Here is a 55,906-nt window from a genome sequence, read left to right on the forward strand (position 1 = left end):
AGACGGCGGTCGAGGCCGGCGCCGTGGTGGTCAAGCCGCCGGTCCCGACCAGCTGGGGCGGCTACTCGGGCTACTTCGAGGACCCGGACGGCCACCTCTGGGAGCTGGCCCACAACCCGTTCTTCCCCTTCGCCGAGGACGGCTCCCTCGACCTTCCCTAGGGCCGCCGCAGGAAGCCACGGAAAGCCGCAGGAAACCGCAGGAAGCCGCCCCCGCGCAGCCCGTCAGCTCTTGGACCGCGCCTTGAAGGCCGCCTTGCGGGCCTCCTTGGCCACCGCCCGGTCCAGGTGCAGCTCCCCGACGGCCTCCAGGACGTCCGCCGTGTACGGGTGGTCGACCCGCCAGAGCTCGCCGAAGTAGGACGCCGGGTTGCCGGTCACCGGAAGGTCCGCGATCAGCTCGCGCAGCAGCCCGGCATCGCCGCCGCTGTCCAGCAGCTGGGCGGCGAAGGTGTCGACCACCGTCCACAGCGCCATCGCCCGCTCCGGCACCGGCACGTCCGTGGCGCCCAGCGAGGTCAGCCAGGCCCGGGCGGCACCGCCCAGCTCGGGGTCGTCCAGCACGTCCCGCACGGCCGGCTCGGCGGGCGCGCCCAGCAGGTCCAGCGCCGAGACGGCGAGCATCCGCCGCATCGGGGCGTACGCGTCCTCGCCGCGCGCCGCTGCCAGCAGCTCGCGCGCCGCCGCCACTGGCTCCCGGGCGGTGATCCAGACCCGCAGCTCCTCCTCCGGCAGCACGTTGGCGGACTCGCACACCGCGCGCAGCAGCTCGGCCGCGTCCCCCTGGGCCAGCTCGCCGACCAGCGGCGCGTCGTAGCCGTCCTCCAGCAGCCACTGCCGGATGCCGTACTGGCCGAGCGGGGTGAGCCGGACCAGCCCGAAGCGCGCCGACTCCTCCTCGTCCAGCGGTGCTTCGCCGACGAGGGCGGGCTCCTCGCCCTCGGCGCCCTCCTCCTCGTCGAACAGCTCCGGGTCGATCGGCCGGTACTCCAGCAGGCCCAGCTCGGCCAGGTCGCCCAGCATCGGGTCCAGTGCGACCATCACATCGGTGATGTCGCCCAGCAGCTCCTCGCTCGGCTCCTCGCCCTCCGGCACCACCAGCAGCGCGGCCAGCACGCCCAGCGGCACGGTCTCGTTACCGGGCTCGGCGAAGGCGGTGGTCTCGTACAGCACCTGCAACGCCTCGTCCAGCAGCTCAGCGGCGGCGTCCCGGGCCTCCTCGACCTCGTTCAGGCCGTCCTCGTCCTCCTCCGCGCCCTCTGCGGCCGCCGTGGCCTCGACACCGACACCGGCCTCGGCACCGGCACCGGCAGCGGCCCCGGCCTCCTCCTCCGGCAGCGAGTCCGCCTCCACGGCCAGCTCCCGGACGATCCCGGCGGCGGTGAGCCACAGCTCCAGGACGGTGTCCGGGTCCCCCTGCTCGGCGGGCTCCAGGTCCGGACCGGGCACGGCGACGTGTTCGCCGGCCGCGGTCGTCCCGATCTCCACCAGGTCCAGGTCGCAGGCCAGCGACCAGGCCCGCATCGCCTCGATCTCCGCGTCCTCCGGCACCTCCCCCTCCGCCGGGGCCAGGCCCAGCAGCCGCGCCGCGGGGGTCCGGTCCTCGTCCACGAGGTCGCCGAACTCGTCCACCGCCCGATGCGGGGCGGCCCAGCGGGCCAGCGCCAGCGCGTACCCGAACATCGGTACGGCCTTCGCCTGGGCGGCCAGTTCCTCCTCGGTGGGCAGCTTCACCGGCGGCACCAGGACCGCCGCGTCGTCGAGGTCCTCGTCGTCCAGCCCGTGCGCGGCGAACGCCCCGTAGAGGTCCTGAAGCTCCAGGTCGGCGGGCAGGACCGCCTCGGCCGCACTCTCTTCCGCCGAAGCCCCGGCGTTCTTCCGACGTCGTCCGGCCATCGTTGTGCGTTCTCCCTCAGCCAGTGGTCCGCCCATCAGCTCAGCGTCCCGATCCACAACCTCAGCGTATAGGCCGGGCACCCCCGATGCCCGGCCTCACGGGGCGCGCGCCGCAACCGTGCGCCCACCCCTTATCCTTCGACTCGGTACCGTGCACACCCCGTACGGGCCATCGGGCAACGAAGCCCTTCGCCCTCCCCGCCCGACCCCGGGCAGGAGGGGCCCACTTCAGCTCACCCGCTCCACCAGGGAGCCCCGCACCGCGGCCACCACCACAGCGCCTCAGGACGGGCGCGCCGGCACACCCAGCCGACCCCGGTGGTGCCCGGCTACAGGAGACCCCTGCCATGGCGGACCTCTCCCCCGCCGGCTCCGGCCTGCGCACCGCGCAGCTCGACGGACGCCGACTGTCGGAGGCCCTGCTTCCCCTGGAGCTCGCGCCGCGTGCCCAGCTCCAGCTCGCCGCGATCAGCCGCTGGAACGCCCTGCGGGGCGTCCGCGTCGGCCTGGTCGCCGCCGCCCTGCTGTTCATGCTCATCGGCGCCAATCTGGCGACGCCGATCTACCCGCTCCTCCAACAGCGCCTCGGCCTCGGCCCGCTCGACACCACGATCCTCTTCACGATCTACGTGTTCGCGCTGGTCCCCGTGCTCGCCGTGGTCGGCCACTGGTCCGACCACCTGGGCCGACGCGCCCTGATCCTGCCCGCCGTCGCGCTGGCGGCCATCGGCGACGTCGTGTTCGCCACCTCCGGCAGCTTCTGGCAGCTCGCCGCCGGCCGGGCCGTCCAGGGCATCGCCGTCGGCCTGTCCACCGGCGCCGCCGGGGCCGCCCTCGGCGACCTGCTGCCCGACCACCCGACGCTCGCCGCCAAGCTCACCCTGGCCTGCTCCGCCGGCGGCGTCGCGCTCGGCCCGGTGGTCGGCGCCCTGCTCGCCAACGGCGCGGACCCGCTGCTGACGCCCTTCCTGCTGCACGCCATCGCCCTGCTGGCGCTCTGCGTTCCGCTGGCCCTCGTCCACCCGCGGATGCCCGGCCGCAACCGCCCGCCGACCACCCCGCCCCGCATCACCACCCCGGCCCACCTGCGCCCGCGCCGACTCGCTCTGCCGCGCACCGGCCGCCGCGAGTTCCTGCTCGCCGCCTCGGCCGGCTTCATCTCGTACGCGGTGTTCGGTGTCTACCTGGCGCTCGCCCCGGCCTTCTCCGCCAAGCTGCTGCACACCTCCTCGCACCTGACCGGCGCGATCGTGGCCGCCCTGCTGCTCGGCTCGTCCGCGCTGGCCCAGCTGCTCGTCCCGCCCACCTCCGACCGCCTGGTCATCGCCCTCGGCATGACCGGCCTGGCCGCCGGCCTGGCCCTGGTCGTCGCCGCCCAGTACACCGAGACCCCGGCACTGCTGTTCATCGGCAGCGTCCTCGGCGGCATCTGCCAGGGTGTGGCCTTCCGCTCCCTCTTCACCACCGCCGTCGCCGCGATGGACCCGGAACGCCGCGGCTCCGAGCTGAGCTCCCTGTGGATCATCGTCTACCTCGGCAGCTCCCTCCCCATCGTCGCCGTCGGCGCCCTGGTCCAGCACTACGGCCTCCTCCCCGCCGTCAGCGGCTTCGCCGCCCTAGCCGCCACCCTCTGCGCGGCCCTGGCGATAGCCGTCGCCCGCAAGCCCAAGCAGGCCTGACCACCCCAGAAACACCGCCGCCCGGGACGAGGATTCGTCCCGGGCGGCGGCGTTCTCACCCCGGCCTACGCCCAGGGCTTCCATTTGCCGGTACCGATCTCAACGTCAAAGGGGTTCGGCAACCGAACGGTCTCACCGAACTTCCACTCCCCCAACACCTCGTACGTCCCCTCAGTCTTGTTCGGCACACCGAACAAGGTGACACCGGGCTGCCGTGGATCGCGATCCACCAGCAGGTAGTACGGCACACCCGCCCGCGCATACCCGCTCCATTTGGTGGGCTTACCGGATACCGGGCGCCGGTCATTGTGTGCGTTGGGATGCGCAGTGACCTCAGCCACCAAGCCGATCTCGCTTGGACTGAGATATCGATCTTCTGCCCTTGCCAACAGATCCACCTCAGCGGTCACCACAATGAGGTCGGAGCAGTAGCCATCCCCGATCTCCGCGAGATCGACGCCGACATGCTGCACCATCTGCCACGGGAAACCTCCACCCCCGAGTTCGGCGCGGAACAGCCATTCATGAATATCCCTGAGCATCAGGGCGTGGTTCACCGGCGGATATGGCGTCACAACGAACTCCCCACCGATCACCTCAACCCGCAGCACTTCGGGCAGCCCCAGCCGTTCGTCGAGCTCGCCCCGAACCCAGAGCGCGTAGGGCGATTCGGGCAAGGTCCACTGCCCGAACGCAACAAAAGACGACATAGCCCCACCTTGGCTGCCCGCTGGCGCACATACCGCTGCCGCGCAAAACTTTTCCCCCGAAGGGGAGGATTGCGCGGCAGCAGGTTGACGAAAGGCCCGCCGTCCGACGATCAGCAGATGGGGCGGAACATCGAGTCGTAGCGGGGCGCGTCCGGGAACGGCTGCATGGTGCCCATCCACCGGTAGCCCCACCGTTCATACAGAGCCCGCACCCTTGGGTGCTCCTCCTCGACCAAAAGGTGCGAACGCTCCTCGATGCGGTGGGACAGCAGTTCGTCGTGCAGAATGCGGGCGATCCCGCTCCCGCGCCACGGGGAGCGGACCATCACCTCACACAAGGCGAAGGTGCGGGTGTCGGTCTCCGCGAGGTCCTCGGCTGGCACCGGAGTGACCAGGCCGTTCCACCGGTACGAGGTTGTACGGGCGAAACCGTAGGCGTAGCCGACCGGCTCACCACCGACTTCGCCGAACGCGCAGCCCCAGCGTGGGGCGGCGGCGTGGGAGTGGAGGCGCTGGGTGAACCGTTCGATCGAGAAGAACGGATCGCTGGCGGCCTCTGCTGCGTAGACCTCGGCGTACACCGCGATGAGCCGCTGCTCGATGGCGGGCGAGTCCTCCGCGGTGCAGTAGGTGACTGTGAGCATTGTGGCGGCGTCCACGGGCGGCTGCTTCCTGTCAGGCGGTGTACATCGAGGCATAGCGTTCTACGAATGCTTTGGCCTCGGGAAGGTTGGCACCGGCCAGCTTGGAGCTGAAGCGGCCCAGACGTACGGCCCAGCGGGGGCAGTTGACCGACTTGTACAGGTCGAGTGCCTGGTGCCCGGTGGCGGTGGCCTGTTCGGGTCGGCCGGCCGCGAGGTGACACTCAGAGAGATGGACGAGCTTGGCGAAGCGGTTACGGCGAAAGCGCGGGTCGAGCAAGGCCATCCCCTGCTCTTCCTGATAGGCGGCTCTGTCGGGTTGGGCGAGATCCATGTGGGCCATGGCGGCGGCACCGAGAACTTCTCCGGGGCCAACGAAGGCAAGCCAGGCTGGTGGGGTGCTGGCGGCCCGGTCGAGGCAGATCTCGGCGCGGGCGAGGGCGCCCGCGCAGCGGGAGCTCTCGCCGGAGGCGGCATAGCCGAGGGCCATGCGACCGTGCAGGAGAGCGCTGAGGCGGTGGTCACGGCCTTTGCGGGTTACCTCCAGAGCGGCGCGGGCAATGGTGACGGTCTCCATGGCACGACCGAGTTCCCAGGACTGGCGGGACATGTAGGACCAGATGCGGGCCTGGAGCATGCGGTCGCCCGCCAACAGGCCCGCGCGCAGACCGGCATCGAAGTTGTGGGCGGCGCGCGGATGGTCACCGCTGTCGAAGGCGAACCACCCGGCGGACGCGTGGAGTTCGCCGATGACCTGGTAGAGGGCTTTCTCCACGTTCGGCCCGTACAGGCAACGGGCCATTGCGCCCTCGATCTGGCGGACGTAGTTCTCGGCGACGTCGGCGAGTTGCTCGCCGCCGTAGGCGTCATCGACGGCGTGAAGCTGGTCGATGCTCTCGCGGATCCGGCCGACATCGCTCATCCCGATGCGGCCAGCGGCCGGAAGCGGGGCGAAGGCGAAGCTGAGCAGGTTGCCGGTGGCGGCGAGGGCGAAGTCACGGCGGAGCATGGTGGATGACTCCTGGAGATCGGCGGGACGGTCTGGGAGGGGCGTGGATCCGGCTTCCAGAGTGGCCAGCTGCCGCGATCTGGAGCCGGTGAGTGCGAAGCCGAGCTGTTCGGCCGGCACCTTGAAGACCGTTATCAGCGCCGTGAGGTAGTGCAGGTGCGGGGTGCCTGACTCGCCTGCGAGCCAGCGTCGAATCTGTCGGTCGGTGGCGTTGCCAGGGCGCCCAAACAGGGATTCCTCGGCTGTGTTGATGGCATCGGCGAGCTTACGGGCGCTCAGCCCGTACTCGTTCATCAACGCCTTCAGGGCCAGGTTCGGATGGACTTCGGCCATGGCGCTCCTCGGTTCCGTACCGGTGACCGTACTCGGCTTGGCCAGCCAGTCAACACGGCACCACCTCAACGAAAAACGTCCGGGGCTGGGGTCGTGATGCTCCCGGAAACGTCCTATCTCATGATGCGTGATCACACGTTTACTTACTGTCATCAGCGCCCAGCCCGCCTCCAGGACACCCCTGGAGGCCCGCCTGAGAGGAATGTCCGCGATGAGCAACTCCGGCAACGAGAACGAGAGCGGCAACCAGCACGAGAACGACGGCGGGAACGAGAACCACGCCGAGTAGTCCCACCGACGTCCTGCCGGGGCGCCCGGGCGCCTCGGCAGGCACCTCCGCACCACCCAACCAGCAACTCCGAAGGCCGAAGGTGTACAGGTGATCGAGCAAAAGCCCCCCAAGCACCCGATGGGGACAAGCTGGGCTCGCTGGAGCGTGGACAGTCGCCAGCCCGATGCCGTGCCACGAGTTCGCGGCCACATCCTGGCCAATCTCGCCTGCTGGGGGATGCGCCCTGATGACGAGCAGCCTTTCACCGTCGGCCTGGTAGCCACCGAGCTCGTCACCAACGCCATCCGTTACGGCAATCCGCTCCTCGACCTGGTCGACGTCCTGATGTGGACCGACGACGGCACAGTGACCATCGTCGTGCACGACAGCACCCCGACCGGCCCCACCGAGACCGTGGCCGGAGAGGACGACGAGTCCGGACGAGGCCTGGCCTTGACCCGGGCATGCGCTCGGCAATCCGGCTGGTGCCGCCAGGAAGGCGGCAAGCGCGTCTGGGCGATCATCGGGCCCGACCCATTGACCGCAGCCAACACGTCTCCTGAACCCCTGGTTTCCGCCCGCGTTCCCACAGTGGGCACACCGGACGGACGGAAGTCGGTACCGGCCGCGTGAGCCCACGGCACGCGGCCGACATCACCACCTGAGCCCCGAAACCACCGTTGAGCAGAAGGAAGGACCTTGATGCATCGGAGTCCCGGAAAGGAACGATGGCGTTGAAGATGTCACAGCCCCTACCCAGCAAGGAATTTCACACTATCCAGATCATGGAAGCACGGCACCTTCGACTGGTCGAGACACCCGCTCCGCAGCTCTCCGCCGAGCATCAGTCGGCCATGGACCACATTTGGGAGAACGCCGTCCGTGCCAACCCGTCCCTGTTCGACGGCCCCGCCGTGGTGTGCACGGCGCTGGCGTGGGAGGACAAGGGCGTGCTGTGCTTTTCCTGGGCGCGAACCACCTACCGGTCCTTCGCCTTGCGTCGAGTTCCCGGCGCGCCCGCCGTGTCGTCCGTGTTCGTGACCGTCGCGCAGCCGACCGACGATGGCCGGCTGGTCGTGGGACGCATGTCGCCATCGACGGCGGCCCCGGGCCGGTGGCAGTTCCCCGGCGGCAACGTAGAACCGCCGACCGCAGGCCGGACGCTGGACGAGAACGAGCTGCGCCGCCAGGCCGGCAAGGAGCTGGCCGAGGAGATCGGCGTGCACGTGGCACCCGAGGATCTGACGCTGTGGACGGTCACGCGCGGCGAGCACGGCAACATCGGCGTGCACTTCCAGGCGCCGCCGCTGCCCGCGGAGGTCCTGCGCAAGCAGTTCGAGGCCCTGACCGAGTCGGAGGCGACAAACGGCCGCACACCGGAACTTGAGTGGATCACCGCCGTGGACCGCACTGGCGTCGAAGGGCTGGAGGGCCCGCTCGCGGACTACCTGGAGACGCTTCTCGCCCAGCACAGCCCTCGGACCGCCGGGAGGTCCGATGAGTGACCCCGGCCACGCCCTCGCGTGGGGCATCGAAGCCGCTCAAGAGCTGCGGTCGGCCGAACTGTCTGGCCTGGCCACGGTTCCCCTATCAAGGGCCTATCCCGGCCTGACGCTGGAACAGGCATACCGGATCCAGGCGGTGGCGATCGGCCACCGTCTGGCTGACGGCGCCCAGCCCCTCGGGCACAAGATCGGCCTCACCTCACTGGCCATGCAGCAACAGATGGGTGTGAGCGAGCCGGACTCCGGAATCCTCCTGGAAGACATGCAGGTCGCCTGCGGCGGCTACCTGCGCACGAGCACGCTGCTCGCCCCGCGCGTCGAGGCGGAGATCGCTTTCCGGCTCGGCCACGACCTGGACGGCCCCGCCGTCGACGGCCAGACAGCCCGAGCCGCCGTGGCCGAGGTGTTCCTCGCACTCGAAATCATCGACACCCGATACGGGGACTGGGGGATCACGCTGGAGGACAGCGTGGCCGACAACGCCTCCGCCGCTCGATTCGCCATCGGGACGGCCATCCCCTACAACGCCGGCATGGACCTCGGTGCCGTGTCCGTCGCGGTCCTGGCCAACGACGTGCTGACCGCCGGCGGCCACGGCCGCGATGTCCTCGGCGACCCGATGAACGCCCTGGTATGGCTCGCACGCCGCCTGCACAGCCTCGGCGCAGGCCTGCGCGCCGGAGACATCGTGTTGCCCGGCTCGGTCCACGCCAGTATCCCCCTGCGCCCTGGTACGGCGGTTGAGGCATCGTCGCCGTGCCTTCCCGTCGTGTGGTTCCGCGCCATCTGACCAGCCGTCTCCCGCACGCCCCACTCAACGCTCTTTTGGAGCAACCATGCCCCTGACCAACAGGCTCAACGTCGCCGTCCTCGGGGCCGGCCTGATCGGCATCGACCTGCTGGACAAGATCCACCGCTCGCCCTCACTCGACTGCCGTCTCGTCGTCGGCCGCAACACCCAGACCGTCGGACTGACGCGAGCCGCCGAGATGGGCTACCCGACCACGGCCGGCGGCATCGCCGCGCTCATGGAGTCCGACACCGCCTTCGACATGGTCTTCGACGCCTCGAACGCCGACTCCCATGCCGAGCACTGGCGGCACCTGGAGCCCACCGGGGCCACGCTCGTGGACCTCACCCCGAGCAACCTCGGCACGCTGACCGTCCCCACCGTCAACGGGGCCGACGCGCTGACCGAGCACCACATCAGCCTGATCAGCTGCGGCGGCCAGGCCGCCATTCCGGTCCTCCACGCCATCGCCCAACACCGCACACCCCACTACGTCGAGGTGGTCTCCACCGGCGCCAGCCGAAGCGCGGGCCGGGCGACCCGTCTGAACCTGGACGAGTACATCGCCACCACCCGGGACGCCGTGTGTGTCTTCACCGGCACGCCCCGGGCCAAGGTCCTCGTCAACATCACGCCGGCCACGCCGCCGCCCCCGTTCCGCGTCACGATGACCGCGCTGGCCGCCGACATCGACCTATACACCGTGCACCACCTGATCGCTGCTGCTGTCGACCGCGTCCAGGCCTACCTGCCCGGCTACAGCGTGGCCCGCATCGAGGCCTCCCCCGAGCGGGTCACCGCCACCGTCGAGGTCATCGCGCCCGGCCACCGCCTGCCTGCCTACGCCGGAAACCTGGAAATCATCAACGCGGCAGCGATCTACCTGGCCCGGATGCACGCCGACGCTCAGGTCTCCGAAGGAGCGCGCCCGTGATGACGAACCGCCCCCGCGTGGTGATCCACGACCCGACCCTGCGCGACGGCCACCATGCCGTACGCCACCAGCTCGACCGCGAACAGCTGGCCGCCTATGCCGCAGCCGCCGACCGAGCCGGGGTGCCCGTCATCGAGGTCGGCCACGGGAACGGCCTCGGAGCCTCGTCCCTGCAGATCGGCCTGGCCAAGCTGAGCGACACCGAGATGCTCGCCACCGTACGCGGAGTCCTCATCTCTGCCCGCATGGGCGTCTTCATGGGCCCCGGCTGGGGAACCAGCGACGACCTGCGTCTGGCCGTCAGCCACGGAGCCCAGGTCTTCCGCATCGCCGCGCACTGCACCGAAGCCGACGTCACCGAACGCCACCTCGGGTTCCTGGCCGAGTGGGGCCTGGAAGCCCAGGGCGTCCTGCTGATGAGCCACATGGCCACTACCGGCCAACTCGTCGAGCAGTGCGCGCTCATGGCGCGCTACGGCGCCAAGGCCGTCGGGATCTACGACTCCGCCGGCCACTATCTCCCGGCGGACGTGGCCGAGCGCATCACCGCGATCACCCAGGCCGTCACCGTCCCGGTGGTCTTCCACGGGCACAACAACCTCACCATGGCCACGGCGAACTCGATCGCCGCCGTCCAGGCCGGGGCGACGATCATCGACGCCTGCGCCCGCGGCTTCGGCGCCGGGGCCGGCAACACTCAGATCGAGGCCTTGGTGCCGGTCCTGGAACGCCTCGGCTACGCCACCGGCATCGACCAGCAGGACCTCTTCGCCGCCGCCGATCTCGCCGAACAGCAACTGATGAAAGCCCCGCCCTGCACTGACTCCGTGGCGGTGATGAGCGGCCAGGCCGGGGTGTTCTCCGGCTTCAAGGACCGCGTCCTCGACGTTGCCGCCCGCGAGGGCATCCATCCCGGCGTCCTATTCGCCGAGCTCGGCCGCCGCCAGGCCGTCGCCGGTCAGGAAGACCTGATCCCGCAAGCCGCCATGTACCTCAAGGAGGAGACCGTGACCGACACCGCGCCGATGGAGATCGACCCCGGGCTGAAGGACATGCTGGTCCGCGAGCTGCGCGTGGATCCCGGAGCGATGGACCCGGGCGCGACGCTGGAGGCGCTCGGGCTGGACTCCCTCTCCGTGGTCGAGCTGTCCGTGATGCTGTCCGAGCACCTCGGCGTCCGGGTCACCGAGGACCAGATCCACGACGTGCGCACGCTGGCGGGCCTGAGCCGCTTCGTCCTGTCGCACCGTACGAGGTGACCGCGGTGACTACACCCCGCCTCGGACCGGTGTGGTTCATGACCCCCGGCACGCGCCCGGACCGGTACGCCGCTGCGACAACGTTCGGCGCCGACGTCGCCCTGGTGGACCTGGAGGACTCGGTCGCCCCAGACGCCAAGGAGCAAGCCCGGCAGGACGCCTGGAGATTCTTCGACCGCCCAGAGGCCGGGTCGTGCACGCTCGGCATCCGCGTCAACGCGCTCGGCACCCTGGACGGCGTGAAGGACCTCGCGGCCATCGCCGCCTACCGGCACCAACCCGCCGTCGTGCTGATCCCCAAGACCGAGTCTGCCCGGGACGTCGCCATGGTGGCCGGCATCCTCGACACCGTCGTCTACAACCCGTTCCTGTTCGCACTGATCGAGACCCCGCGCGCCATCGCAGACCTGCCCGCGATCGTGGCCGCGCCGCGCCTGGCCGGTGCGGTCTTCGGGTCCGCCGACTACGCCGCCCTACTCGGTACCGGCACGGCAACCAACTGGGAGCCGATGCTCCACGCCCGGCACACCGTGGCCAACGTCTGCTCCGCCGCCGGGCTCCTGGCCATCGACACCCCCTTCTTCGCCATCGACGACCCCGACGGCCTCAGGGAGGAGGCCCAACGGGCCAAGGCGATCGGTTTCCACGGCAAGGGCGCCATCCATCCGCGCCAGATCGCCACCATCACGGCCGTGTTCCAGCCCAGCGCGGCAGAGATCGCCGAGGCCCGCGCGATCGTCGCCGCCGCCGAGCACAGCGCCCGCCACATCACCTCCGTCAACGGGCAGATGCGTGGCAGGCCGTTCTTCGCCAAGGCCCGCGCGTTGCTCGACCGCCTCGGCGAGCAGACCGCCCAGGAGCAGCAGGCACGACAGGAGCAAGCGCGGTGAGTGTCACGATCCCCCTCGGCTTTCGGCAGGTCGGCAGGAATCGCATCCGTGAGGTCATCGGCTTCGGCTACGACGACATCACCGAGGGCCTGGTCATCGAGCATCGCCCCGGCCGCACTGTCACTGACGCCGACAACGCCCTGATCACCACCCTCAGCGGCAACCAGGCGCCGATCCACACCGACGCCGTCTACGCCTCCCACACCGAGTGGGGCCGGATCCTGGTGTGCAGCGCCGTCACCCTGGCGATCGTGGGCGGGATGACCGCACGCTGCGTCAGCGGCCTGACGACTGCCAACCTCGGCATGGACGACGTGCGGTTCCTGAACCCGGTGTTCGTCGGGGACACCCTCTACGCCGAAACCGAGATCACCAGCAAGCGCCCCTCACTCAGCCGCCCGCACCAGGGCGTCGTCACCTGCCGCACCACCGGCGTGAACCAGGGCCAGCAACCGGTGCTCACCTTCAGCCGAGCGTTTCTCGTGCCGATCGACCCCGGCCCGATCCGGGCCCTCACCAACTACTAGGAGGCCGCCGCACCGTGGACGACGACATCTCCTTCATCGAGGCCGACGACGGGCTGATCGCGGAGTACGACGCGATGGCCGAACGCAGCTACGGCCACACCATCGGCGACATCGCGCACCTGCGCGGCCGCGCGGACATCCGGGTCGCGATCCGGGCCGGCAACGTCGTGGCCGGCGGACTCGGGCTCCTCGTCCCGCAGTTCTTCGGAGGTGCCCCGGTGCCCAGTGCATGCCTCGCCGCGGGCAGCGTCGCTCCTGAGGCCCGCGGCGGCCGACTGTCCGAGCGGATGGTCGCCGAACGGCTACGCCCGCTCCGCGCGCAGGGCGCGGTGATCTCCACCATCTCCACGGTCTCCAACGGCTACGCCCGACGCATGGGCTGGCAGGCCCCCGTGTCAGTGTTCTCCTGGACAATGCGCACCGACGAGCTCAAACGCAGCTTCGCCGCCGGGGGCTTCCGCATCGAGCACGGTCTCACCAAGGACGCCCTGGACCTTCAGCAGGAACTTGCCCGGCCCTGGAACGGGCCTGTGCGGCGCCCCAACTGGTGGTCGGCCTGGAAGGCGGCCAAGGACCGTCTCACCACCTACCGCTTCAACCAGCCTGATCAGCCAACCGCCGGCTGGTTGTCCCTCTCGACCAACCGCCGCGACCAGCACGGCGTGGACCTCACCGTCCACGACTTCTGGGCTTCCAACGAGGACTGCGCCGCTGCGATGCTCGCTTTCCTCGGCCGACACGACAGCCGTGCCGAAACCATCCGGTTCCGCCGAGGCACCCTGCCGCCGTACCCGGTGCTGCTGCACAACCTCCACCGGCACCGCGTCACCGCCGACGCCTGGCACCCGTGGATGCTGCGCGTCCTCGACCTGCAAGGTGCGATTCGGCTGCGTGGTTGGCCAGCGGACATCGACGTTGAGATCCCGGTCGAAATCGCCACGGCCGGCAGCACAGCGCCGCGCCGCTACCTGCTCCGGATCTGCGCCGGGTCCGCCGACATCACCCCCACCCGGGATCAAGGCCACGTGACATTCACCGACGGCCAGTTCGCGGCCTGGTACGCCGGGGGCTACCGCAGCCCCGCTGCAGCCCGACTGTCTGGTGTCCGAGCGCGCACAGGCGATTCCCTCGTGGCGCTCCTGCGGCTCACGGCTGACGCGGAGCCCTGGCTGCCCGACCACTTCTGACCCGCAGTCATATGCACTGCTCTGGCGCCGGATGCCACAAAAGGCCTCACGCTGCGTCAAGTGCCGTGGTACGTTCCGTACTCGAACAGAAAATAGGCGACCCCGGCGGTGCTCGAACACCCCGGGGTCAGGCAACAGGAGCAGAAACTCCCGATGCGCGTCCATCGTAGCGCCCACGTGCGCAACTTCACCGTGCTGCCCAACGCCGCACTCCAGTGCCGGCGACTGTCCTACACCGCCCGCGGCCTGCTCGCGGATCTCCTCTCCCGTCCCGACGGCTGGCGCGAGGACGGCCGGCACATGGCCGACACGAGTCCGCAGGGGCGCGGCGCGATCCGCAAGGCCCTCAAGGAGCTCACCGCCGCCGGTTTCTACCGCGTCGAGAAGATCCGCATGCCCGACGGCACGATCCGCAGCGAGGCCCACGTCTACGACACCCCACGGCCTTCCACTCCGAGTGCCACCCCTCCGGCGCCCGGTGAAGCGGCAACCGGCGCTGCTGGCGGCCCTGTTGTAAAGAACCGGCAGGAAGGAACCTCCCTCCCCGCGAATCCCGCCGACGGGAAAAGCCCGGGCGGAGGGGAGGGAACTCCCGGGAACGCCCGAACGTCAACTGCCGTGCCGGATGAACAGGTCCGCGAAGCAGCGGCCACCCTGTTCCGTGTGATCCGGCCCGAACCCCGCCTGCGCCTGGGCCAGGCCGAAGCGCAGGCGCTGGCGCCCCTGGTCGCGCAGTGGCTGGAACGCGGCAGCACCCAGGCCGACTTGGCCCAGGCCCTGCTGCCGGGCTTGCCCGTCCCGGTGCACTCGGCGGCGGCAGTGCTCCGCTACCGCCTGGAGCACAAGATGCCTCCCTCACGCCCGCAGGAGCGGCCCCCGGAAGCCCGCTACTCCGAGTGCGCCAAGTGCCACGACCCGGTACCCCGGCCGGGCATCTGCCGCGCCTGCGCGGGCCTCGGAAGACGAACTGTCGCGGTCGGGGGCGGGGCTTCCGTGGCGGCCAGAGGTGCCGCACGCGCACGCGCAGCCCTCCTGTCGGCCGGGGCGCCGTTCCCCGGCTCTCGCCCCGGCTCCCACCCCGGTTCTCGCCCCGGCTCTCGCCCCGGCGAGGCCATCGCCCACTGAGGCGCAGATACCGCAGATACACCGCTGCCGCGCGAACCCTTCCCCCGAAGGAAGAATCGCGCGGCAGCGGGTTGACCGAAAGGCCGTCCGTCAGACGTTGAAGCCGAGTGCGCGGAGCTGCTCGCGGCCGTCGTCGGTGATCTTGTCGGGGCCCCACGGCGGCATCCAGACCCAGTTGATGCGCAGGTCCTGGACCAGGCCGTCGGTGGCGGTCTTGGCCTGGTCCTCGATGACGTCGGTCAGCGGGCAGGCCGCCGAGGTGAGCGTCATGTCGATGGTGGCCACGTCGGACTCGTCGATGTGGATGCCGTAGATCAGGCCCAGGTTGACGACGTCGATGCCCAGTTCGGGGTCGACGACGTCCATCAGGGCCTCGGTCAGGTCCTCGACGGACACGGTGCCGGCGGTGGTGCCGACGATGTTGAGCTGGCCGGTGTCCTCCGCGACGGGGGACGCGGCGTCGGTGGTGTTGTCACTCATGGTCTGTCCTCCTTCGCGGATTCAGTCGTTCACGGCGGGGTTCTGGGCGAGCGCCTTGGCGGTGGCGTCCTTCCAGGCCATCCAGCTGAGCAGCGCGCACTTGACCCGGGCCGGGTACTTGGAGACGCCGGCGAACGCAACTGCGTCCTCCAGCACCTCCTCGTCGCCCTCGCCCTGGCCCTTGCTCTGCATCAGCTCCAGGAAGGCTTCCTGGACGGCCTGCGCCTCGCCGACGGTCTTGCCCACGACCAGGTCGTTCAGCACCGAGGCGCTGGCCTGGCTGATCGAGCAGCCCTGGGACTCGTACGAGACGTCGGCGACCGTCGAGCCGTCGAGCCGCACCCGCAGGGTGATCTCGTCACCGCAGGTCGGGTTGACGTGGTGCACCTCGGCGTCGCCGTCCCGCAGCCCCTTGCCGTGGGGGTTGCGGTAGTGGTCCAGGATGATGTCCTGGTACATCGAGTCGAGCTTCATGTCCTGCCCTGTCCCGTCAGCCGAAGAAGTTCCGGACGTGGTGCAGGCCGTCGATCAGCGCGTCGACCTCGCCCGGCGTCGAGTACAGGTAGAACGACGCCCGCGTGGTCGCCGGAATTCCGTACCGCAGGCAGACCGGCCGCGCGCAGTGGTGGCCGACGCGCACCGCGATGCCCTGCTCGTCCAGCACCTGGCCCACGTCGTGCGGGTGGATGTCGCCGAGGGTGAAGGAGATCGCGGCGCCGCGGTCGACGGCCGTGCGTGGGCCGATGATCCGCAGGTCCGGGATCTCCAGCAGGCGCTCGACCGCGTACGCGGTGATCGCGTGCTCGTGCGCGGCGATCTTCTCCATGCCGATGCCCGACAGGTAGTCGATGGCCGCGCCGAGCCCGACCGCCTGGGCGATCGGCGGGGTGCCGGCCTCGAACTTGTGCGGCGCCGGGGCGTAGGTGGACGAGCCCATGGTGACGGTCTCGATCATCTCGCCGCCGCCGAGGAACGGCGGGAGGTCCTCCAGCAGCTCCTGGCGGCCCCAGAGCACGCCGATGCCGGTCGGGGCGAGCATCTTGTGGCCGGTGAAGGCGACGAAGTCGGCCTCCAGCGCCTGGACGTCCAGCACCATGTGCGGGGCGGCCTGCGAGGCGTCGATGACGACCAGCGCGCCGACCGACTGGGCCTTGCGGACGATGGTCTCGACCGGGTTGATGGTGCCGAGCAGGTTGGAGACCAGGGTGAAGGACACCACCTTGGTCTTCTCGGTGATCAGCTCGTCGATGTTGGAGAGGTCGAGCCGGCCCTCGTCGGTGAGCCCGAACCACTTCAGCTTCGCGCCGGTGCGCTGCGACAGCAGCTGCCACGGGACGATGTTGGAGTGGTGCTCCATCTCCGTGATGACGATCTCGGAGTCCGCGTCCACCCGGTACGGCTCGTCGGCCCAACCGAGCATGTTGGCCACGAGGTTGAGCGACTCGGAGGCGTTCTTGGTGAAGATCACCTCGTTGCGGCTGGGCGCGTTGACGAAGTCCGCGACCTTGTCCCGGGCGCCCTCGTAGAGCGCCGTGGCCTCTTCGGCGAGCACGTGCACGCCGCGGTGGACGTTGGCGTTGTGCCGCTCGTAGTAGGCGGTCAGCGCCTCCAGTACCTGGCGCGGCTTCTGCGAGGTGGCCGCGTTGTCCAGGTAGACGAGCGGCTTGTCGTCGTGCAGCAGGCGCTGCAGAACGGGAAAGTCCTTGCGAATCGCATCGGTGTCGAGCAGACCCGTCAGGGACGCCGACTCATGGGCATGGGTCACTCGGAAGCGCCACCCTTCACGTACGCCTCGTAGCCCTCGTTCTCCAGCTTGTCGGCCAGCTCCGCGCCGCCGGACTCGACGATGCGGCCGCCCGCGAAGACGTGGACGTAGTCGGGCTTGATGTACCGCAGGATGCGGGTGTAGTGGGTCACCAGCAGGGTGCCGACCTCGCCGGTCGAGCGAACCCGGTTGATGCCCTCGGAGACGATCCGCAGCGCGTCGACGTCCAGGCCGGAGTCGGTCTCGTCGAGGATAGCGATCTTCGGCTTGAGGAGCTCCAGCTGGAGGATCTCGTGGCGCTTCTTCTCACCGCCGGAGAAGCCCTCGTTCACGTTGCGCTCGGCGAAGGCCGGGTCCATCTGGAGGGCGGCCATCGCCTCCTTGACCTCCTTCACCCACAGGCGCAGCTTGGGGGCCTCGCCGCGGACGGCGGTGGCGGCGGTGCGCAGGAAGTTGCTCACCGAGACGCCCGGGACCTCGACCGGGTACTGCATGGCCAGGAAGACGCCGGCCTTGGCCCGCTCGTCGACGGACATCTCCAGGACGTTCTCGCCGTCCAGCAGCACCGAGCCGCTGGTGACGGTGTACTTGGGGTGGCCGGCCAGCGAGTAGGCCAGGGTGGACTTGCCGGAGCCGTTCGGACCCATGATGGCGTGGGTCTCGCCCTGCTTCACGGTCAGGTCGACGCCCTTCAGGATCTCGCGCGGGCCGGTCTCGGCGTCGACGGAGACGTGCAGGTCGCGGATTTCAAGGGTTGCCATGTGTACTCAGGACTCCTGGTTGACGGAGACGAGCACATCGTCCCCTTCGATCTTTACGGGGTAGACAGCGACCGGCTTGGTGGCGGGCAGGCCGGAGGGCTTGCCGGTGCGCAGGTCGAAGCTGGAGCCGTGCAGCCAGCACTCGATCATGCAGTCCTCGACCTCGCCCTCGGAGAGCGAGACGTTCGCGTGCGAGCAGATGTCGTTGATCGCGAACACCCCCTCGTCGGTGCGGACGATCGAGACCGGCACGCCGTTGAGGTCCACGCGCTTGGGGACGTCCTCCTGGAGGTCGCTCAGCGCGCAGGCACGGAGGAAGGTCATCGGGATCAGACCGCCGCTTCCAGCTCGGCCTCGATCTTCTCCATCAGGTGGTCCTGGATCTCGGCGACGCCGATCTGCTGGACCAGCTCGGCGAAGAAGCCGCGCACCACCAGGCGGCGGGCCTCGTCGGCCGGGATGCCGCGGGCCTGCAGGTAGAAGAGCTGCTCGTCGTCGAAACGGCCGGTCGCGGAGGCGTGACCGGCGCCGACGATCTCGCCGGTCTCGATCTCCAGGTTGGGGATCGAGTCGACCCGGGCGCCGTCGGTGAGCACCAGGTTGCGGTTGTGCTCGTAGGTGTCGGTGCCCTCGGCGGCGGCGCGGATCAGCACGTCGCCGACCCAGACGGCGTGCGCGTCCTGGCCCTGCAGCGCGCCCTTGTAGACCACGTTGGAGCGGCAGTGCGGGGTGTCGTGGTCGATGACCAGACGGTGCTCCAGGTGCTGGCCGGCGTCGGCGAAGTAGAGGCCGAACAGCTCGGCCTCGCCGCCGGGCGCGGCGTAGTTGACCCGCGGGTGGATCCGGACCAGGTCGCCGCCGAAGGTGACGACCACGGACTTGAACGAGGCGTCCCGGCCGACCAGCGCGGTCTGCTGGGCAGCGTGCACCGCGTCGCGCTCCCAGTCCTGGACCGAGACGAAGGTGAGCTTCGCGCCGTCGCCGATCAGCAGCTCGACGTTGGCGGCCCGGGTGCCGGTGCCGGTGTGGTTGATCACCACGACGGCCTCGGCGAACGGCTTGACATCGATCACCACGTGGGCGAAGCGGGTGCCGCCCTCGCCGTGCACGTCGATCTTCACCGGCTCGGTGAGCACCGTCTCCTTGGGGACGGTGACCACGAGCGCCTGCTCGAAGGCGCTGAACGCCTGCGCGGCGACCCGGTCGACCGGCGTGCCGGCCTTGCCCAGGCGGGCGTCGTCGCGGCCGACCGTCTCGGCGGTGACGCCGCCCGGCAGGCTCAGCTCGACCTTGTCCTCGCCCTTCGCGGCGCTGACGGCCGAGCCGTCGTGCAGGCCGCCGAGGCGGTGCAGCGGGGTGAAGCGCCAGTCCTCCTCGCGGCCGGTGGGCACCGGGAAGTCGTTCACGTCGAACGAGGGCTTGACCGCGACGCGGGCGTCGATCGGCTGCTGGACGGTGGCGCGGCCGGTGCCGGGGCCGGCGAGCTGCGCGCCGGCGCCGGCGGTGCCGACCTCGATCGAACCGGCGGTCGTGGAGCCGGTGGGGGTGTTGACGTCAGCCATGGCTGTCGTGGTGCTCTCTTCCTCAAAAGTGCGGACTGGACTGCGTGCGGCCGTTGGTCAGCCGACGGAGCCCTCCATCTGCAGCTCGATCAGCCGGTTCAGCTCCAGCGCGTACTCCATCGGCAGCTCGCGCGCGATCGGCTCGACGAAGCCGCGGACGATCATCGCCATCGCCTCGAACTCGGTCATGCCCCGGCTCATCAGGTAGAAGAGCTGGTCCTCGCTGACCTTGGAGACCGTCGCCTCGTGACCCATCGACACGTCGTCCTCGCGGACGTCCACGTACGGGTAGGTGTCCGAGCGGGAGATGGTGTCGACCAGCAGGGCGTCGCAGAGCACGTTGGACTTGGCGCCCTTGGAGCCCTCGCCGATCTCGATCAGACCGCGGTAGGAGGTGCGGCCGCCGCCTCGCGCCACCGACTTGGAGACGATGTTGGAGGAGGTGTTCGGCGCCATGTGCACCATCTTGGCGCCGGCGTCCTGGTGCTGGCCCTCGCCGGCGAAGGCGATCGACAGGGTCTCGCCCTTGGCGTGCTCGCCCATCAGGTAGACGGCCGGGTACTTCATGGTCACCTTGGAGCCGATGTTGCCGTCGACCCACTCCATGGTCGCGCCCTCGTACGCCACGGCGCGCTTGGTGACCAGGTTGTAGACATTGTTCGACCAGTTCTGGATGGTCGTGTAGCGGCAGCGGCCGCCCTTCTTCACGATGATCTCCACGACCGCGGAGTGCAGCGAGTCGGAGGAGTAGATCGGCGCGGTGCAGCCCTCGACGTAGTGGACGTAGGCGTCCTCGTCGACGATGATCAGCGTCCGCTCGAACTGGCCCATGTTCTCGGTGTTGATCCGGAAGTAGGCCTGGAGCGGGATGTCGACGTGGACACCCTTCGGCACGTAGATGAACGAGCCGCCGGACCACACGGCGGTGTTCAGCGCGGCGAACTTGTTGTCGCCGGCCGGGATGACGGTGCCGAAGTACTCCTTGAAGATCTCCGGGTGCTCACGCAGCGCGGTGTCGGTGTCCAGGAAGATGACACCCTGCTGCTCCAGGTCCTCGCGGATCTGGTGGTAGACCACCTCGGACTCGTACTGCGCCGCGACACCGGCGACCAGGCGCTGCTTCTCCGCCTCCGGGATGCCGAGCTTGTCGTACGTCGCCTTGATGTCGGCGGGCAGGTCCTCCCAGGACTCGGCCTGCTTCTCGGTCGAACGGACGAAGTACTTGATGTTGTCGAAGTCGATGCCCGAGAGGTCCGAGCCCCAGGTCGGCATGGGCTTCTTGCCGAACAGCTTCAGGCCCTTGAGACGCAGGTTGAGCATCCACTCGGACTCGCTCTTCTTCGCGGAGATGTCGCGGACGACGTCTTCGCTGAGCCCGCGCTTGGCGGTGGCACCGGCGGTGTCCGGGTCCGCCCAGCCGTACTCGTAGGTGCCCAGGCCTTCGAGCTCCGGGTGCGAAACGGTGTCAGTCATGCGAGCTTCCTAACGCGCGGACGCTGAATCTTCGGTGGACGTACCGGCAGTCGGCACTGCATCGGAGTCCTGACCGGCGGGGCGCCGGGCAGGCGACGATGCGGCACCGGGTGCCGGCACATAGGTCGTGCAGACCCCGTCGCCGTGGGCGATGGTGGCCAGCCGTTGCACATGGGTGCCCAGGAGTTGCGAGAAGACCTCGGTCTCCGCCTCGCAGAGCTGGGGGAACTGCTCGGCGATGTGCGCGACCGGGCAGTGGTGCTGGCAGAGCTGGGCGCCCGCCGGGGCCTTCGCCACGGCCGGCGGGACCCGCCGCACCGTGGCAGCGTACCCGTCGGCGCTCAGCGCCTGGGCGAGCGCCTCGGTGCGCTCCCCCGCCTCGGCCAGCCGCAGGATTTCCAGGTACTTCTCGCCCTGCTTGCCGAACCGGGCCCGGGCGAAGGCGGCGACCGCCTCCTCGCCCGCCTTGCCGCCGCCGACCGAGTCGGAGATCCAGCGCAGCGCGTCGGCGGCGAGCTGGTCGTACGCCTGGTAGAAGGCGTCCCGGCCGCCGTCGGTGAGGGCGAAGACCTTGGCCGGACGGCCCCGGCCGCGGCTGCCGTAGACCCGCTGTTCGCGGGACTCGACCAGGCCTGCGGCGGCCAGCCCGTCGAGGTGGCGGCGGACGGCGGCGGCGGTGAGGCCGAGCCGGCTCGCCAGGTCGGCGGCGGAGGAGGGGCCGTGGTCGAGGATCGACCGGGCGACCCGGTCCCGGGTGGCCCGGTGGCCCTCCAGCAGCACCTCGGCCGCCGTCACGGGCACGTCCCAACCGGGGGCCGACTCGGCCTCCTGGTGCGTGGCGTGCTCGCGCATGTTTTTCACAACACCAGTGTTGCGTAATTACTTCCGACAGGACAAGCCGTGACGCAGGCCTCACTCGTGTCATCTGTCACGCAGGCAAGCCTTACCTGACCTGCGGAAACGATCATCGAGGCCGCCGTCCGGGCCGGACGTTCGCCCCTCTTAGACTCGCCGGTATGCACTCCGAACCCGCGGTGAAGATCGCCGGGCTGGTCAAGCGCTACGGCGACAAGCCCGCGGTGGACGGCCTCGACCTCACCATCGCACGCGGCGCGATCACCGCCGTCCTCGGCCCCAACGGCGCCGGCAAGACCACCACCATCGAGACCTGCGAGGGCTACCGCCGCCCCGACGCCGGCACCGTCCGCGTCCTCGGCCTCGACCCGGTCGCCCAGAACGCCGCGCTGCGCCCCCGGATCGGCGTCATGCTGCAGTCCGGCGGCGTGTACGCGGGCGCGCGCGCCGTCGAGATGCTGCGCCACACCGCCCGGCTGCACGCCCACCCGCTGGACGTCGACGCGCTGGTCGAACGACTCGGCCTCGGCTCCTGCGGCCGCACCACCTACCGGCGGCTGTCCGGCGGCCAGCAGCAGCGGCTCGCCCTGGCCATGGCCGTGGTCGGCCGCCCCGAGCTGGTCTTCCTGGACGAGCCCACCGCCGGCCTCGACCCGCAGGCCCGGCGGGCGACCTGGGAGCTGGTCCGCGACCTGCGCCGGGACGGCGTCACGGTGGTCGTCACCACCCACCACATGGACGAGGCCGAGCAGCTCGCCGACCAGGTCGCCATCGTCGACCGGGGCCGGGTGATCGCGACCGGCAGCCCCGAGGAGCTGTGCCGCGGCGGCGCCGAGAACGCCCTGTGCTTCGACGGCCCGCCCGGGCTCGACCTCGGCCCGCTGCTCAAGGAGCTGCCCGAGGGCGCCACCGCCGCCGAGACCTCCCCCGGCGGCTACCGCATCGAGGCGCCCGTCGACCCGCAGCTGGTGGCCACCGTCACCGGCTGGTGCGCGGCCTCCGGCATCCTGCCCGAACGGCTGTCCGTGCGGCGCCGCAGCCTCGAAGACGTCTTCCTCGACCTGACCGGACGGGACCTGCGCTCGTGAGCACCACTGACTACGCGCCCACGCCGGACGCCACTGACTACGCCCCCAAGCCGGGCGCCGCCCCGGTCGGCCGGATGCTGCTCGCCCAGACCGCCTTCGAGACCAGGATGCTGCTGCGCAACGGTGAGCAGCTGCTGCTCACCGTGGTCATCCCGACCGTGCTGCTGGTGCTGTTCTCGGCCGTGGACATCGTCGCGGTCGAGGGCCCGGGCAAGCGGGTCGACTTCCTGGCCCCCGGCCTGCTCGCACTGGCCGTGCTGTCCACCGCCTTCACCGGGCAGGCCATCGCCACCGGCTTCGAGCGCCGCTACGGCGTGCTGAAGCGGCTCGGCGCCAGCCCGCTCCCGCGCTGGGCGCTGCTGACCGCCAAGACCGGCTGCGTGCTGGTCACCGAGGCGCTGCAGGTCGCGCTGCTGTCGGTGATCGCGCTGGCGCTCGGCTGGTCCCCGCAGGGCAACCCGCTGACGGTCGCCGCGCTGCTGGTCCTCGGCACCGCCGCCTTCTCCGGGCTCGGCCTGCTGATGGCCGGCACGCTCAAGGCGGAGGCCACCCTGGCCGCCGCGAACCTGGTGTTCATCCTGCTGTTGCTGGCCGGCGGCGTGATCGTGCCGCTGAGCAGGTTCCCCTCGGCGGTGCAGTCGGCGCTGGAGCTGCTGCCGATCTCCGCCCTCTCGGACGGCCTGCGGTCGGTCCTGCAGCACGGGGCCTCGGTGCCCTGGTCGGACCTCGGCATCCTGGCCGGCTGGGCCGTCCTCGGCCTGGCCGCCGCGGCCCGCTTCTTCCGCTGGGAGTAGCCCTCCCGACCCCCGTACGCGAACCGCCCCCCGTACGCGAACCGCCCCCCGGCCACTTCGGCCGGGGGGCGGTCACGTGTGCCACGGAACGTCAGCTCTGGTTGCCCCGGCGCTTGCGGGCCAGCAGGACGAGCGCGCCGCCGACCAGCAGCACGCCGCCGCCGGCCGCCGCGATCATCGGGGTGGCGTCGCTGCTACCGGTCTGGGCGAGCGCCGGGCCGCTGCTGGTGGGCGACGGGACCGGGGTCGGGGTCGCGGTCTTGCTCGCGGTGGGCGAGGCCGACGGGGTCGGGGTGACCGGCGGGGTGCTCGGGGTCGGCGTCACGGTCCGCGACGGGGTCGGGGTCGGGGTGGGCGTCGGAGTCGGAGTCGGAGTCGGGGTCGGGGTCGGGGTGGGCGTCAGGGTGGGAGTGGGCGTCGGAGTCGGCGCGTGGCACGGCTCGATCGTCTTGGTCTCGTTGATGTTCCAGCCCTTTTCGTTGGGGTTCTCCGTGGTGTTCACCACGAGGTTCGCCTTGATCGGGGCCGTGTGGTCCTTCACCGGGAAGGTGCCGTGGAACTCCGCGGGGAAGGCCTTGGCGTCCAGGACCTTCTCGCCGTCGATGGTGAGGCTGACGGTGTTCTTCACGTCAGGCTTGGGGCTGTAGTTGATCAGATCGATCACGATCTTGTCGCAGGTCACCGACCAACTCGGCACGTGCGCCGAGGCGTTGGTTGCCAGCGCCAGAGGCAGGAGAATTCCGGCCGCCGCCGTCCCGGCGAGTGCCGCCGCGCCGATCCGCATGTGCCGCTGCTGTCGCGCCATTTACGCTGTTCCCCTCCGAATGGTCTTGCGCAGCAGGCATGTTGAAGGTTTCGCGGTGGCCCGCTACGACTGTCCGGGGGACTCTACCGGCACTCCCGCACCTCTCCACACCCCGCCGCACGACCGGATTTCGTCTGTTGGTCCGTCGCCTGATGTGTATGACCAGCCCATCACAGCCGCCACCTCGCAGAACGCGGATTCGGCAAACTTGAATGAACTTCGTCACCTGACTGAAAAACGTGCGCCCCCGGCGATCAGGTTCAATCACCGAGGGCGCAGCACCGGTCGACCGGCGAACAGTCAGGCCTTCCGGGCCGCCCGACGCCGGGTGGCGACCACGATCGCGCCGCCGGCCGCGAGCACCACCGCGCCGCCGATCGCCAGCGGCACCACGGGCCCGGACCCGGTGTGCGCGAGGTTGCCTCCCGCGTTCGCCTGGGCGGACGGACTCGCCGAGGGCGCGGCGGAGGCGGCCGGCACACCCGCCGAGCCGGTGGCCGACGGACTGGCGGAGGCACCCGTGCCGGGCTTGCCGCTCCCCGAGGCGGACGGCGTGGCCGAGGGGCTCGCCGAGGTCCCGGGGGTGGCCGAGGCGCCGGGCGTCCCGGGCGTGGTGGGCGTGATGGAGGCCGACGGCGTGCCGCTCGGCACCACCGGCGGCACGGTGGGCGTGGCGGACGGCGTCGGGACGACGACGCCGGGCAGGCAGCCGGCGAACGGGTAGTGGTGCGTCTCCGCGCCACCCTTGCCGGTCAGCGAGGCGGCGATCACCGAGCCATTGACCGGGCCGCCGCTGCCGAGGTCGAAGGCGGCGTTGGGCGCCAGCACGGTGCCGGCCCAGGCGGCGGCGCTGTTCTTGACCACCTTGGTCGCGGTCGGGAAGTTCCAGAGCAGCTTGGCCCGGACCGTCCCGCCCGCCGCGCTCTGGTTCTTGTCGTCCAGGACGAAGGACGCCTTGCCCTCGTCCCACAGGTGGAAGCCGGTGGTCCCGGCCGCCGCCATGTCGTAGGAGCCGCCGGTCACGTTGACCACGGTGACCGAGCCGGCCGGCACCTTGAGGTAGACGTCCTTGGCGCCCTGCAGCTTCGCGGCGTCGACGGTGAAGCTGTTGTACTTCGCGTCCCCGCCGGTGAACGTCAGCTTGGCGCCCTCGGCCTGGGCGCCGGCACCGGCGGTCTGCGGTGCGGCGGCCAGCGCGGTGGAGGCGGCGCGCAGCTTGGCGAACTCGGCCTTGAAGTCGATCGGGGAGGCGCCCTGGGCGACGGTGCCCCGGTGGGCCTGGACGACGGCGCCGTCGGCCTTGGAGCCGTAGACGCCGTTGCCCTTCATCACCTGGGTGTTGCCGCCGTTGAGCTTGCCCGCCACGACCAGGGCGTTCTTGCCGGGCAGCGCGTCGACCTCGGCGGCGGTGAGCTCCTGACCGACCGAGAAACCGCCGCCGAAGTAGGCGTTCCCGCCCACCGCGACAGCGCCCTCGGCGTCGGGGGTGTGGGTGTCGTCGCCCTCGATGAACTCGCCGTAGAGGTTGGCGACCCCGAGGCTGCGGCACTCCTGGCCGGAGTCGGCGGCGTGGGCGGCGGGGGCGATCAGGCCGGCCAGTGCGAGCGAGCCGCCGACTGCGAGCGCGGCGGCGGACGTGGATATGCGCATGTGCAGGATCTCCGCTTACGTGCGGGAGGAGTGGGAGAGGCCCGAGAAAGGTATGGACCAATCCGCACTCTTTCGGCCGAACGGGTGATTGGTCAAGACCATTGACCGCCTTGCCCGAACAGTCCGGTTTGCTCCCCGAGCGCCGCACCTCGCGCCCCGCCCCAAGATCGCCCGTAAGGCCGCCTACGATGGAGCGCGTGCTGAACCCCTTCTCCCTGCTCGCCGAGCGCTGGCAGCCCACCGCCGCGATGGTACGGCGCGCCACGTTCGCCGCGCTGGTGATGAGCGTGGTGATCGTCGTCACCGGCGGCGCCGTCCGACTCACCGCCTCCGGCCTCGGCTGTACGACGTGGCCCCGCTGCACCGCCGAGAGCCTGACGCCGACCGCCGAGATGGGCTTCCACGGCGTCGTCGAGTTCACCAACCGGATGCTCACCTATGTACTGAGCGCGGCAGTCGGCTGGGCGATCCTCGCCGCCCGCTGCCACCGCCCGTGGCGGCGGAGCATGACCAAGCTCGGCTGGGCGCAGTTCTGGCTGGTGATGAGCAATGCGGTGCTCGGCGGCATCACCGTGCTGACCGGCCTGAACCCGTACACGGTGGCGCTGCACATGATCGCCGCGATGGCCCTCGTCTGGGTCGCGCTGCTGATGTGGGAGCGCAGCAGGGAGGGCGACGGCCCGGCGACGTTGTCAGTGGCCCGCCCGATCCACCAGCTCTCGTACGTCCTGGTCACCGCGGTCGGCCTGCTGGTCGCGGCCGGCACCCTGGTCACCGGCGCCGGCCACCACCCGGGCACCCCCAAGGACAACAAGATCGTCCCGCGGATCCCGATCGACTACGACCGTCTCGCGCAGTTCCACGCCGACCTGGCGTTCGTCTCGGTCGGCCTGGCCATCGCGGTGCTCTTCGTCTTCGCGGCCGTGAAGGCCCCGCAGCCGGCCAAGGCCCGGGCCAAGGAACTGCTCGCCGTGCTGCTGCTCCAGGGCGTACTGGGCTTCATCCAGTACTTCACCGACGCCCCCGAGCTGATGGTCGGCCTCCACATGCTCGGCGCCACCCTGACCTGGATCGCCGCCCTGCGCATCCCCCTCGCCCTGCGCGTACGGGAGACCGAAGCGCCCCCCGAGCAGCTGCCCGCGCAGACCCCACAAGCTGCCACCGTCTGAACACAAGCCCGACGTACGGCGAAGGCCCCCATCCCACGATGGGGGCCTTCGCCGTACGCCAAGGAGTCACATCGACCGAAGGGCTATCGCAACGTGAAACGGCGGCTCCGGGTCGCGTCCATCGATGATCAGCTCCAACATGGTCGTTTACTTCGACTAACCGAGCGGCACCTGGGCAAACGACTACCGCTTGTTCACCCACCCCCAAGGGGGGACCTTCCTTGTCACAGTACGTGTCGGCCGTCGTGGGTTCGGATACTCGGTGTTGTATCGCCCCGAAGCGCGTCCAGGACGCGTACGGCGTAGACCTCGGCCATGCGGTCGGAGACCTCGGCCGGTGTGAGCCAGTCGACCTCGACCGACTCATCCGAAGGCCGCTCGGCACCGCCCTCCGGTGTGCAGCGGAAGACGAGGGCGACGATCCCTCGACTTACGTTCTTGTACACGCCGGTCAGCCGTTCCATGCCGACCTTGATCCCGGTCTCCTCGCAGACCTCGCGTCGGACGCCGTCCTCAATGGCTTCACCCAGCTCCAGCACGCCACCCGGGGGTTCCCAAGTTCCGTTGTCGGCCCGGCGAATCGCCAGTACCCGACCGTCCTCCCGCACCACCACCCCGGCGACGGACACCGAGTGGAGCGGCGTTGACTGGAACTTCCCGGCACTGTTACTCATGTGCAGGAGAATAGGAGCCCTGAAGGACTATGGCGAGTAGTGAGGTGGCCTCGTCGGCCACGGCGAAGTACCTGCAGATCGCGGCTGATCTTGCCGCACAGATCAAGTCGGGCGCTCTCGCTCCCGGCGCGACCGTGCCCAGCGAGGCCGAGCTCATGCAGCGGTACGGAGTCGCATCCGGGACGGTTCGCAAGGCCATCGCCGAACTCCGAACGACTCAGCTCATCGAGACGCACCATGGTCGAGGCTCATTCGTCCGCTCCCGCCCGCCGGTTCAGCGCAAGTCTGCGGACCGATTCCGCCGCGCCCATCGCAAAGCCGGCAAGGCCGCGTACCTCGCAGAGGCGGAGACCTCCGGCGGCATCCCGTCCGTGACCGTGCTGTTCGTGGGCCCCACAGCAGCACCTCCCGAGATTGCCGATCGCTTGGGTCTTCCCGCCGGCACCCAGGTACTGGCCCGCAAACGCCGGTACTTCCGAGATGGGGTGCCCACCGAGGAGGCCACGTCATACCTGCCGTGGGACGTGGTCAAGGACATCCCTGAAGTCTTCGCCGAGAACCCCGGTGGCGGCGGCATCTACGCCCGCCTCGAAGAACACGGCTACTCCCTCGCCGAGTTCACCGAGTCCGTGCAGGCCCGACTCGCGACCAAGCCTGAGACCAAAGCGCTCACCCTGAGCCCCGGTGCGCCAGTGATCCATCTCGTTCGTGATGCCATCACTGCGGATGGCCGCGTGGTGGAGGTGTGCGACACCGTCATGGCCGCCGATCAGTTCGTTCTCGACTATCGCTTCCCCGCACATGACTGACTAGTGATCAACTCCCTCAACCCGTCGCGAGATTCCTCCCGCGACGGGTTGACTCATGTACAGGAGCCGGGCACTCTTCTACCCGTCACTCATGTACATGAGTGCATGGAAACATCTCATTTAGAGGAGATGGTCGTGTCCGAGGCCGACATCCTGGAAGTTCCCATGCAGCACGCTTCGACGGAGAGCCGTGCGACTCCCGACACCAACTCGATGTCGGCGTCAACGGCAGCGGAGCTGCTGCTGCCCTACCTGCCGGAGTCGGTGGCTGTGGCCCGCCGGTTCGTCGTGGCGAAGCTGCGGGAATGGGGCCTGGACGACTTGGTGGACGACGCCGTCGTGATCGTCAGCGAGTTGGTCACCAACTCGGTCGAGACCTGCTGCCAGACCCACATGCTCGTCGGCGTCCGCTGTCCGACCGACCGGATCGTCCGCATCCTCGTCGGTGACGGTTCCCGCTCGATGCCCGTGATGGTCCAGGCCGGGCCCGACGCCACGTCCGGCCGGGGTCTGGCGATGGTCCACCGGCTCACCCACGGCCGCTGGGGCGCCACGCCCCTCCCGTTCGGAAAGGTCGTCCACGCCGACCTCGCGACACCCGCGCCGATCCCCCGGTGAACTCGCGGCCTCCGGAGGAGAGTTACGACTCCGACGATGCGCCGCCTCCACCCTCCGCCCCTGATCCCACGCGGGTCTGGGCCGCCTACGGGGTGTCCGCCGCTGCCGGGCTGCACGTCATCACCGCGGCCCTGGTGCTGATCAACCGCTCCCGCTGAACTCCCGGCCGCGCCGCCGGCCCGGCGGCGCGGCCGAGATCACCAGCGCTCATCCCGAAAGGAGCACAGCCATGTCCTGACCCGAGCCGAAACCGCCCCCGCCATCCTGCTCGGCTTCGCTGTCCATGCGCAGCAGGAACTCCACTCCCACGCCGAGCGGTCCCTTCCGCGCGCCGTACCGGACCAGCCCATCCATCACGGAAAGCCGCCGATGAACGGTCGCCCACTCGCCATCCCTGGCACGTTCGCCTTCGCCCCGACCGCCAACCACGACGTCCGCGGTGAGCTCCAGGAGTTCTTCCGAGAGGACTGCCGTTCCACCCCGCCATGACCCACGACAGCGTCCGCTACACGGTCGCCGCGCTCGCCGACGCGATCAAGTCCACCGCGTGACCGACACCAAGGAGCCGAAGATGAGCGAGACGTTCCGCCACCCGAAGCGCCACCGCATCCTGGTGGTCTGCCTGGGCAACCACAACCGCTCGCCGCTTGCCGCCGCGGTGCTCGCCCACCTCGGCGGGGAGAAGGTCGAGGTACGTTCGGCCGGGCTGCGCGAGCGCCACGTCGGCGCCCCGGCGCACAGCAACGCCATCCGGGCCGCCGAGGACGCCGGCCACGACATCCGCGACCACCGCGCGGTCAAGGTCAACCACCGCATGCTCGACTGGGCCGACGCCGTGCTGGCCATGGACCACGCCGTCCTCGCCGAACTCCAGACCATGACGGACGGCACCCCGGCCGCCGGAAAGCTCGACCTGTACATCAGCGGCGAGGACGTGCCCGACCCCTGGGAGAGCGACTACCCGGCTTACCTGCTGTGCGTGGACACCATCCAGGCCGGCGCCGTCCGGCACCTACTGGACCTGGAGAACTAACGGTCCACGACCGACAGCAGCACGTCCACGAGACGGTCAGCAGCATCCGGCCGACCGTGCTCGGCGGCCCGCCGCGCGATGTCCGCGCGGCGGGCCGGGTCGGTGAGGAGCGGCCCGATCGCGTCCTGAAGGGTGTCCGGAGCGGCCCGGCCGATCAGGGCTACCGCCGCTCCGGCATCCGACAGGTGACGGGCGTTGTGCTCCTGCTCGTTCCCGGCCGACGTCCCCAGTGGGATGAACACCGCGGCCCGCCCCAGCGCGGTCAGCTCGGCCAGCGTCCCCGCACCGCTGCGGGAGACGACCACGTCCGCGAGGGCCAGCACGTCCGGCAGCTCCGGGCCGACGAAGCCGGTCACCAGGTACCGGGCACGTAGGTGCTCGGGAAGCGACGCCGCCCGCTCCCGCAACCGCGCTTCGTGGCTGGGCCCGCACTGGTGGACCACGTTGGCGTGGCCGAGCAGCCACGGCAGGATCTCGCTGACCAGCTCGTTGATCTGCTGGGAGCCCTGCGCTCCGCCGGTCACGTACACGGTCGGCAGGGAACGGTCGAAGCCCCACAGCCCGAGCGCCTGGATCGCCTTGTCGCCCTGGCCAGTCAGTACCTCCGGGCGTACCGGGTTGCCGGTCACCACGGCGGTGGCACGGGCGGCCTCGGGCAGGAACTGGAGCGTCGACTCGGAGGAGACCGCGACACGCGTCGCCATCCGAGCCAGGGCCCGGTTGCCCAGGCCGAGCCGGACGGTCTGCTCGTGGACGACCAGCGGCCGGTGGCACATCCGGGCGGCCATCCCGACCGGCACCGCGACGTAGCCGCCCGTGCCGAGCACCACGTCCGGAGCGAACTCGGCGACCACTGAGCGGGCCTGCGCGACGCCCAGGGGGACACGGCCCATGTCCTTGACGTTGGCGGGCGACACCAGCTTGAGCGGGTTGGCGGAGCGCCGGATCTTCCCGGTGGCGACGGTCCTGAACGGAATGTTCTCGGCGACGGTCACCTTGGCCTCAAGACCGGTGGCAGTGCCGATCCACAGCACGTCCAGCGCGCCGTCAGCCTCGGCGAGACGCGAGCGCAGGGCACGGATCGCGGTGAGGGCCGGATAGGTATGGCCGCCGGTCCCGCCGCCCGTGACGATCAGCCGCAGAGGCCGGCCAAGACGAGAGACGAGAGCGCTGACGTCACGGTTCACGCCTGGAACATAGCAGCCTCCGGGCCACGTGCCGCCGGGCACACCACGACGGCACGGCTCCCCACCTGGGGAGCCGGGCCGTCGCCGTATTCAGAACCAGGGCCTCAGCCGCCGAGCTGGATCCCGGCCATCCGCTTCCACTCGTACGGGCCGGTCTTCACCTTGAGGGCCAGCTCGCCCTCGAAGTCGTCGTGCAGGGTCAGCCCGGCGAGCTCGGCGGCCCGGCGGCCGACGGCGTAGCTCGGGGCCACCTGGTCGCCCCAGGCGCCGTCCGCGCCGACCACGACGATCCGGGTGGCCACGGCGCCGACGTACTCGACGACCGCATCGGCGCCGCCCCCGTGCTGGCGGGCGAAGCTGCTGAGGTGCTTGGCGATGCGCTTGGCGCGACGCTCGGTACGGGCGTCCGGCGCGGCGGCGGTGGCGGTCTCTGCGCTGCTCATGCCCGCATGCTACCCACCGGTAAGCGACCTGGCGACGGGAGCACCTTGTGCACCGGGACACATACTGAAGGCGTGACGTTCAAAGGCTGGCCGACCGAGGCGCTCGACTTCTACGAGCACCTGGAGGCCGACAACTCGAAGACCTTCTGGCAGGGCCACAAGGACCAGTACGACGACACCGTACGGGCCCCGATGGAGCTGCTGCTCGCCGACCTGGAGCCGGAGTTCGGGCCGGGGAAGATCTTCCGCCCCAACCGCGACGTCCGCTTCAGCGCCGACAAGTCCCCGTACAAGACGCACATCGGCGCGCACCTGGAGGCCGGCGGCTACATCCAGCTCTCCGCCGACGGCCTGGCCTGCGGCAACGGCATGTACCAGCTCGCCCCCGACCAGCTGGAGCGCTACCGCGCCGCCGTCGCCGAGGACGTCAGCGGCGCCGAGCTGGAGCGGGTGATCGCCGCGGTGGCGGCGGACGGCCCGCAGGTGTTCGGCCGGGACTCCCTCAAGTCCGCCCCGCGTGGCTTCCCCAAGGACCACCCGAGGATCGAGCTGCTGCGCCACAAGGGCCTGGTGGCCTGGCAGGAGTGGGCGCCCGCGAAGTGGCTGGGCACGCGTACGGCCCACACCCGGATCACCGCCTTCCTGCGTGCCTCCCAGCCGCTCAAGGACTGGCTGGACGACCACGTCGGCCCCTCCGAACTCTCGAGCCGCTGAAGCCGCCGAACGCGGAGGAGCCCCGGTCCGCGGACCGGGGCTCCTCGCTTGCCTACGTCAGGTGTTACTTCACGAACGGGTCGATCGCGCACACCACGAACAGCAGCGACAGGTAGGTGATCGACCAGTGGAACAGCCGCATCTCCTTCAGCTTCGCGCCCACGACCCCGGCCTTGGCCCGCGCGTACAACGCGTGCGCCTCGCGCAGCCAGAACGCGCCGAGCAGCACCGCGGTGACGGGGTACAGCCAGCTCATGTGCCCCAGCGGCCACACCGCCAGCGAGGTCGCCACCATCACCCAGGAGTAGACGACGACCTGCTTGCCGACCGCGACGTTGCCCTTGACCACCGGCAGCATCGGCACACCGGCCCGCTCGTAGTCCTCGCGCACCTTCATCGAGAGCACCCAGGTGTGCGGCGGCGTCCAGAAGAACACCACCAGGAACAGCGCCACGGCCGCCCAGGACAGCGAGTTGGTGACCGAGGACCAGCCGATCAGCACCGGCATGCAGCCGGCGATGCCGCCCCAGACGATGTTCTGCGAGGTGCGCCGCTTGAGCCCCAGCGTGTAGACGAACACGTAGAACAGCAGCGCGCCGAGGGCCAGTCCGGAGGAGAGCCAGTTGACGCCGAAGCCCAGCAGCAGGGTCGAGACGATCGCGAGGACGACGCCGAACACCAGCGCCTCGCGCGGCGACACCATCCCGGTGACGATCGGGCGCCGCTCGGTCCGCGACATCACCGCGTCGATGTCGCGGTCGATGTACATGTTGAGGGCGTTGGCGCCGCCCGCCGAGAGGTAGCCGCCGACCACGACCTTCAGCACCAGCAGCATGTTCGGGACACCCTGCTGGGCCAGGAACATCACCGGCACCGTGCTCATCAGCAGCAGTTCGATGATCCGCGGCTTGGTCAGTGCGACGAAGGCGCCGACACGGGCCCCGATGGGCCGGTGCGCAGGAGTCGCCCCGGTGACCCCGGCGGGACGGGTTTCGACGGCGGTCACTAACACCCCAACTGAAGATGAATCCTCGCAGGCGTCCACAGGAACGAAGGTCCCGAAATCGTCCGCTCTGCGCGTACCACGCCACCTTAGACGCTCCATATATCCCATCCGGCTCCGGGGTCCCTCGGCGAGGCCGATGGCACACCCCCGAGTGAACCGACTGGGTGAAGCGACGAAACCGCCCCGGCGCGCGTGCGCTCCTCCGTCCTGACCACCGGAGCGGCAGGGTGCCGCAAAACAGGAGAGGCTGGGGCAAAAGCATGCAGACCGCCCTCGTGGGAATCACCATACGGATTTCCTGGTTGTCCCAGCACGGAGGGTGAGCCCCGGCCCGGGCGGTAGGCTCGCACGCAGAAGCGGGATCTACCCTCCGTGACCGGCACCACCCAGCGTCGAGACCACAGCGCCGTGGCCGACCCGGTCCCCATTCACGGGGTCACTCTTCACAACGGAAGGAGCCCTGAGACAGGGTGAGCACGACGCCGACGAACGCATTCGAGTGGTCCGAACTGGATGAGCGCACGGTTGACACAGCGCGGGTTCTGGCCATGGACGCCGTCCAGAAGGTCGGCAACGGACACCCCGGGACGGCCATGTCGCTGGCCCCGGCCGCGTACCTGATCTTCCAGCGGTTCCTGCGCCACGACCCGACCGACCCCTCCTGGGTCGGCCGCGACCGGTTCGTGCTGTCCCCGGGGCACACCAGCCTGACCCTCTACACCCAGCTGTACCTCTCGGGCTACGGCCTGGAGCTCGACGACCTGAAGGCCTTCCGCGTCGCGGGCAGCCGCACCCCGGGCCACCCGGAGCACGGCCACACCGCGGGCGTGGAGACCACCACCGGCCCGCTCGGCCAGGGCATCGCCAACGCGGTCGGCATGGCGATGGCCGCCCGCTACGAGCGCGGCCTGTTCGACCCGGACGCCCCGGCCGGCGAGTCCCCCTTCGACCACACCGTCTGGGCCATCGTCTCCGACGGCGACCTGGAGGAGGGCATCTCCGCCGAGGCCTCCTCGCTGGCCGGCCACCAGAAGCTGGGCAACCTGGTCGCCCTGTACGACGACAACCACATCTCGATCGAGGGCGACACCGAGACCGCCTTCTCCGAGGACGTCCTCAAGCGCTACGAGGCGTACGGCTGGCACGTCCAGCGGGTCACCCCGAAGTCCAACGGCGACATCGACGTGGCCGCCCTGGCCGACGCGCTGGCCACGGCCAAGGCCGAGACCGGTCGCCCGTCGATCATCGCGATGCGCACGATCATCGCCTGGCCGGCCCCGGACGCCCAGAACACCGCCAAGGCGCACGGCTCCGCGCTCGGCGCCGCCGAGATCGCCGCCACCAAGAAGGTCCTGGGCTTCGACCCGGAGAAGACCTTCGAGGTCGACGACCGGGTGATCGAGCACGCCCGCGAGGTGATCAAGCGCGGCAAGGCCTTCCGCACCGGGTGGGAGCAGTCCCTGGAGGCCTGGCGCGCCGCCAACCCGCACCGCGCCGCCGAGTTCGACCGCATCCAGGCCGGCGAGCTGCCCGAGGGCTGGAAGAAGGCCGTTCCGACCTTCCCGGCCGGCAAGGACGTCGCCACCCGCAAGGCCTCCGGCGAGACCCTCAAGGCGATCGGCGCGGTGATCCCGGAGCTGTGGGGCGGCTCGGCCGACCTCGCGGAGTCCAACCTCACCACCATCGACGAGGACAGCTCGTTCCTGCCCGAGGGCAACCCGCTGAAGAGCGCCAGCCCGTACGGCCGGACGATCCACTTCGGCATCCGCGAGCACGCCATGGGCTCGACCATGAACGGCATCGCGCTGCACGGCAAGACCCGCGTGTACGGCGGCACCTTCCTGGTCTTCGCCGACTACATGCGCCCGGCCGTCCGCCTGGCCGCGCTGATGAAGCTGCCGGTCACCTACGTCTGGACGCACGACTCGATCGGCCTCGGCGAGGACGGCCCGACCCACCAGCCGGTCGAGCACCTGGCCTCGCTGCGCGCCATCCCGGGCCTGTCCATGGTCCGCCCGGCCGACGCCAACGAGACGGCCGTCGCCTGGCGCACCGTCATCGAGCGCCAGACCAGCCACCCCGGCCCGGTCGGCCTCGCGCTCACCCGTCAGAACGTCCCGACCTTCGACCGCGAGGTCTTCGGCTCCGCCGAGGGCACCGCCAAGGGCGCCTACATCCTGGCCGAGGCCTCCACCGGCGACCCGCAGGTGATCCTGCTGGGCACCGGCTCCGAGGTCCAGCTGGCCGTCAAGGCCCGCGAGGTGCTGGAGGCCGAGGGCATCGCCGCCCGGGTGGTCTCGGTGCCGTCCTTCGAGTGGTTCCAGGAGCAGGACCAGGCCTACCGCGACAGCGTGCTGCCGCCGTCGGTCAAGGCCCGGGTGTCGGTCGAGGCCGGCATCGGGCAGGGCTGGCGCGAGCTGGTCGGCGACCACGGCCGGATCGTGTCGCTGGAGCACTTCGGCGCCTCCGCCGACTACAAGGTGCTGTTCGAGGAGTTCGGCCTGACCGCCGAGCGCGTGGTGGCCGAGGCGCACAACGCCCTCCGCTCCCTTGAGGCCGTCAACCGCTGACGCCTCCTCGGGCCGTGTGCCCGCCCGCACGCGGGCACACGGCCCCTCCGACTACCCCACGAAGACAGCGGAAAAAAGGACTGAAGCACCATGACTGACGCATTGAAGCGCCTCAGCGACGAAGGCGTGGCGATCTGGCTGGACGACCTCAGCCGCAAGCGGCTGAACACCGGCAACCTCGCCGAGCTGGTGCAGAACAAGCACGTGGTGGGTGTCACCACCAACCCGACCATCTTCCAGAAGGCCATCGGCGGCGGCGACAGCTCCTACGACGGCCAGCTGCGCGACCTCGCCGTCCGCAAGGTCACCACCGACGAGGCCGTCCGCATGATCACCACCTCGGACGTGCGCGACGCGGCCGACGTGCTGCGCCCGGTCTACGACGCCTCCAACGGCCGCGACGGCCGGGTCTCCATCGAGGTCGACCCGCGCCTGGCCCACGAGACCGCGGCCACCGCGGCCGAGGCCAAGCAGCTGTGGTGGCTGGTCGACCGCCCGAACGTCTTCATCAAGATCCCCGCCACCAAGGCCGGCCTGCCGGCGATCAGCGAGGTGATCGGCCGGGGCATCAGCGTCAACGTCACGCTGATCTTCTCGCTGGAGCGCTACAAGGCCGTCATCGACGCCTACCTGACCGGCCTGGAGACCGCCAAGGCCAAGGGCCTGGACCTCTCCCAGATCGAGTCGGTCGCCTCGTTCTTCGTCTCCCGCGTGGACACCGAGATCGACAAGCGCCTGGACAAGATCGGCGGCGAGGCGAAGAACCTGCGCTCCAAGGCCGCCCTGGCCAACGCCCGCCTCGCCTACCAGGCGTACGAGGAGGTCTTCGGCTCGGTCGACGGCAAGACCGCCGGCAGCGCCCGCTGGCGTTCCCTGGAGGCCGCCGGCGCCAAGCCGCAGCGCCCGCTGTGGGCCTCCACCGGCGTCAAGGACCCGGCCCTGCCGGACACCCTGTACGTCACCGAGTTGGTCGCCCCCGGCACCGTGAACACCATGCCCGAGGCCACCCTGGAGGCCACCGCCGACCACGGCGTGGTCACCGGCGGCACCATCGTCCCCAACTACGCCGACGCCAAGGCCGTGATGGACGCCATCACCGCCGCCGGCGTGGACTACGACGACGTGGTCCAGGTGCTGGAGGACGAGGGCGTGGAGAAGTTCGAGCAGTCCTGGAACGAGCTGCTCGACACCGTCACCGCCTCGCTCGCCTCCTTCGCCGACGAGAAGTGACCATTCGCTCACACAGCCAGCGCACGAAAGCGGAGCCCATCAAGTGAGCACTGATTTCCCCGAGTTGACATCGGAGTCGGACGCGGACGACCTCCCGCCGGCGCCGATCAACCCGCTTCGTGACCCGGCCGACCGACGGCTCCCGCGCATCGCGGGGCCGTCGGGGCTGGTCATCTTCGGAGTCACCGGCGACCTCTCCCGCAAGAAGCTCATGCCGGCCATCTACGACCTGGCCAACCGCGGCCTGCTGCCGCCGGGCTTCTCGCTCGTCGGCTTCGCCCGCCGCGAGTGGGACGACGAGGACTTCGCCAAGGAGGTCCACGACGCGGTCAAGGACCACGCCCGGACCCCGTTCCGGGAGGAGGTCTGGCAGCAGCTCGCCAAGGGCATGCGCTTCGTCCACGGCACCTTCGACGACGACGACGCCTTCGACAAGCTGCGCGAGACCATCCAGGAGCTCGACAAGGCGCAGGGCACCGGCGGAAACTTCGCCTTCTACCTGTCCGTCCCGCCGAAGTTCTTCCCGACCGTCGTCCAGCAGCTCAAGAAGCACGGCCTGGCCGACCCGCCGCAGGGCTCCTGGCGCCGCGCCGTCATCGAGAAGCCCTTCGGCCACGACCTGGAGAGCGCCCAGGAGCTGAACCGGATCGTCCACGAGGTCTTCCCCCGGGACGAGGTCTTCCGGATCGACCACTACCTGGGCAAGGAGACGGTCCAGAACATCCTGGCGCTGCGCTTCGCCAACCAGATGTTCGAGCCGATCTGGAACCGGTCGTACGTCGACCACGTGCAGATCACCATGGCCGAGGACATCGGCATCGGCGGCCGGGCCGGCTACTACGACGGCATCGGCTCCGCCCGCGACGTCATCCAGAACCACCTGCTCCAGCTGATGGCGCTCACCGCCATCGAGGAGCCGGCGTCCTTCCACCCGAAGGCGCTGGTGGCCGAGAAGCTCAAGGTGCTCAGCGCCGTCAAGCTCCCGACCGACCTCGGCCGGCACACCGTGCGCGGCCAGTACGCGGCCGGCTGGCAGGGCGGCGAGGAGGTGGTCGGCTACCTGGACGAGGACGGCATCAACCCGGACTCCAAGACCGACACCTACGCGGCGATCAAGCTGGAGATCAACAACCGCCGCTGGGCGGGCGTTCCGTTCTACCTGCGCACCGGCAAGCGGCTGGGCCGCCGGGTCACCGAGATCGCGGTGGTCTTCCAGCGCGCCCCGTACCTGCCGTTCGACTCCTACGCGACCGAGGAACTGGGGCAGAACGCCCTGGTCATCCGGGTCCAGCCGGACGAGGGCGTGACGGTGCGGTTCGGCTCCAAGGTGCCGGGCACCTCCTTCGAGGTCCGGGACGTCACGATGGACTTCGCGTACGGCGAGTCCTTCACCGAGTCCAGCCCGGAGGCGTACGAGCGGCTCATCCTCGACGTGCTGCTCGGCGACGCCAACCTGTTCCCGCGCCACCAGGAGGTCGAGCTCTCCTGGCAGATCCTCGACCCGATCGAGAGGTACTGGGACACCCACGGCAAGCCCGCCCAGTACGCGGCGGGGACCTGGGGCCCCGTCGAGGCGGACGAGATGCTCGCACGAGACGGCAGGAGCTGGCGCCGGCCATGAAGATCGACCTCACCAACACGACGTCCAGCAAGATCAACGCCGCGCTGATGGAGGCGCGTCGGGCCAGCGGCTCCACCGCCGCCGGCATGGTGCTCACCCTGGTGATCGTGACCGACGAGGGCAGCGCGTACGACGCCCTCAAGGCCGCCAACGACGCCTCCCGCGAGCACCCCTCGCGCACCCTCGCGGTGATCAAGCGCGCCGGGCGCTCGCCCCGGGCCCGCGCCGAGACCCGGCTGGACGCCGAGATCCTGGTCGGCACCGACGCCGGCTCCGGCGAAACGGTCATCCTGCGCATGCACGGCGAACTCGCCGCGCACGCCCAGTCGGTGGTCCTGCCGCTGCTGCTGCCGGACGCCCCGGTCGTCGTCTGGTGGCCCGACAACGCGCCGCTGCACCCGGCGCAGGACCCGCTGGGCGCGCTCGCCCAGCGCCGGATCACCGACGCGGTCACCGCCGAGTCCCCGGTCGGCCAGCTCGCCCAGCGGGCCCAGAGCTACACCCCGGGCGACACCGACCTGGCCTGGACCCGGATCACCGGCTGGCGCTCGATGCTGGCCGCCGCGCTGGACCAGCGCCCGGCCACGATCACTTCCGCGGCGGTCGAGGGCGAGTCCTACAACCCCAGCGTCGAACTGCTCGGCCTCTGGCTGCACAACCGGCTGCACGTGCCGGTCGAGCGGGTCGTCACCGGCGGCCCCGGCATCACCGCGGTGCACCTGCGCACCAAGGACGGCGACATCACCCTGGACCGCCCGGACGGCCTGATGGGCACGCTCTGCATGCCCGGCTCCCCGGACCGCCAGGTCGCGCTCAAGCGGCGCGAGACCGCGGAGCTGATCGCCGAGGAGCTGCGCCGGCTCGACCCGGACGACATCTACGCGACGGCCGTGCGCACGCCCGTCGAGCAGCTGCGCGAGCCGGTCAACGCCGAGACGACGGCGGCCGAGCGGGTCGCCCGCGCGGCGGCCGCCGAGGCCGCGGTGGCCAACCCCGCCCGGGTGACCGCCAAGGTCACCGCCGAGGAGGCGGCGTCGGCCGACGAGGCGGCGGAGCAGGCCCCGGTCAAGAAGCCCGCCAAGCGTGCCGCCAAGGGGAGCGCATGACCGCCGCCACCCCGCAGCTGGTCGTCCACCGGGACAAGGAGCTGATGGCCCAGGCGGCCGCGGCCCGGCTGATCACCCGGATCGTGGACGCCCAGGCCGCCCGCGGCGCCGCCTCGGTGGTGCTCACCGGCGGACGCAACGGCAACGCCCTGCTGGCCGCGATCGCCGCCTCCCCGGCGCGCGACGCGGTCGACTGGGCGCGGCTGGACCTCTGGTGGGGCGACGAGCGCTTCGTCCCCGCCGGGGACCCCGAGCGCAACGCCGTCCAGGCCCGCGCCGAACTGCTGGACTCCGTCCCGCTCGACCCGGCGCGGGTGCACGAGATGCCCGCCTCGGACGGTGTGGACGGCTCGGACGTGGAGGCCGCCGCCGCCCGCTACGCGGAGGAGCTGGCGAAGGCGGCCGGTCCGGGCGACCGGCTCGGCGTCCCGGCCTTCGACGTGCTGCTGCTCGGCGTCGGCCCGGACACCCACGTCGCCTCGCTCTTCCCCGAGCACCCGGGCGTGCGGGAGACCGAGCTGACCGTGATCGGCGTGCGCGGGGCCCCCAAGCCCCCGCCGACCCGGATCTCGCTCACCCTCCCGGCGATCCGGACGGCCCGCGAGGTCTGGCTGCTGGCGGCCGGCGAGGACAAGGCGGGCGCGGTCGCGATGGCCCTGTCCGGTCCCGGCGAGCTCCAGGCGCCCGCCTCCGGCGCGTACGGCCGCAGCCGCACCCTGTGGCTGCTGGACCGGGCCGCGGCGGAGCGGATCCCGCCCCAGCTGTACCCGCCGGCCTCGGCCTAGCGGCCGGCACACGCCGAAGGGCGCCACCGTCGTCGACGGTGGCGCCCTTCGGTCGTCAGGGTCAGATCTCGCCGCGCAGCTTGGCCAGCGCCTCGGCGAGGATCGCCTCGCCGTCGGCGTCGGTGCGCCGCTCGCGGACGTAGGCGAGGTGGGTCTTGTACGGCTCGTTGCGCGAGGGCGCGGGCGGGTTGTGCTCGTCCTGGCCGGCGGGGAAGCCGCACCGCGGGCAGTCCCAGGTGTCCGGGATGACGGCCTCGGCGGCAAAGCTCGGCCGGGTCTCGTGCTTGTTGGCACACCAGAAGGAGATCCGGTTGCGCGGGGCGGACTCGCCGCGCTCCGCCTCACCCATCGGGCCCGCTCCGACCCTGCTGCCACGGATGGCGTTGCCACTTGCCACGGTCTGACTCCCTGCGTGCTGGTGCGCCGACCCGCCGCGGTGCGCGTCGGTGGCGAAAGTCGTCCTAGTGTAAGCAGGAGTTAAGCGTCCACCGCCATCGCCTCCGCCCCCGACCGTCCCAGGATAGGCGCTCGGGCGACGGGGCGTCAGGGTAACGTCAGCTCTTGTACTTCAGCACCAGGCCCAGCACGATGATGCAGGCGAACCAGCCGAGGCCGACCACGATCGTGATGCGGTCCAGGTTGCGCTCGGCCACCGCCGAACCGCCGCCGGTGGACATCGCGCCGCCACCGAACATGTCCGACAGGCCGCCGCCCTTCCCCTTGTGCAGCAGCACCAGCAGGATCATCAGCAGACTGAAGATGATCAGGGCAATCGAGAACCCGAGAACCACGACGGGACCAACTCTCTCGTATCTTCTTCGGCGACGGGGCCGGGCCGCTTACGGCGGTCCGGCCCCAAAGCCTACGTTGCTGCGGAGGCGTTAGCCTACTGCCTGCTCACGGTAGCGCACGATCTTGACGAACTCGTCGGCGTCCAGCGAGGCACCGCCGATCAGGCCGCCGTCGATGTCGGGCTTGGCCATCAGACCGGCCGCGCTCGACGACTTCACCGAACCGCCGTACAGGACACGGACCTTGCCGGCCAGCTCGGCGCCGTACAGCTCGGCGATCCGCCGGCGGATGGCGGCGCAGACCTCCTGCGCGTCCTCCGGGGTGGCCACCTCGCCGGTGCCGATCGCCCAGACCGGCTCGTAGGCGACCACGATGGACTCGGCCTGGTGGGCCGGGATGTCCGCCAGGGCGCCGTCCAGCTGGGCCAGGGTGTACTCGACGTGGGTGCCGGCCTTGCGGATGTCCAGCGGCTCGCCGATGCACAGGATCGGGGTGATCCCGGCCCGGTAGGCGGCCTTCACCTTGGCGTTGACGATCTCCTCGCCCTCGCCGTGGTACTGGCGGCGCTCCGAGTGGCCGATCACCGCGAAGGTGCACTTCAGCTTGGCCAGCATCGGGCCGGAGACCTCGCCGGTGTAGGCACCGGAGTCGTGCTGCGAGATGTCCTGCGAGCCGTACTTGATCTTCAGCTTGTCGCCGTCGACCAGGGTCTGCACCGAGCGCAGGTCGGTGAACGGGACCAGGACGGCGACCTCGACGGCCTCGTAGTCCTTGTCGGCCAGCGCGAAGGCCAGCTTCTGGGTGTGCTGGATGGCCTCAAGGTGGTTGAGGTTCATCTTCCAGTTGCCCGCCATCAGCGGGAGACGCTCAGTCATTGCTTTCAGCCTTCCAGGGCGGCGAGACCGGGGAGGGTCTTGCCCTCCAGGTACTCGAGGCTGGCGCCACCGCCGGTCGAGATGTGTCCGAATGCTTTCTCGTCGAAGCCCAGGATGCGGACGGCCGCGGCGGAGTCGCCACCGCCGACCACGGTGAAGCCGGGGCTGTCGAGCAGGGCCTGCGCGACGGCCTTGGTGCCGTTGGCGTAGTCCGGGTGCTCGAAGACGCCCATCGGGCCGTTCCAGAAGACCGTCCCGGCGTCCACCAGCTTCGCGGCGAACAGCTCACGGGTCTTCGGGCCGATGTCCAGGCCCTCCTGGTCGGCCGGGATGGCGTCCGCGGCGACGGTCCCGAAGTCCGCCGGCGCCTTCGTCTTGAGGTCGGGGAAGTCCTTGGAGACCAGGACGTCCACCGGCAGCACGAACTCGACGCCGCGCTTCTCCGCCTCCGCCAGGTACTCCAGGCACCTGCCCTTCTGGTCTTCCTGAAGCAGCGAGATGCCGACCTCGTGGCCCTTGGCCGCGAGGAAGGTGTACGCCATGCCGCCGCCGATCAGGATCCGGTCGGCCTTCTTCAGCAGGTTGTCGATCACGCCGAGCTTGTCGGAGACCTTGGCACCGCCGAGCACGACCACGTACGGGCGCGCGACCTCGTCGGTGAGCTTCTTCAGCACGCCGACCTCGGTGGCGATCAGGTCGCCGGCGGCGTGCGGCAGGCGCTGCGGCAGGTCGAACACCGAGGCGTGCTTGCGGTGCACCGCACCGAAGCCGTCGCCGACGTACAGGTCGGCGAGGGTGGCCAGCTGATCGGCGAAGGCGCCGCGCTCGGCGTCGTCCTTGCTGGTCTCGCCGGCGTTGAAGCGCAGGTTCTCCAGCAGCGCGACCTCGCCGTCGCCCAGCGCGGCGACGGTCGCCGTGGCGCTGTCGCCGACGGTGTCGGTGGCGAAGGCGACCGGCTTGCCGAGGATCTCGCCGAGGCGGCCGGCCACCGGTGCGAGGGAGAACTGCGGGTCCGGCGCGCCCTTGGGACGGCCGAGGTGGGAGGCGACGACGACCCGGGCGCCGCGCTCGACGAGCTTGGCGATGGTCGGGGCGACGGCGCGGATCCGGCCGTCGTCGGTGATCCGGCCGTCCGACAGCGGGACGTTCAGGTCCGCGCGGACGAACACGCGCTTGCCGGCGACGTCGAGGTCTTCGATGGTCTTCACGGGGATTGGCTCTCCTGGGGAGATGGTTGATGCGCAGAGGCGGCACGGCGCAGGGGCCGCCTGAGAAGTCCTTGTGCGCAGAACGAGGGCCCGGTCGGCACAGTGCGCCAGCCGGGCCCTCGCCCCTACATCACGTCAGCTCCCGCTGCGTCAGAGCTGGCCGCCGACGAGGGAGGTCAGGTTGACGAGGCGGTTCGAGTAGCCCCACTCGTTGTCGTACCAACCGAGCACCTTGACCTGGTTGCCCTGGACCATGGTGAGCTGGGAGTCGAAGATGCAGGAGGCCGGGTCGTTGACGATGTCCGAGGAGACGATCGGGTCCTCGGTGTAGGCCAGGATGCCCTTGAGCGGGCCCTCCGCGGCCTTCTGGAACGCGGCGTTGACCTCGTCCTTGGTGACCTCGCGCTCCAGGGTGACGACCAGGTCCGTGATGGAACCGGTCGGGACCGGGACGCGCAGCGAGGTGCCGTCCAGCTTGCCCTTGAGCTCCGGCAGGACCAGGGCGGTCGCCTTGGCGGCACCGGTCGAGGTCGGGATGATGTTCTGCGACGCGGCACGGGCGCGGCGCAGGTCCTTGTGCGGGAAGTCCAGGGTCACCTGGTCGTTGGTGAACGCGTGGACGGTGGTCATCAGACCCTTGACGATGCCGAAGCTCTCGTTCAGCACCTTGGCCATCGGCGCCACACAGTTGGTGGTGCAGGAGGCGTTGGAGATGATCGTGTGGTTCGCGGCGTCGTACTTGTCGTCGTTGACGCCCATCACGATGGTGACGTCCTCGTCGGTGGCGGGCGCCGAGATGATGACCTTCTTGGCGCCGGCGGCGAGGTGCTTCTTGGCCGCCTCGGCCTTGGTGAAGATGCCGGTGGACTCGACGACGATGTCGGCGCCCAGGGCGGCCCACGGCAGGTTGGCGGGGTCACGCTCGGCGGTGACCTGGAAGGTCTTGCCGTCGACGGTGATGCTGTCCTCGGTGTGCGAGACCGTGCCCGGGAAGGTGCCCAGGGTGGTGTCGTACTTGAGCAGGTGAGCCAGGGTCTTCGTGTCAGTCAGGTCGTTGACACCGACGATCTCGATGTCCGCGCCCTGCGCCTTGACCGCGCGGAAGAAGTTGCGGCCGATGCGGCCGAATCCGTTGATGCCTACCCGGATCGTCACGAACCGATCTCCTCGTTAGGTACGCCGGAGCTAAGCCGACGGGGGTGAGATTTGGGAAGTCCCCGACCGCCTATGACCCTACCCCTCCTACGCCTGGGAGGGCACATCGCGCCACGTGCGACGACCTGGCGTGGCGCGAAATCAGGCCGACCGTCCTTGGCCGTCAGGGCAGTTGGTCCCGGCCCAGTGGTCTCTACCAATTTCGATGCCCGGGCGCGTCCGGGCACCCCGTCCGGAGACAACGGCGGCCGGTGCCCGGAATCCGGACACCGGCCGCGAATCAGTCACGCAGCGTGGCGGTCAGTTCATCGCCATCTCGTCGGTCAGGTTGGCCTCGGTGCTCGGCAGGCCGAGCTCGGAGGCGCGCTTGTCCGCCATCGCCAGCAGGCGGCGGATCCGGCCGGCCACCGCGTCCTTGGTCAGCGGCGGGTCGGCGAGCGCGCCCAGCTCCTCCAGCGAGGCCTGCTTGTGCTGCATCCGCAGCTGGCCGGCCGCGGCCAGGTGGTCGGGCACCTCGTCACCGAGGATCTCCAGCGCCCGGGCCACCCGGGCGCCGGCCGCCACCGCGGCGCGGGCCGAGCGGCGCAGGTTGGCGTCGTCGAAGTTGGCCAGACGGTTGGCGGTGGCCCGGACCTCGCGCCGCATCCGGCGCTCCTCCCAGGCGAGCACCGACTCGTGCGCGCCGAGCCGGGTCAGCAGCGCGCCGATCGCGTCGCCGTCGCGGATCACCACCCGGTCCACGCCGCGCACCTCGCGGGCCTTGGCCGGGATGCCGAGCCGGCGGGCCGCACCGACCAGGGCGAGCGCGGCCTCGGAGCCGGGGCAGGTGATCTCCAGCGAGGAGGAACGACCCGGCTCGGTGAGCGAGCCGTGGGCCAGGAAGGCCCCGCGCCAGGCCGCCTCGGCGTCGCAGGTGGCCCCGGAGACGACCGCCGGGGGCAGCCCCCGGATCGGTCGGCCGCGGCCGTCCACGAGGCCGGTCTGGCGCGCGAGCAGTTCGCCGTCCTTGACCACCCGGACGACGAAGCGGCTGCCGCGCCGCAGTCCGCCGGGGGCCATCACCACGAGGTCGGAGGAGTGTCCGAAGATCTCCAGCAGGTCCTTGCGCAGCCGGCGCGCAGCCGCGCCGGTGTCCAGCTCCGCCTCGATCACGATGCGGCCGCTCACGATGTGCAGCCCGCCCGCGAACCGCAGGATCGCCGACACCTCCGCCTTGCGGCAGCAGGCCCGGGTGACCGGGAGCCGGCTGATCTCGTCCTTCACCGCTGGAGTCATCGCCATGGCCCGATCCTTCCATGTGTCCGGAAAATCCGGTCGTACGCGGCCGCCAACAGCTCCGGGTCGTGTCGCGGGGTGCCGTCGGTGCGGGCCACCCGGCCGAGCACCAGGGCGGCGCCCATCCGCTCGGCGGCCTTCTCCAGCCCGGCCAGGTCCGCCTGGCCGAAGGCGCCGCCGGTGACGGCGCGCTCGTCCACCAGGATCGCATCCACAGCGAGGCCGGGGGCGTGGTCGGCGATGACCTCCAGGTGGCGCTGCGGGGTGAAGCCCTCGGTCTCGCCGGGCTGGGGGGCCAGGTTCAGGGTGAGCAGGCGGCGGGCGCGGGTCTCGGTGAGCGCCTTGGCCAGCTCCGGCACCAGCAGGTGCGGCAGCACGCTGGTGAACCAGGAGCCGGGCCCGAGCACCACCCAGTCCGCCTCCCGGACGGCGGTGACCGCCTCCGGGACGGCCGGCGGCCCGTCCGGCAGCAGCCGGATCGACTGCACGGTGCCGGGCGTGACCGCGACGCTGGCCTGGCCGCGGACGGCCGTCACCTCGCCGGGGCGCTCCGGGTCGTGGCCGCGCACGGTCGCCTCGATGTCCAGCGGCACCGCCGACATCGGCAGCACCCGCCCCTGGACGTTCAGCAGCCGGCCGACCCAGTCCAGGGCCGCGACCGGGTCGCCGAGCTTCTCCCAGAGCGCGACGATCAGCAGGTTGCCGACGGCGTGGCCGCCCAGCTCGCCGGTGCCGGTGAAGCGCTGCTGGATCACCTCGGACCAGGTGCGGCCCCAGTCGTCGTCCCCGCACAGCGCGGCCAGCGCCTTGCGCAGGTCGCCTGGGGGCAGCACGCCCAGCTCGGTGCGCAGCCGGCCGCTGGAGCCGCCGTCGTCGGCGACGGTGACCACGGCGGTCAGATCGCTGGTGAGCCGGCGCAGCGCGGAGAGCGAGGCGGACAGGCCCTGGCCGCCGCCCAGCGCGGTGATCCGGGGGGCCGGATTGGCCCGGGCGGGGCTGCTGCGCGGCCGGCTCGGGGCCGGCGGCCGGGCCGGGCCACCCGCCCGGTCGGCACTCCTGTTCTGCGGCTGCCGCCCGGGCACGTATCCCGCCACACTCACCTCGCGTTCCTCGCCGCCGCCACCGGCCCCGCCGGCGACCCGGCTAGGAGGCGGCGGTCACTCCCGTCCCATGTCACGGTGGACGAGCACCGTCTCCACTCCGTCGGCGATGAGACGCTTGGTCAGGCGCTCGGACATCGCGACGCTGCGGTGCTTGCCACCGGTGCAGCCTACGGCAAGCGTCATGTAGCGCTTCCCCTCGCGGCGGTACCCCTCGGTGACGATGCGCAGCAGCTCCGCGTAGCCGTTCAGGAACTCGTTGGCGCCGGGCTGCTGGAACACGTAGTCGGCGACGTCCGCGTCGGTGCCGGTGCGGGCGCGCAGCTCGGGCACCCAGTGCGGGTTGGGCAGGAAGCGGCAGTCCACCACCAGGTCGGCGTCGACCGGCAGGCCGTACTTGAAGCCGAAGGACATCACGGTGGCGCGCAGCTCGGGCTCGTCGTGGTCGGCGAACTGGGCGTCCAGCTTGGCGCGCAGCTGGTGCACGTTGAGGTTGGAGGTGTCGATCACCAGGTCGGCCTCGCCGCGCAGGTCGCGCAGCAGGTCGCGCTCCCTGGCGATGCCGTCGACGATCCGGCCGTCGGCCTGCAGCGGGTGCGGGCGGCGCACGCTCTCGAAGCGGCGCACCAGCGCGTCGTCGGAGGAGTCCAGGAACACCACGCTGAGCCGGACGCCGCGCTTCTCCAGCTCGTCGAGCGAGGTGAGCAGGTCGTCGAAGAACTGGCGGCCCCGGACGTCCACGACCACGCCGATCCGGGCGACGTTGCCCTGGGAGCGTGCGCCCAGGTCGACCATGGTCGGGATCAGGGCCGGCGGCAGGTTGTCCACCACGAACCAGCCCAGGTCCTCCAGGCACTTCGCGGCGGTGGAGCGGCCGGCTCCGGACATGCCGGAGATGATCACCAGCTCCGGCGCGTTCTCGGCCACGTCTGACACGGTCACTTCGGTTCCCCGTTCTCGGTCTTTCTGCTGGGGAGAACGCGCAGGGCACGGCCGCCCTTCCCCTGCCCGGACAGGCGGGCGGGAGTGGGGCGCGCCGCCCGACGGGCGACGTCGGCCGTCATGGCGTCTCCTGGGATGGTGCGGTCTGGGGTGCTGCGGCCACCGGCTCGTCCCCGTCCCCGATGATCTCGCCGGTCGCGGTGTTCACCGCGGGGGCGGCGGGTGTACGGGACGACAACGCCGCCGCAACAGTCTCCGCCGTGCGGCGTCCGATGCCGGGTACGGCGCAGAGTTCGTCGACGGTGGCGGCCCGGAGCCTCTTCAGCGAGCCGAAGTGCTTGAGCAGCGCCTGGCGGCGAGTCTCGCCGAGGCCCGGGACGGAGTCCAGCTCCCCGGCGGTGAGTCGCTTGGAACGCTTGCTGCGCTGGTACGTGATCGCGAAGCGGTGGGCCTCGTCGCGGACCCGCTGGAGCAGGTAGAGGCCCTCGCTGGAGCGCGGCAGCACCACCGGGTCGTCCTCGCCGGGCAGCCAGACCTCCTCCAGGCGCTTGGCCAGGCCGCACAGCGCGACGTCGTCGATGCCGAGTTCGTCCAGGGCGCGTTTGGCGGCGGCGACCTGCGGCTGGCCGCCGTCGACGACCAGCAGCTGCGGCGGGTAGGCGAAGCGGCGCGGACGGCCCGTCTCCGGGTCGATCGGGCCGGCCGGGGCCCCGGTGCCGTCGGCGGCGCCCGGGTCGTCGGCCTCGGGGACGGCCCACTCACCGGTCTGCTCGCGCTCCTGGAGGTAGCGGCGGAAGCGCCGGCCGATCACCTCGTGCATCGAGCGGACGTCGTCCTGGCCCTCGAAGCCCTTGATCTGGAAGCGCCGGTACTCGCTCTTGCGGGCCAGGCCGTCCTCGAAGACGACCATCGAGGCGACCACGTCCTCGCCCTGGAGGTGGGAGATGTCGAAGCACTCGATGCGCAGCGGCACCGAGTCCAGCTCCAGCGCGTCGGCGATCTCCTGCAGGGCGCGGCTGCGGGTGGTGAGGTCGGAGGCCCGCTTGGTCTTGTGCAGCGCCAGCGCCTGCTGGGCGTTGCGCTGCACGGTGGTCATCAGGTCCTTCTTGTCGCCGCGCTGCGGGATGCGCAGGTCGACCTGGCTGCCGCGCAGGCCGCTCAGCCACTCCCGGACCGGACCGGCCGGCTCGGGCAGCGCCGGGACCAGCACCTCGCGCGGGACGGACTCGTTGCGCTCGTCCTGCCCGGCGCCGCCGTAGAGCTGCTGGAGGGCGTGCTCGACCAGGGCGGCGGTGTCGACGTCCTCGACCTTGTCGGTGACCCAGCCGCGCTGGCCGCGCACCCGGCCGCCGCGGACGTGGAAGATCTGGACGGCGGCCTCCAGTTCGTCCTCGGCGACGGCCAGCAGGTCGGCGTCGGTGGCGTCGGCGAGCACGATGGCGTTCTTCTCCATCGCGCGCTTGAGGGCGCCGATGTCGTCCCGCAGCCGGCCCGCCTTCTCGTACTCCATCTCCTCGGCGGCCTCCCGCATCTGCTCTTCGAGCCGGCGCAGGTAGTTGCCGGTGCGCCCGGCCATGAAGTCGCAGAAGTCCTCGGCCAGTGCCCGGTGTTCGTCCGGCGTGACCTTGCCGACGCAGGGCGCGGCGCACTTGCCGATGTAGCCGAGCAGGCAGGGCCGGCCGACCTGCCGGGCGCGCTTGAACACGCCGTTGGAGCAGGTGCGGACGGGGAAGACGCGCAGCAGCAGGTCGACCGTCTCGCGGATCGCCCAGGCGTGCCCGTACGGGCCGAAGTAGCGCACGCCCTTCTTGTGCGCCCCGCGCATCACCTGGACCCGCGGGTACTCCTCGTTCAGGGTGACGGCGAGCTCCGGATAGCTCTTGTCGTCGCGGTACTTGACGTTGAACCGCGGGTCGAACTCCTTGATCCAGGAGTACTCCAGCTGGAGCGCCTCGACCTCGGTGGCCACCACCGTCCACTCCACCGAGGCGGCCGTGGTGACCATCGTCGCGGTGCGCGGGTGCAGGCCCGCCAGGTCCTGGAAGTAGGACGACAGGCGCGGCCGCAGGCTCTTGGCCTTGCCGACGTAGATCACCCGGCCGTGGGCGTCACGGAACTTGTAGACGCCCGGCGAGGTCGGGATCGCGCCCGGCGCCGGCCGGTAGGTGCTCGGGTCAGCCATGAGTCCACCGTACCGAGTGGGGCCGGGGCTGCGGAGGGGAGATCAACTGCTTCAGCTCGGGGTCACCTTGAGGTTCCCGCCGTCGACCGTGACGGTGTAGGCGGGCAGCGGGCTGGGGGCCGGGCCGTCCTGGACGGCGCCGTCGGTGATGGCGAACCGGCTGCCGTGGCAGGGGCACTGGATCTGCTGGTTCTTCACCTGGTCGACGATGCAGCCGGCGTGGGTGCACTTGGCGCTGAAAGCCTTGTACTCCCCGGCGGCCGGCTGGGTCACGACGATCTTCTGCTCGCGGAAGACCTTGCCGCCGCCCTCGGGCACCGCCGAGGCCGGGCCGAGGTCCACCGGGCCCTTGGCGGCGGTGCTAGAGCTGGAGGAACTCGCGGAGGAACCGCAGCCGGTGACCGCCACGGCGCCGCCGGCCGCGAGGACGGCCGCGGCCCCGCAGAGCAGGGTGCGGCGGGAGGTGGCGGGGCTCGTCTCGGGGGCCTCTGACATCGGTGCGCTCCTGCGGTTCGGCGTGCTGCGTGGGACGTCGGAAGTCTATGCGGCACACGCCCCGCCGTTCCCGGGGACGGGAGCGGCGGGGCGGTGTCGGCCGTACTTCTTCGCTGCGGCTCTACTTCTTCGCTGCGGTGGCCCGCTTGCGCGGGGCGGCCGCCTTGGCCCGCGTCCTGGCCGGGGCGGCGACCGGGGCGTCCGCGAACCCGCCCGGCAGGATGTCCCGCAGGAACTTGCCGGTGTGGCTCTCCGAGACGGCCGCGATCTGCTCCGGGGTGCCCTCGGCGACCACCGTGCCACCGCCGGAGCCGCCCTCGGGGCCCATGTCGACGACCCAGTCGGCGGTCTTGATCACATCGAGGTTGTGCTCGATGACGATCACCGTGTTGCCCTTCTCGACCAGCCCGCTGAGCACCTTGATCAGCTTGCTGATGTCCTCGAAGTGCAGGCCGGTGGTGGGCTCGTCCAGCACGTAGACCGTCCGCCCGGTGGAGCGCTTCTGCAGCTCGGAGGCGAGCTTGACGCGCTGCGCCTCGCCGCCGGACAGCGTCGGCGCGGACTGGCCGAGCCGGACGTAGCCGAGGCCGACGTCGTTGAGCGTCCTGAGGTGCCGGGCGATCGCCGGGACGGCCTCGAAGAAGGCCAGCGCCTCCTCGATCGGCATGTCCAGCACCTCGGCGATGGACTTGCCCTTGTAGTGCACCTCCAGCGTCTCCCGGTTGTACCGGGCGCCGTGGCAGACCTCGCACGGCACGTAGACGTCCGGCAGGAAGTTCATCTCGATCTTGATGGTGCCGTCGCCCGAGCAGTTCTCGCAGCGCCCGCCCTTGACGTTGAAGGAGAACCGGCCCGGCAGGTACCCGCGGACCTTCGCCTCCTGCGTCTCCGCGAAGAGCCGGCGGACGTGGTCGAACACCCCGGTGTAGGTGGCCGGGTTGGAGCGCGGGGTGCGCCCGATCGGCGACTGGTCGACGTGCACCACCTTGTCCACCAGGTCGGTGCCGGTGATCCGGGTGTGCCGGCCGGGCACGCTGCGGGCGCCGTTCAGCTCCCGGGCCAGGTGGGTGTAGAGGATGTCGTTGACCAGCGTCGACTTGCCGGAGCCGGAGACGCCGGTGATCGCGGTGAAGGTGCCGAGCGGGAAGCCGACCGTGACGTCCTTGAGGTTGTGCTCGCGGGCGCCGTGGACGGTCAGCTGGCGCTTCTTGTCCCGGTCGCGGCGGCCGGCCGGGATCGGGATGGACCGCTTGCCGGAGAGGTACTGGCCGGTCAGCGACTCCTTGTTGGTCAGCAGCTGCTTCAGCGAACCGGAGTGCACCACCTTGCCGCCGTGCTCGCCGGCGCCCGGGCCGATGTCGACCACCCAGTCCGCCGTCTTGATGGTGTCCTCGTCGTGCTCGACCACGATCAGGGTGTTGCCGATGTCGCGCAGCCGCACCAGCGTCTCGATCAGCCGGTGGTTGTCCCGCTGGTGCAGGCCGATGGACGGCTCGTCCAGCACGTACAGCACGCCGACCAGGCCGGAGCCGATCTGGGTGGCCAGCCGGATCCGCTGGGCCTCGCCGCCGGACAGGGTGCCGGCCGCGCGGTTCAGCGAGAGGTAGTCCAGGCCGACGTCGACCAGGAAGCGCAGCCGCTCGTTGACCTCCTTGAGGACGCGCTCGGCGATCTGCTTGTCCCGGTCGTTGAGCTTCATCGCGCCCAGGAACTCGGCGCAGTCGCTGATCGACATCGCCGAGACGTCGGCGATCGAGCGGTCCTCGACGGTGACCGCGAGCACCACCGGCTTGAGCCGGGTGCCGTCGCAGGTCGGGCAGGGCACCTCGCGCATGTAGCCCTCGAAGCGCTCGCGGCTGCTGTCGCTCTCCGCCTCGGTGTGCCGGCGCTGGATGAACGGGACGGCGCCCTCGAAGCCGGTGCTGTACGAGCGCTCGCGGCCGAAGCGGTTGCGGTAGCGGACCTGCACCTGGTGCTTGTGCCCGTACAGCAGCGCCTTCTTGGCCCGGGCGGGCAGCCCGGCCCACGGGATGTCGGTGCGGAAGCCCAGTTCCTCGGCGAGCGCGTCGATCAGGCGCTGGAAGTACTCCTTGGCGTGGCCGGCCGACCACGGGTGGATCGCGCCCTCCTCCAGCGAGCGCTCCGGATCGGGGATGACCAGCTCCGGGTCCACCTCCATCCGGTTGCCCAGGCCCGAGCAGTCCGGGCAGGCACCGAACGGCGAGTTGAAGGAGAACGAGCGCGGCTCCAGCTCCTCGAACGACACGTCGTCGTACGGGCAGTAGAGGTGCTCGGAGTACATCCGCTCGCGCTCCGCGTCGTCCTCGGGGAGGTCGACGAAGTCGAGCACGACCATGCCGCCGGACAGCCGCAGGGCCGTCTCCACCGAGTCGGTGAGCCGCCGCTTGGCGCTCTCCTTGACGGTCAGGCGGTCGATGACCACCTCGACGGTGTGCTTCTCCTGCTTCTTGAGCTTCGGCGGCTCGGCGAGCTGGATCGTCTCGCCGTCCACCCGGGCGCGCGAGTAGCCCTTGGACTGGAGGTCGGCGAAGAGGTCGACGAACTCGCCCTTGCGCTCGCGCACCACGGGGCTGAGCACCTGGAAACGGGTGCCCTCGGCGAGCTCCAGCACCTTGTCGACGATCGCCTGCGGCGACTGCTTGGCGATCGGGCGGGCGCAGTGCGGGCAGTGCGGCTTGCCGATCCGGGCGAACAGCAGGCGCAGGTAGTCGTAGACCTCGGTGATGGTGCCGACGGTCGAACGGGGGTTGCGGTTGGTGGACTTCTGGTCGATCGAGACGGCCGGGGAGAGGCCTTCGATGAAGTCCACGTCGGGCTTGTCCATCTGCCCGAGGAACTGACGGGCGTAGGACGACAACGACTCGACGTAGCGGCGCTGGCCCTCGGCGAAGATCGTGTCGAAGGCGAGCGAGGACTTGCCGGAGCCGGAGAGGCCCGTGAAGACGATGAGGGAGTCGCGGGGCAGGTCGAGCGAGACGTTCTTGAGATTGTGCTCGCGAGCACCGCGGACGATGAGGCGGTCGGCCACTGCTTCTGGCGCCTTTCTCCGGGGCGAGAGGGCTTGCGGTGAGATTCGGTACTTCTTCCAGGATGCGGCAGCCAGCCTATAGCTCAGGCGTTCGAATATCGACCTTGTCCAGTGGAGTCCACCCGAACGAGTGAGGGCGCCCCTCGGACCGTCCGCACCCGGACCGAAAAAGGCCCTGCTCAGCGGCCGGATTCGGCGGTAGCGTCAGCTGGTCAACGAGCGAAGCCCCGTGCGGGCAACGCGCCGTCTCCCACAGAAGGCCGATCCGATGACCGACCCGCAGACCGCCGCCGCCTCCGCCGCCCTCGCCACCGAGCGGCTGGGCCTGGTCGAGGAGAGCACCCGGCACCTGCTGCGCACCGTGTCCGAGCTGAAGCCCGCGGCCGCCGCCGAGCCCTCCGCGCTGCCCGGCTGGACCAGGGGCCACGTCCTGGCCCACATCGCCCGCAACGCCGACTCCCTGGTCAACCTGCTGAACGGCGCCCGCACCGGCACCGACATCCCGCAGTACGCCAGCACCGAGGCCCGCGACCGGCAGATCGAGGACGACGCACCCCGCCCGGTGGACGTCCAGCTGGCCGACCTGGAGGCCAGCCACCAGCGCTTCGCCGCGGCGGCCGCGCCGATGACCGGCGAGGCCTGGACGGTCGAGGTCCGCCACCGCACCGGCTACGTCTTCCCGGCCTCCGACATCCCGTGGAAGCGCCTCGCCGAGGTCGAGTACCACCACGTCGACCTGGACGCCGGCTACACCCCCGCGCAGTGGCCGGAGGTGTTCGCGGTGGCCGAGTTCGGCAGGCTCGCCGCCGGGCTGGCCGGCCACGCCGGGCTGCCCGCCGTCCGGCTCGTCGCCGACGACACCGAGGACCGCGGCACGATCGGCGCGGGCGAGCCCGCCCTGACCGTCGAGGGCCCCGTCCGCGCCCTGCTGGCCTGGCTCTCCGGCCGCTCCGACGGCGACGGCCTGCGTCGCACCCCCGACACCGCGCTCCCCCAGCTTCCCCCCATGGGCTGACGGCGGGACGATGATCCTGACCCCTGCAGTCGGACGAGGAGCGGACGGATGACGTACCACGGAGCGGTCAAGGTCGGCGGACCGCCGGACGTGCGCGAGCTGGCCCACCTGATCATCACCAAGGCGGCCGTGGGCCCGTACGACAACAACGCCTACCTGCTGCGCTGCCGGGCCACCGACGAGCAGCTGCTGATCGACGCGGCCGCCGACGCCCCGGTGCTGCTGGAGAGCATCGGCGACGAACTGGCCACGGTGGTCACCACCCACCGGCACCACGACCACTGGGGCGCGCTCGCCGAGGTGGTCGCCACCACCGGCGCCCGCACCGCCGCCGGTGCCCACGACGCCGAGGGCATCGACGTGCCCACCGAGCTGCTGCTCGCGGACGGCGACCGGCTGCGGGTCGGCCAGGTCGAGCTCACCGTCCGGCACCTGGTCGGGCACACCCCCGGCGCGATCGTGCTGGTCTACGACGACCCGCAGGGCCACCCGCACGTGTTCACCGGCGACTGCCTCTTCCCGGGCGGTGTCGGCAACACCTGGGGCGACGCGGAGGCGTTCAAGACCCTCTTCCGGGACGTCAACGAGAAGATCTTCGACGTCCTCCCGGACGAGGCCTGGGTCTACCCCGGCCACGGCAACGACACCACCCTCGGCGCCGAGCGCCCGCACCTCGACGAGTGGCGCGAGCGCGGCTGGTGAACCCGGACACGGCCGAGGCCCCCGCGACCGTCAGCGGTCACGGGGGCCTCGGCCGTCAACGGGCTCAGGCGTCCAGCTTCTCGGCCTCGCGCTCGGCCCGCTCCCGCTTCTTCGAGGCCATCAGGCTGGTGACCGTGGTGACGGCCAGCACGACCACGATGAC

Annotated in this window: 57 protein-coding genes and 1 pseudogene (2 of these 58 running past the window's edge); 28 read left to right on the forward strand and 30 right to left on the reverse strand. The window is 70.7% G+C overall.

Annotation, left to right across the window (positions count from 1 at the left end):
• On the forward strand, positions 1–161 hold the final stretch of the coding sequence (locus ACIOJE_RS23985) for a VOC family protein (RefSeq protein WP_280678067.1). The gene continues 283 nt to the left of window position 1, outside the view; only the last 161 of its 444 coding nucleotides appear in the window; its start codon lies beyond the left edge, outside the window; the stop codon is at positions 159–161.
• 63 nt (positions 162–224) lie between these two features.
• Here ACIOJE_RS23985 and ACIOJE_RS23990 read toward each other — a convergent pair whose 3' ends face one another.
• Entirely contained in the window at positions 225–1,895 is a 1,671-nt protein-coding gene (locus ACIOJE_RS23990; protein WP_400778691.1) for a hypothetical protein, read from the reverse strand.
• Positions 1,896–2,242: 347 nt separating this feature from the next.
• On the opposite strand from ACIOJE_RS23990, the gene ACIOJE_RS23995 reads away from it, so the two are divergent.
• Positions 2,243–3,574, forward strand: coding sequence for an MFS transporter (locus ACIOJE_RS23995; RefSeq protein ID WP_280678063.1), 1,332 nt, complete (start codon positions 2,243–2,245; stop codon positions 3,572–3,574).
• Between the two features lie 65 nt (positions 3,575–3,639).
• Here ACIOJE_RS23995 and ACIOJE_RS24000 read toward each other — a convergent pair whose 3' ends face one another.
• The 3 genes from ACIOJE_RS24000 to ACIOJE_RS24010 form a co-directional block, all read right to left on the reverse strand.
• Complete coding sequence (locus ACIOJE_RS24000) at positions 3,640–4,284, reverse strand: Uma2 family endonuclease (RefSeq protein ID WP_400778693.1); 645 nt, start codon at positions 4,282–4,284, stop codon at positions 3,640–3,642.
• 110 nt (positions 4,285–4,394) lie between these two features.
• On the reverse strand, positions 4,395–4,943 hold the full coding sequence (locus tag ACIOJE_RS24005; protein ID WP_400778695.1) for a GNAT family N-acetyltransferase: 549 nt from the start codon (positions 4,941–4,943) through the stop codon (positions 4,395–4,397).
• A 16-nt stretch (positions 4,944–4,959) separates the two neighbouring features.
• Entirely contained in the window at positions 4,960–6,267 is a 1,308-nt protein-coding gene (locus ACIOJE_RS24010; RefSeq protein ID WP_400778697.1) for a hypothetical protein, read from the reverse strand.
• A gap of 127 nt (positions 6,268–6,394) precedes the next feature.
• Here ACIOJE_RS24010 and ACIOJE_RS24015 point away from each other — a divergent pair, with 127 nt between their 5' ends.
• The 11 genes and pseudogenes from ACIOJE_RS24015 to ACIOJE_RS24065 all read left to right on the forward strand — a co-directional run bounded on the left by ACIOJE_RS24015 (position 6,395) and on the right by ACIOJE_RS24065 (position 14,755).
• Positions 6,395–6,556, forward strand: coding sequence for a hypothetical protein (locus ACIOJE_RS24015; protein WP_400778699.1), 162 nt, complete (start codon positions 6,395–6,397; stop codon positions 6,554–6,556).
• A 90-nt stretch (positions 6,557–6,646) separates the two neighbouring features.
• Positions 6,647–7,171 (forward strand): ATP-binding protein, encoded by a 525-nt coding sequence (locus tag ACIOJE_RS24020; protein ID WP_400778701.1) that lies wholly within the window; start codon positions 6,647–6,649, stop codon positions 7,169–7,171.
• Positions 7,172–7,266: 95 nt separating this feature from the next.
• The gene (locus ACIOJE_RS24025; protein WP_400778703.1) at positions 7,267–8,043 is read left to right on the forward strand and encodes an NUDIX hydrolase; all 777 of its coding nucleotides are present in this window, start codon (positions 7,267–7,269) and stop codon (positions 8,041–8,043) included.
• Positions 8,036–8,833, forward strand: a complete 798-nt coding sequence (locus ACIOJE_RS24030) for a 2-keto-4-pentenoate hydratase (protein WP_400778705.1) — start codon at positions 8,036–8,038, stop codon at positions 8,831–8,833. The genes ACIOJE_RS24025 and ACIOJE_RS24030 overlap by 8 nt, the downstream gene beginning before the upstream one ends.
• Positions 8,834–8,879: 46 nt before the next feature.
• A complete protein-coding gene (locus tag ACIOJE_RS24035) occupies positions 8,880–9,767 on the forward strand; it encodes an acetylating acetaldehyde dehydrogenase (RefSeq protein WP_400778707.1) in 888 nt (295 codons plus the stop codon).
• Positions 9,767–10,762 (forward strand): annotated as a pseudogene (gene dmpG / locus ACIOJE_RS24040) (4-hydroxy-2-oxovalerate aldolase); the annotation flags it as partial. The gene ACIOJE_RS24035 and the pseudogene dmpG, both read left to right, overlap by 1 nt.
• A gap of 57 nt (positions 10,763–10,819) precedes the next feature.
• On the forward strand, positions 10,820–11,026 hold the full coding sequence (locus tag ACIOJE_RS24045) for an acyl carrier protein (protein ID WP_400778791.1): 207 nt from the start codon (positions 10,820–10,822) through the stop codon (positions 11,024–11,026).
• Between the two features lie 5 nt (positions 11,027–11,031).
• On the forward strand, positions 11,032–11,916 hold the full coding sequence (locus ACIOJE_RS24050; RefSeq protein ID WP_400778709.1) for an HpcH/HpaI aldolase/citrate lyase family protein: 885 nt from the start codon (positions 11,032–11,034) through the stop codon (positions 11,914–11,916).
• Positions 11,913–12,443 carry a MaoC family dehydratase gene (locus tag ACIOJE_RS24055; RefSeq protein WP_400778711.1) on the forward strand — a complete coding sequence of 177 codons (531 nt, stop codon included), beginning with the start codon at positions 11,913–11,915 and terminating at the stop codon, positions 12,441–12,443. Before ACIOJE_RS24050 ends, ACIOJE_RS24055 begins: the two co-directional genes overlap by 4 nt.
• A 14-nt stretch (positions 12,444–12,457) precedes the next feature.
• Positions 12,458–13,630, forward strand: a complete 1,173-nt coding sequence (gene eis / locus ACIOJE_RS24060) for an enhanced intracellular survival protein Eis (RefSeq protein WP_400778713.1) — start codon at positions 12,458–12,460, stop codon at positions 13,628–13,630.
• 153 nt (positions 13,631–13,783) lie between these two features.
• Positions 13,784–14,755 (forward strand): hypothetical protein, encoded by a 972-nt coding sequence (locus ACIOJE_RS24065; protein ID WP_400778715.1) that lies wholly within the window; start codon positions 13,784–13,786, stop codon positions 14,753–14,755.
• A gap of 90 nt (positions 14,756–14,845) precedes the next feature.
• Here the strand turns inward: ACIOJE_RS24065 and ACIOJE_RS24070 are convergent, their stop codons facing one another.
• Genes ACIOJE_RS24070 through ACIOJE_RS24105 form a run of 8 tightly spaced genes read right to left on the reverse strand, consistent with a single transcriptional unit; the run spans position 14,846 to position 21,648 of the window.
• Positions 14,846–15,235, reverse strand: coding sequence for a metal-sulfur cluster assembly factor (locus ACIOJE_RS24070; RefSeq protein ID WP_280678054.1), 390 nt, complete (start codon positions 15,233–15,235; stop codon positions 14,846–14,848).
• A gap of 21 nt (positions 15,236–15,256) precedes the next feature.
• Positions 15,257–15,709 carry a Fe-S cluster assembly sulfur transfer protein SufU gene (sufU, locus tag ACIOJE_RS24075; RefSeq protein WP_280678052.1) on the reverse strand — a complete coding sequence of 151 codons (453 nt, stop codon included), beginning with the start codon at positions 15,707–15,709 and terminating at the stop codon, positions 15,257–15,259.
• Between the two features lie 16 nt (positions 15,710–15,725).
• On the reverse strand, positions 15,726–16,973 hold the full coding sequence (locus tag ACIOJE_RS24080) for a cysteine desulfurase (protein WP_400778792.1): 1,248 nt from the start codon (positions 16,971–16,973) through the stop codon (positions 15,726–15,728).
• Between the two features lie 23 nt (positions 16,974–16,996).
• Positions 16,997–17,761 (reverse strand): Fe-S cluster assembly ATPase SufC, encoded by a 765-nt coding sequence (sufC, locus tag ACIOJE_RS24085; RefSeq protein ID WP_280678048.1) that lies wholly within the window; start codon positions 17,759–17,761, stop codon positions 16,997–16,999.
• A 6-nt stretch (positions 17,762–17,767) separates the two neighbouring features.
• A complete protein-coding gene (locus ACIOJE_RS24090) occupies positions 17,768–18,085 on the reverse strand; it encodes a bifunctional 3-phenylpropionate/cinnamic acid dioxygenase ferredoxin subunit (protein WP_280678046.1) in 318 nt (105 codons plus the stop codon).
• 5 nt (positions 18,086–18,090) lie between these two features.
• Positions 18,091–19,323, reverse strand: a complete 1,233-nt coding sequence (gene sufD / locus ACIOJE_RS24095) for a Fe-S cluster assembly protein SufD (protein ID WP_400778718.1) — start codon at positions 19,321–19,323, stop codon at positions 18,091–18,093.
• 57 nt (positions 19,324–19,380) lie between these two features.
• Positions 19,381–20,796 (reverse strand): Fe-S cluster assembly protein SufB, encoded by a 1,416-nt coding sequence (gene sufB / locus ACIOJE_RS24100; RefSeq protein ID WP_280678042.1) that lies wholly within the window; start codon positions 20,794–20,796, stop codon positions 19,381–19,383.
• Positions 20,797–20,805: 9 nt separating this feature from the next.
• Positions 20,806–21,648, reverse strand: a complete 843-nt coding sequence (locus tag ACIOJE_RS24105) for a metalloregulator ArsR/SmtB family transcription factor (RefSeq protein WP_280678327.1) — start codon at positions 21,646–21,648, stop codon at positions 20,806–20,808.
• A gap of 164 nt (positions 21,649–21,812) precedes the next feature.
• Between ACIOJE_RS24105 and ACIOJE_RS24110 the strand changes: the two genes are divergently transcribed.
• Positions 21,813–22,739 (forward strand): ABC transporter ATP-binding protein, encoded by a 927-nt coding sequence (locus tag ACIOJE_RS24110; RefSeq protein ID WP_400778721.1) that lies wholly within the window; start codon positions 21,813–21,815, stop codon positions 22,737–22,739.
• 74 nt (positions 22,740–22,813) lie between these two features.
• The gene (locus ACIOJE_RS24115) at positions 22,814–23,533 is read left to right on the forward strand and encodes an ABC transporter permease (protein ID WP_400778793.1); all 720 of its coding nucleotides are present in this window, start codon (positions 22,814–22,816) and stop codon (positions 23,531–23,533) included.
• Between the two features lie 91 nt (positions 23,534–23,624).
• Here ACIOJE_RS24115 and ACIOJE_RS24120 read toward each other — a convergent pair whose 3' ends face one another.
• Together ACIOJE_RS24120 and ACIOJE_RS24125 are read right to left on the reverse strand one after the other, a co-directional pair.
• Positions 23,625–24,338 (reverse strand): LAETG motif-containing sortase-dependent surface protein, encoded by a 714-nt coding sequence (locus ACIOJE_RS24120; RefSeq protein ID WP_400778723.1) that lies wholly within the window; start codon positions 24,336–24,338, stop codon positions 23,625–23,627.
• A 300-nt stretch (positions 24,339–24,638) separates the two neighbouring features.
• A complete protein-coding gene (locus ACIOJE_RS24125) occupies positions 24,639–25,988 on the reverse strand; it encodes a choice-of-anchor A family protein (RefSeq protein WP_400778725.1) in 1,350 nt (449 codons plus the stop codon).
• 188 nt (positions 25,989–26,176) lie between these two features.
• Here ACIOJE_RS24125 and ACIOJE_RS24130 point away from each other — a divergent pair, with 188 nt between their 5' ends.
• Positions 26,177–27,157 (forward strand): heme A synthase, encoded by a 981-nt coding sequence (locus tag ACIOJE_RS24130; RefSeq protein ID WP_400778727.1) that lies wholly within the window; start codon positions 26,177–26,179, stop codon positions 27,155–27,157.
• Between the two features lie 224 nt (positions 27,158–27,381).
• Here the strand turns inward: ACIOJE_RS24130 and ACIOJE_RS24135 are convergent, their stop codons facing one another.
• Entirely contained in the window at positions 27,382–27,843 is a 462-nt protein-coding gene (locus tag ACIOJE_RS24135) for an NUDIX hydrolase (RefSeq protein WP_280678323.1), read from the reverse strand.
• Positions 27,844–27,860: 17 nt separating this feature from the next.
• Between ACIOJE_RS24135 and ACIOJE_RS24140 the strand changes: the two genes are divergently transcribed.
• The 4 genes from ACIOJE_RS24140 (at position 27,861) to ACIOJE_RS24155 (ending at position 30,291) form a co-directional block, all read left to right on the forward strand.
• Complete coding sequence (locus ACIOJE_RS24140; RefSeq protein ID WP_280678032.1) at positions 27,861–28,640, forward strand: GntR family transcriptional regulator; 780 nt, start codon at positions 27,861–27,863, stop codon at positions 28,638–28,640.
• A 135-nt stretch (positions 28,641–28,775) separates the two neighbouring features.
• The gene (locus ACIOJE_RS24145; RefSeq protein WP_400778730.1) at positions 28,776–29,258 is read left to right on the forward strand and encodes an ATP-binding protein; all 483 of its coding nucleotides are present in this window, start codon (positions 28,776–28,778) and stop codon (positions 29,256–29,258) included.
• Complete coding sequence (locus ACIOJE_RS24150; RefSeq protein WP_400778732.1) at positions 29,255–29,416, forward strand: hypothetical protein; 162 nt, start codon at positions 29,255–29,257, stop codon at positions 29,414–29,416. The genes ACIOJE_RS24145 and ACIOJE_RS24150 overlap by 4 nt, the downstream gene beginning before the upstream one ends.
• A 413-nt stretch (positions 29,417–29,829) precedes the next feature.
• On the forward strand, positions 29,830–30,291 hold the full coding sequence (locus tag ACIOJE_RS24155; RefSeq protein ID WP_400778734.1) for a low molecular weight phosphotyrosine protein phosphatase: 462 nt from the start codon (positions 29,830–29,832) through the stop codon (positions 30,289–30,291).
• Here ACIOJE_RS24155 and ACIOJE_RS24160 read toward each other — a convergent pair.
• Both ACIOJE_RS24160 and ACIOJE_RS24165 read right to left on the reverse strand, forming a co-directional pair.
• A complete protein-coding gene (locus tag ACIOJE_RS24160) occupies positions 30,288–31,478 on the reverse strand; it encodes a UDP-N-acetylglucosamine--N-acetylmuramyl-(pentapeptide) pyrophosphoryl-undecaprenol N-acetylglucosamine transferase (protein ID WP_400778736.1) in 1,191 nt (396 codons plus the stop codon). The genes ACIOJE_RS24155 and ACIOJE_RS24160 overlap by 4 nt on opposite strands.
• A 104-nt stretch (positions 31,479–31,582) precedes the next feature.
• The gene (locus tag ACIOJE_RS24165) at positions 31,583–31,921 is read right to left on the reverse strand and encodes a hypothetical protein (protein ID WP_063349518.1); all 339 of its coding nucleotides are present in this window, start codon (positions 31,919–31,921) and stop codon (positions 31,583–31,585) included.
• Positions 31,922–31,993: 72 nt separating this feature from the next.
• On the opposite strand from ACIOJE_RS24165, the gene ACIOJE_RS24170 reads away from it, so the two are divergent.
• Positions 31,994–32,635 (forward strand): DUF2461 domain-containing protein, encoded by a 642-nt coding sequence (locus ACIOJE_RS24170; RefSeq protein WP_280678022.1) that lies wholly within the window; start codon positions 31,994–31,996, stop codon positions 32,633–32,635.
• A gap of 64 nt (positions 32,636–32,699) precedes the next feature.
• On the opposite strand, the gene ACIOJE_RS24175 is transcribed toward ACIOJE_RS24170, so the two are convergent.
• Positions 32,700–33,647 (reverse strand): heme o synthase, encoded by a 948-nt coding sequence (locus ACIOJE_RS24175; RefSeq protein WP_280678020.1) that lies wholly within the window; start codon positions 33,645–33,647, stop codon positions 32,700–32,702.
• 464 nt (positions 33,648–34,111) lie between these two features.
• Between ACIOJE_RS24175 and tkt the strand changes: the two genes are divergently transcribed.
• The 5 genes from tkt (at position 34,112) to pgl (ending at position 40,953) form a co-directional block, all read left to right on the forward strand.
• Positions 34,112–36,211, forward strand: coding sequence for a transketolase (gene tkt / locus ACIOJE_RS24180; protein WP_400778739.1), 2,100 nt, complete (start codon positions 34,112–34,114; stop codon positions 36,209–36,211).
• A 90-nt stretch (positions 36,212–36,301) separates the two neighbouring features.
• Positions 36,302–37,441 carry a transaldolase gene (gene tal / locus ACIOJE_RS24185; protein ID WP_400778741.1) on the forward strand — a complete coding sequence of 380 codons (1,140 nt, stop codon included), beginning with the start codon at positions 36,302–36,304 and terminating at the stop codon, positions 37,439–37,441.
• A 106-nt stretch (positions 37,442–37,547) separates the two neighbouring features.
• Positions 37,548–39,062 carry a glucose-6-phosphate dehydrogenase gene (gene zwf / locus ACIOJE_RS24190; RefSeq protein ID WP_280678321.1) on the forward strand — a complete coding sequence of 505 codons (1,515 nt, stop codon included), beginning with the start codon at positions 37,548–37,550 and terminating at the stop codon, positions 39,060–39,062.
• Positions 39,059–40,168, forward strand: coding sequence for a glucose-6-phosphate dehydrogenase assembly protein OpcA (gene opcA, locus ACIOJE_RS24195; RefSeq protein ID WP_400778743.1), 1,110 nt, complete (start codon positions 39,059–39,061; stop codon positions 40,166–40,168). Before zwf ends, opcA begins: the two co-directional genes overlap by 4 nt.
• Positions 40,165–40,953: a 6-phosphogluconolactonase gene (gene pgl / locus ACIOJE_RS24200; protein ID WP_400778745.1), complete on the forward strand. Its 789-nt coding sequence runs from the start codon at positions 40,165–40,167 to the stop codon at positions 40,951–40,953. Before opcA ends, pgl begins: the two co-directional genes overlap by 4 nt.
• 61 nt (positions 40,954–41,014) lie before the next feature.
• On the opposite strand, the gene ACIOJE_RS24205 is transcribed toward pgl, so the two are convergent.
• The 11 genes from ACIOJE_RS24205 to uvrA form a co-directional block, all read right to left on the reverse strand.
• Complete coding sequence (locus tag ACIOJE_RS24205) at positions 41,015–41,302, reverse strand: RNA polymerase-binding protein RbpA (protein ID WP_030308030.1); 288 nt, start codon at positions 41,300–41,302, stop codon at positions 41,015–41,017.
• Between the two features lie 205 nt (positions 41,303–41,507).
• Complete coding sequence (secG, locus tag ACIOJE_RS24210; RefSeq protein WP_400669957.1) at positions 41,508–41,744, reverse strand: preprotein translocase subunit SecG; 237 nt, start codon at positions 41,742–41,744, stop codon at positions 41,508–41,510.
• A 90-nt stretch (positions 41,745–41,834) separates the two neighbouring features.
• Positions 41,835–42,620 (reverse strand): triose-phosphate isomerase, encoded by a 786-nt coding sequence (gene tpiA / locus ACIOJE_RS24215; protein ID WP_280678002.1) that lies wholly within the window; start codon positions 42,618–42,620, stop codon positions 41,835–41,837.
• 5 nt (positions 42,621–42,625) lie between these two features.
• Entirely contained in the window at positions 42,626–43,828 is a 1,203-nt protein-coding gene (locus ACIOJE_RS24220; RefSeq protein ID WP_400778748.1) for a phosphoglycerate kinase, read from the reverse strand.
• Positions 43,829–43,978: 150 nt separating this feature from the next.
• Positions 43,979–44,983, reverse strand: a complete 1,005-nt coding sequence (gap, locus tag ACIOJE_RS24225) for a type I glyceraldehyde-3-phosphate dehydrogenase (RefSeq protein ID WP_280677998.1) — start codon at positions 44,981–44,983, stop codon at positions 43,979–43,981.
• Between the two features lie 300 nt (positions 44,984–45,283).
• A complete protein-coding gene (gene whiA, locus ACIOJE_RS24230; RefSeq protein WP_280677996.1) occupies positions 45,284–46,264 on the reverse strand; it encodes a DNA-binding protein WhiA in 981 nt (326 codons plus the stop codon).
• Complete coding sequence (gene yvcK / locus ACIOJE_RS24235) at positions 46,255–47,352, reverse strand: uridine diphosphate-N-acetylglucosamine-binding protein YvcK (RefSeq protein WP_280678319.1); 1,098 nt, start codon at positions 47,350–47,352, stop codon at positions 46,255–46,257. Before yvcK ends, whiA begins: the two co-directional genes overlap by 10 nt.
• A 63-nt stretch (positions 47,353–47,415) precedes the next feature.
• Complete coding sequence (gene rapZ, locus ACIOJE_RS24240; protein ID WP_280677994.1) at positions 47,416–48,300, reverse strand: RNase adapter RapZ; 885 nt, start codon at positions 48,298–48,300, stop codon at positions 47,416–47,418.
• A 118-nt stretch (positions 48,301–48,418) separates the two neighbouring features.
• On the reverse strand, positions 48,419–50,482 hold the full coding sequence (gene uvrC, locus ACIOJE_RS24245) for an excinuclease ABC subunit UvrC (RefSeq protein WP_280677992.1): 2,064 nt from the start codon (positions 50,480–50,482) through the stop codon (positions 48,419–48,421).
• A gap of 51 nt (positions 50,483–50,533) precedes the next feature.
• The gene (locus ACIOJE_RS24250) at positions 50,534–50,977 is read right to left on the reverse strand and encodes a Rieske (2Fe-2S) protein (RefSeq protein ID WP_280677989.1); all 444 of its coding nucleotides are present in this window, start codon (positions 50,975–50,977) and stop codon (positions 50,534–50,536) included.
• Positions 50,978–51,098: 121 nt separating this feature from the next.
• Entirely contained in the window at positions 51,099–54,026 is a 2,928-nt protein-coding gene (gene uvrA, locus ACIOJE_RS24255) for an excinuclease ABC subunit UvrA (RefSeq protein ID WP_280677987.1), read from the reverse strand.
• Positions 54,027–54,294: 268 nt separating this feature from the next.
• Between uvrA and ACIOJE_RS24260 the strand changes: the two genes are divergently transcribed.
• The gene (locus tag ACIOJE_RS24260) at positions 54,295–55,041 is read left to right on the forward strand and encodes a maleylpyruvate isomerase family mycothiol-dependent enzyme (RefSeq protein ID WP_400778752.1); all 747 of its coding nucleotides are present in this window, start codon (positions 54,295–54,297) and stop codon (positions 55,039–55,041) included.
• Positions 55,042–55,089: 48 nt separating this feature from the next.
• Positions 55,090–55,743, forward strand: coding sequence for an MBL fold metallo-hydrolase (locus ACIOJE_RS24265; RefSeq protein ID WP_280677983.1), 654 nt, complete (start codon positions 55,090–55,092; stop codon positions 55,741–55,743).
• Between the two features lie 64 nt (positions 55,744–55,807).
• Here ACIOJE_RS24265 and ACIOJE_RS24270 read toward each other — a convergent pair whose 3' ends face one another.
• A protein-coding gene (locus ACIOJE_RS24270; RefSeq protein WP_400778754.1) for a TerC family protein crosses the window boundary here: on the reverse strand, positions 55,808–55,906 show its 3' end. 882 nt of this gene lie beyond the right edge of the window; the window shows 99 of its 981 coding nt (coding positions 883–981); its start codon lies off the right edge, out of view; the stop codon is at positions 55,808–55,810.

This window comes from Kitasatospora sp. NPDC087861 (genome assembly GCF_044742585.1).
In the GTDB taxonomy this organism is placed as follows: Bacteria; Actinomycetota; Actinomycetes; order Streptomycetales; family Streptomycetaceae; genus Kitasatospora.

Bases quoted from the DNA above. Each gene is read 5' to 3' on its own strand.
- ACIOJE_RS23990 (WP_400778691.1), bottom strand. From the start codon at position 1,895: ATGGCCGGACGACGTCGGAAGAACGCCGGGGCTTCGGCGGAAGAGAGT.
- ACIOJE_RS23995 (WP_280678063.1), top strand. From the start codon at position 2,243: ATGGCGGACCTCTCCCCCGCCGGCTCCGGCCTGCGCACCGCGCAGCTC.
- ACIOJE_RS24000 (WP_400778693.1), bottom strand. From the start codon at position 4,284: ATGTCGTCTTTTGTTGCGTTCGGGCAGTGGACCTTGCCCGAATCGCCC.
- ACIOJE_RS24010 (WP_400778697.1), bottom strand. From the start codon at position 6,267: ATGGCCGAAGTCCATCCGAACCTGGCCCTGAAGGCGTTGATGAACGAG.
- ACIOJE_RS24025 (WP_400778703.1), top strand. From the start codon at position 7,267: ATGGCGTTGAAGATGTCACAGCCCCTACCCAGCAAGGAATTTCACACT.
- ACIOJE_RS24030 (WP_400778705.1), top strand. From the start codon at position 8,036: ATGAGTGACCCCGGCCACGCCCTCGCGTGGGGCATCGAAGCCGCTCAA.
- ACIOJE_RS24035 (WP_400778707.1), top strand. From the start codon at position 8,880: ATGCCCCTGACCAACAGGCTCAACGTCGCCGTCCTCGGGGCCGGCCTG.
- ACIOJE_RS24045 (WP_400778791.1), top strand. From the start codon at position 10,820: ATGCTGGTCCGCGAGCTGCGCGTGGATCCCGGAGCGATGGACCCGGGC.
- ACIOJE_RS24065 (WP_400778715.1), top strand. From the start codon at position 13,784: ATGCGCGTCCATCGTAGCGCCCACGTGCGCAACTTCACCGTGCTGCCC.
- ACIOJE_RS24070 (WP_280678054.1), bottom strand. From the start codon at position 15,235: ATGAGTGACAACACCACCGACGCCGCGTCCCCCGTCGCGGAGGACACC.
- sufU (WP_280678052.1), bottom strand. From the start codon at position 15,709: ATGAAGCTCGACTCGATGTACCAGGACATCATCCTGGACCACTACCGC.
- sufC (WP_280678048.1), bottom strand. From the start codon at position 17,761: ATGGCAACCCTTGAAATCCGCGACCTGCACGTCTCCGTCGACGCCGAG.
- ACIOJE_RS24090 (WP_280678046.1), bottom strand. From the start codon at position 18,085: ATGACCTTCCTCCGTGCCTGCGCGCTGAGCGACCTCCAGGAGGACGTC.
- sufD (WP_400778718.1), bottom strand. From the start codon at position 19,323: ATGGCTGACGTCAACACCCCCACCGGCTCCACGACCGCCGGTTCGATC.
- sufB (WP_280678042.1), bottom strand. From the start codon at position 20,796: ATGACTGACACCGTTTCGCACCCGGAGCTCGAAGGCCTGGGCACCTAC.
- ACIOJE_RS24105 (WP_280678327.1), bottom strand. From the start codon at position 21,648: ATGCGCGAGCACGCCACGCACCAGGAGGCCGAGTCGGCCCCCGGTTGG.
- ACIOJE_RS24110 (WP_400778721.1), top strand. From the start codon at position 21,813: ATGCACTCCGAACCCGCGGTGAAGATCGCCGGGCTGGTCAAGCGCTAC.
- ACIOJE_RS24115 (WP_400778793.1), top strand. From the start codon at position 22,814: ATGCTGCTCGCCCAGACCGCCTTCGAGACCAGGATGCTGCTGCGCAAC.
- ACIOJE_RS24120 (WP_400778723.1), bottom strand. From the start codon at position 24,338: ATGGCGCGACAGCAGCGGCACATGCGGATCGGCGCGGCGGCACTCGCC.
- ACIOJE_RS24125 (WP_400778725.1), bottom strand. From the start codon at position 25,988: ATGCGCATATCCACGTCCGCCGCCGCGCTCGCAGTCGGCGGCTCGCTC.
- ACIOJE_RS24130 (WP_400778727.1), top strand. From the start codon at position 26,177: ATGGAGCGCGTGCTGAACCCCTTCTCCCTGCTCGCCGAGCGCTGGCAG.
- ACIOJE_RS24140 (WP_280678032.1), top strand. From the start codon at position 27,861: ATGGCGAGTAGTGAGGTGGCCTCGTCGGCCACGGCGAAGTACCTGCAG.
- ACIOJE_RS24155 (WP_400778734.1), top strand. From the start codon at position 29,830: ATGAGCGAGACGTTCCGCCACCCGAAGCGCCACCGCATCCTGGTGGTC.
- ACIOJE_RS24165 (WP_063349518.1), bottom strand. From the start codon at position 31,921: ATGAGCAGCGCAGAGACCGCCACCGCCGCCGCGCCGGACGCCCGTACC.
- tal (WP_400778741.1), top strand. From the start codon at position 36,302: ATGACTGACGCATTGAAGCGCCTCAGCGACGAAGGCGTGGCGATCTGG.
- opcA (WP_400778743.1), top strand. From the start codon at position 39,059: ATGAAGATCGACCTCACCAACACGACGTCCAGCAAGATCAACGCCGCG.
- pgl (WP_400778745.1), top strand. From the start codon at position 40,165: ATGACCGCCGCCACCCCGCAGCTGGTCGTCCACCGGGACAAGGAGCTG.
- ACIOJE_RS24205 (WP_030308030.1), bottom strand. From the start codon at position 41,302: ATGGGTGAGGCGGAGCGCGGCGAGTCCGCCCCGCGCAACCGGATCTCC.
- tpiA (WP_280678002.1), bottom strand. From the start codon at position 42,620: ATGACTGAGCGTCTCCCGCTGATGGCGGGCAACTGGAAGATGAACCTC.
- whiA (WP_280677996.1), bottom strand. From the start codon at position 46,264: ATGGCGATGACTCCAGCGGTGAAGGACGAGATCAGCCGGCTCCCGGTC.
- uvrC (WP_280677992.1), bottom strand. From the start codon at position 50,482: ATGGCTGACCCGAGCACCTACCGGCCGGCGCCGGGCGCGATCCCGACC.
- ACIOJE_RS24250 (WP_280677989.1), bottom strand. From the start codon at position 50,977: ATGTCAGAGGCCCCCGAGACGAGCCCCGCCACCTCCCGCCGCACCCTG.
- ACIOJE_RS24260 (WP_400778752.1), top strand. From the start codon at position 54,295: ATGACCGACCCGCAGACCGCCGCCGCCTCCGCCGCCCTCGCCACCGAG.
- ACIOJE_RS24265 (WP_280677983.1), top strand. From the start codon at position 55,090: ATGACGTACCACGGAGCGGTCAAGGTCGGCGGACCGCCGGACGTGCGC.